This is a genomic window from Pseudomonas sp. PS02302 (assembly GCF_029959585.1).
Classification (GTDB): domain Bacteria; phylum Pseudomonadota; class Gammaproteobacteria; order Pseudomonadales; family Pseudomonadaceae; genus Chryseomonas; species Chryseomonas aestiva.
The window spans coordinates 1-57,671 of record NZ_JASCON010000004.1; the positions used below are offsets into that span (position 1 = coordinate 1).

Sequence of the window (57,671 nt, forward strand, 5' to 3'; positions counted from 1 at the left end):
TTCCGCCGCTGTTCAATCGCAACCAGGGAGGCCAGTCCTTTGGCCTGCACGTGGACAATGCCCTGCGGCCGCTGCCGGATGGCAGCGGCTACCTGCGCACCGATCTGTCGGCCACGCTGTTCTTCTGCGAGCCGGACGAATACGACGGGGGCGAACTGGTGGTGGAAGACACCTATGGCGCCCACAGCGTCAAGCTGGCGGCCGGCGATCTGATCCTCTATCCGGCCAGCAGCCTGCACCGGGTGCTGCCGGTCACCCGAGGCGCGCGGCTGTGTTCCTTCTTCTGGATCCAGAGCCTGGTGCGCGATGCCGGTCAGCGCGGCCAGCTGTTCGAACTCGACCAGGGCATCCAGCGGGCGGCCGCCGAGCTAGGGCAGGGCCATGAGGCCTGCCTGCAGCTGACCGGCGTCTATCACAACCTCCTGCGCCAATGGGCTCAGCCCTGATCCGCAGGGGCCTCTTCCAGCTGCACAGCCTGCTCGGCCTGGCCGCAGGTCTGGTGCTGGTGGTGCTGGGCGTGACGGGGGCGCTCTACAGCTTCCAGCTGGAGTTGCTGGAGCTGCTCAATCCGCCGCCGACCGCCGCGACCCCGGACCGGCATCCGCTGACTCTGCCGGAGGTGCGGCAGCGCCTGCTCGCTCCGGGCCAGGAATTGAGCTTCGTCTCCAGCATGGCCGGGGAGGGCTACGGCCTGCTCGGCCTGGCACCGGTGAAGGGTCAGGGCCGGGGCGAGGTGCAGCTGTTTGATCGCTACACCGGCGAGGTACTGACGGCGCCCCGCGGCCAGGGGTTCTTTCGCCTGATCCTGGACCTGCACCGCTCCCTGGCCCTGGGTCCGGTGGGCAAGGCCCTGACCGGCGCCGCCACCCTGATCCTGCTGGTGCTCTGCCTGTCCGGCCTCTACCTGCGCTGGCCGCGTCAGGTCCGGCGCTGGCGCAGCTGGCTGACCCTGGACTGGGGCCGTCGGGCGCGCAGCTTCCATTGGGATCTGCACGCCGTGGCCGGCACCTGGTGCCTGCTGCTCTATATGCTGGCGGCGCTGACCGGCCTCTACTGGTCCTATGACTGGTACCGCGAGGCCAGCGAGCGCCTGCTGGGCGCCGCCCCGGAGCCCCTGATCTCGGGGGTGGTGGCGCGCCAGGACGTGGACCTGGACGCGCTCTGGCGGAGCTTTCGGCAGGAGACCGGCGGACGGGTGGAGGGCTACGGTCTGCTGCTGCCCAATCCGGCACGCAAGGTCAGCCATCCCACCCTCTGGTACCTGCCCGACGATGCCGAGCATGTCCGTGCCCTCAATCGCATCGTCTTCGACGGCGCGGGGCGGGTGCTCGATCATCGCCGCTATCGCGAGCAGCCGCTGGGCGCTCGGTTGCTGCTCAGTTTCTATGCCCTGCATTCGGGCGAATACTTCGGCCTGGCGGGGCGGGTGGCCCTGCTGCTCGCCAGCCTGGCCATGCCGCTGTTCATGGTGACCGGGCTCTGGCTCTATCTCGATCGCCGGCACAAACGCCGCCAGGCGCGCCAGGCGCAAAGCGGGCTGACACCGGCCGCGGGGGGCGCCGCCGACTGGCTGATCGGCTACGCCAGCCAGAGTGGCCAGGGCGAGGCGCTGGCCTGGCAGGCCGCCAGCCAGTTGCAGGCGGCGGGACTGAGCGCCGAGGTGGTCGCGCTGGGGCGGCTCTCGGTCGAGCGGCTGCAGCGGGCCACCTGGGCGCTGTTCGTGGTCGCCACCCACGGCGACGGCGAGGCCCCGGATGCCGCGCGCGGCTTCGAGCGACGCCTGCTGACCCAGACAGCCGCGCTGCCAGGCCTGAACTATGGGCTGCTGGCCCTGGGCGACCGGCGCTATCCGGCCTACTGCGCCTTCGCTCACCGGCTGGATGCCTGGCTGGGTGGGCAGGGCGCCCGGCCGCTGTTCGCCCCGGTGGAGGTGCACAATGGCGACGCCCAGGCGCTTGCGCTTTGGCAGGCTCAGCTCCAGGCCCTGGGCGCGGTGGCCGGCGAGCCAGCGGTCGAGCGGCCGCTGCCGGTCTGGCCACTGGTAGCGGTGCAGTCGCTCAATGCCGGCAGCCCCGGTGGAGCGGTCTTCGAGCTGCAGCTGTTGCCACCGCCCGGGAGCAGCTGGGCACCCGGCGATATCCTCGAGATCGCGCCACGGCAGGGCGCCGAACGGGTGGCGGCCTGGCTGTCGTCGCTGGGGCTGGCTGCGGACAGCGTGGTGGCGCGCGACGGCATCACCCAGACCCTGGCCGTGGCCCTGGAAACCCTGCTGCTGCCGGAAGACCAGACCGCGCTGCGGGGGCTGGACGCCCAGGCCCTGCTCGACGCCCTGAAGCCCCTCGCCGTGCGCCAGTACTCGATCGCCTCGCTGCCCGGCGAAGGGCCGTTGCGGCTGCTGGTGCGCCAGGCGCGCAAGGCGGATGGCCGTCTGGGCATCGCCTCCGGCTGGCTGACTACGGCGCTGCAGCCGGGTGACGTCGTGGAGGCACGGCTCCGCGTCCATCCCGGCTTTCGACCACCGCTGGACGAACGGCCGCTGATCCTGATCGCCGCCGGGACCGGTCTCGCGGGTGTACGCCCGCTGCTGGCGGCCCGTATCGCCGCCGGGCACAGACGCAACTGGCTGCTGTTTGGCGAACGCACGGCAGCGCACGATGATTTCTACGGCACTGAATTGCAGGCCTGGCAGGCACGGGGCGAACTGGCCCGGCTGGACCGGGTGTTCTCGCGGGACGGCGACGGCTATGTGCCGGACCGCCTGCGGGCGCAGCGCGAAAGGCTGCTGGACTGGTTGGCGGCGGATGCCGTGATCATGGTCTGCGGCAGCCTGCCGGGCCTGGGGCGCGGCGTCCAGACCACCCTGCAGGCGCTACTTGGCGAGGCCGAGGTCCAGCGCCTGATCGATGAAGATCGCTACCGCCGCGATCTCTATTAGACCTGGACCTAGGCCCGGGCGATGCACCAGACGCCGGCACCGATCAGCACCACGCCGGCCAGCTTGCCGAGGGTCACCGGGTCCTGGCGAAAGCCGGCCCAGCCGAAGTGATCCAGGCTCAGCGACATGGCCAGCTGCCCGGCGATCACCAGCGCCATGAACAGGGTGGCGCCGATGCGCGGACCGGCGAAGGCGGCCATGGCGATAAAGAACATCCCCAGCAGGCCGCCGCACCAGTGCCACCAGTGCAATTCGCGCAGGGCACCCAGGGTGGGGACGCCACGTTGCCAGAGGGTCAGGCCCAGCAGGGCGAGCAGGCCGACCATGAAGGAAATGGACGCCGCGGCGAAGACGCTGCCGAGGTGCCGGGCCAGTTGGCCGTTGATGCCGGCCTGGAGCGGCAGGCAGGCACCGGCGATGAAGGGCAGGACGAGCAGCCACCAGACGGGCATCGACAGGACTCCAGGTGAAAGGGGGCGCGCAGTATGCCCCAGGGTTGGGCGAAACGGTCGTGGCGACGACTTCCGGTAACTGTCCCTGACCCTGAGCTCAGCCGAAGGCCCGACAGGGGGCCGTGTCAGCGCGGATTCAGAAATGATCGCTGGACCGGACGACCAGGGCTGGGCGAGGGTGGCCCTGCCGCTCACTGCCTAGAAACCGTCGATGGGAATCTTCAGGTAGCGGCGGCCATTGGCCTCGGCCGGCGGCAGGGTGCCGGCGCGGATGTTCACCTGGATGGCCGGCAGGATAAGCGTCGGCATGGACAGGGTGGCATCGCGGCGGGTACGCAGGGCGACGAAGGCGTCTTCGTCCACGCCATCGCGGACGTGGACGTTGAGGGCGCGCTCTTCACCCACGGTGGTCTCGTGGCGCGCTTCACGGCCGGCGGGCGGATAGTCGTGGCACAGATAGAGGCGCGTGGCCTCGGGCAGGGTCAGCAGCCGGCGGATCGAACGATAGAGGTCGCGGGCGCTGCCACCCGGGAAGTCGCACCGCGCCGAGCCGACATCGGGCATGAACAGGGTGTCGCCGACGAAGACATGGTCCTCCTCCACCTGATAGGCCATGTCGGCCGGGGTGTGGCCGGGCACGTGCAGGGCGCGGGCGCTCAGGGCACCGATGTGGAAGACCTCGTCGGGCTGGAACAGGTGATCGAACTGGGAGCCGTCGAGGCGGAATTCCGCTTCCAGGTTGAAGACGTCCTTGAAGGCGCCCTGGACCCGGCGGATGCCCTCGCCGATGGCGATGCGGCCGCCCAGCTGCCGGCGCAGATAGGGCGCGGCGGAGAGGTGGTCGGCGTGGGCATGGGTCTCCAGCAGCCACTCCACGGTCAGCCCCTGGTCGCGCACGAAGCGGGCGACGCGATCGGCCGCCAGGGTGGCGGTGCGGCCCGAATGCGGATCGTAGTCCAGCACCGAATCGACGATGGCGCAGCGACTGCCGGGTGCCTCGTAGATCACATAGGTGAAGGTGGACGTGGTGGCGTCGAAGAAGGGTTCGATGCGCGGAGTCATGACCGGGCCTCGTGAAGAGATGGGATGTCCCACCTTAACACGGGGCTCCGCCGCTCCGCGGCGTGCCTCGTCGCCGCAGGTCCGACCCGGTCTAATACCGCGCCTGCTGCATCTCTCTCAGACGACTCAGGGTGCGGCGGAAGGGGAATTCCAGAAAGCCGCGGGTGTACAGCTGTTCCAGGGGTACGGCGGCATCGAGATAGAGCGGGCGGCGGCGGTCGTAGGCTTCGTCGACCAGGGCGATGAAGCGGCGCACGGCGTCATCCTGGGGTGCCAGGCGGGGCAGTTCGCGATCGCCGGCGAGGACGCGCGTCGCGCCGTCTTCGGTGCCGCGGGCGATGCGGCCCGCGCGGGGATCGCCGGACAGGCAGGGGACGTTGCCCAGCAACAGGGCGGGGAAGCGGGTACAGAGATCGATGTAGTCGGTGGTGGCCCAGGCGCCCTGGCAGAGCACGGCGAAGTCCAGCCAGATCGCGCTGGAGGCCCGCTGCACCACGGGCAGGGGGCGCTCGCCGAGGATCAGGGGCGCGGTCGTCACGGCTTCCCCCGAGGTGAGGCGGGCAAAGGTCGTGGCGAGGGCGGTGGGATCGTCCACCCAGAAGCGCGGTTCGGCTTGGCCTTCGTGCAGGCGGTGGTCCTGGCCGCCGTCCACCTCCAGCACGTCCAGTCGCGCCTGCAGCGCGGCGATGGCGGGCAGCAGGCGCTCGCGATTGAAGCCGCCGGCATAGAGCTGCTCCGGCGGCTGGTTGGAGGTGACCACCAGCACCAGGCCCTGGTCCAGCAGGGCACGCAACAGGCCGCCCACCAGGATGGCGTCGCCGATGTCGCTGACGAAGAGTTCATCGAAGCACAGCACCCGCACCTCGGCAGCCAGTTCCCGGGCCAGCACCTGCAGGGGATCGCGGGTGCCGCTGAGCTGGAACTGCCGCTGGTGCACCCAGCGCATGAAGTGATGGAAGTGCTGGCGGCGGGCGGGCACCGGCAGGCTGGTGTGGAACAGGTCCAGCAGCCAGGTCTTGCCACGCCCGACCGGCCCCCAGAGATAGAGACCGCGTGCCGGACGCCCGGCCAGCAGGTCGGCGTGACAGGCGTCCAGCTGGCGCGCAGCGGCTTCCTGGGCGACATCGGGCAGGCGATCGCCCTGGGCCAGGGCCTGGCGGTAGGCGGCGAGGGGCGAGCGGGCGTTGGACATGGTCGCCACTCTAGCGCCCGTGCGGCCAGCAGACCATGCCCCGGCGGAATGACGTGAGTCCTTTATAGCGTTTGAAGGCCGGCCGCGGCGGTTCGATAGTGCGAGACCACCCTGCCGGACGCCGCCGGCACCCGCTTTCATCTCTGCCTGGAGCCCCGTCATGGCCGCCGATTCCACCCTGCACCTCGCCCACTGCCTCGCCTCCGTGGGCGTCTCCGAGATCCTCAAGATCACCGAGCGGGCCAACGCCCTGCGCCGCCAGGGCGCCGATCTGCTGGTGCTGGGTGCGGGCGAGCCGGATTTCGATACCCCGGAGCACATCAAGGAAGCGGCGATCCAGGCCATCCGCGCCGGCCAGACCAAGTACACGGTGCTCGACGGCAGCCCGGCGCTCAAGGAGGCCATCCGCCGCAAGTTCGCGCGGGAGAACGACCTGGTGTTCGCCCAGGACGAGGTGACCGCCTCGGCGGGTGCCAAGCAGGTGATCTTCAACGCCATGATGGCGACCCTGGACGCGGGTGACGAGGTGATCATCCCCGCGCCCTTCTGGGTGACCTATGCCGACATCGTCACCATTCTCGGCGGCACGCCGGTGGTGCTGCCGTGCCGTGAGGAGGATGGCTTCCGCCTGACTGCCGCGGCCCTGGAGGCGGCCATCACCCCGCGCACCCGCTGGGTGATGCTCAACTCGCCGTCCAACCCCTCGGGGGCGGCCTATGGCGAGGAACACTATCGCCCGCTGCTGGAGGTGCTGCTGCGCCATCCGCAGGTCTGGCTGATGGTCGACGACATGTACGAGCACATCCTCTACGACGGCTTTCGCTTCGTCACCCCGGCGGCGCTGGAGCCACGGCTGCGCGAGCGGACCCTGACCATCAACGGCGTCTCCAAGGCCTATGCCATGACCGGTTGGCGCCTGGGCTATGCCGGTGGACCCAAGGCGCTGATCCAGGCCATGGCCAGTGTGCAGAGCCAGGTGACCTCCTGCCCCTGCTCGGTCAGCCAGGCCGCGGCCATCGCCGCCCTGGATGGGCCGCAGGAAATCGTGCGCGAGCGCTGCGAGCTGTTCCGCGAGCGACGGGATCTGGTGGTGGATGCCTTGAATGCGGTGCCGGGTCTGTCGGCGCGGCGGCCCGAGGGGGCCTTCTACGTCTACGCCAGTTGCGCGGGGATAGTGGGTCGGCGGACGCCGGGCGGGGAGGTGATCGACAGCGATACGGCCTTTGCCCGCTACCTCATGGATGAGGGCGGGGTGGCGGTGGTGCCAGGCTCGGCCTTTGGCCTGGCGCCTTACTTCCGGGTTTCCTACGCCACCTCGCACGAGGTGCTGGAGGAAGCCTGTCGCCGGATCGCCGAAGCGACCCGGCGGCTGCTGGCCTGATCAGCCGGCCGGGGGAGCCGGGGGCGCCGGCGGTTGGTCACCCGGGGCGACCGGCTGGACGCCGGGAGGCGGGGGCGGCGGCAGACGACCGGGACCGCGGGGTGCCGGCGGGGTGTCCAGGGTCTGCAGCGAGTTGGCGTCGGCGCCCAGGGCGCTGACCCGGAAGGCACTCCCCTGGGCGTTGGCCACCAGCTCGCCGCGCACCGCCACGTTCTGCCCCGGCTTGAGCAGCGCCTGCAGGCGCAGGGCCTCATGGGGCGGCAGGCGCAGGGCGGTACCGTCCTGCAGCAGGGCGCCGTTCACGTCGCCACGGGGACCGTGCAGCAGCTGGACGATCTTGCCCTGGAGGCTGTCACCATCGCGCTCGGCGCCAGGTGCCGGGGGCGCCGGCGGACGGCGACCGCCCACGCGATCCGGGCCTTCATCGGTGACCGTCTTGCCGGTCTGGACATTGGTCAGGGAGACCGCCTGGATCAGTGGCAGGCTGGCGGCGCGCAGGCCGGCGACGTTGATGCTGTCACCCGGCTTGAAGGTGGCGGCCAGTTGCTCGGACAGGTGCGGCGGGGTGTTGACCTCGGTGCCGTCGGCCAGGATCAGGCCGTCGATATCGCCGCGGGGATTGAGCAGGAATTGCTTGAGCTGGCCCTGCTGGGTGGGAATCTGGGCGCTGGCCGCGGTGGTGGTGGCGGTGCTGCCGGCGGGTGCGGTCTGTGCCAGGACGAGGCCGCTGACGGACAGCAGGGCGAAGGTCCCGATCACGAGGGTTTGGGTCTTGGTAGGCATGGATGACTCCTGCGGTGGTTGACGATTAGGCCATTGCAGGGCCTGTGCCAACTTTTATTTTATATACAAATCAATAGGTTGAGATATTTAACAGCGATCCGGGCCAGGCATTGCGTCCGGCTGGCGGACAGGTCTGTCGGCAAAGCGGACAGCCTAGGCGGGGCTGTCGTCTGCGCCGACACCCAGGCCCAGCCGACTCAGCTTGGTATAGAGCAGCTGGCGATGGATGCCCAGGCGGCGGGCCGCTTCGGCGCGATTGCCGCCGCTGCGCTGCAGGGCGCGCTCGATCAGCAGGCGTTCCAGGCGCGCGGTGGCTTCGGCCAGGGTCTCCTCCGGCCAGCTGGCGTCGATGGCTAACTCATCCGGCGTTTCGCCCTGCAGGAAGGCCAGGTCGGCGGCGACGATGCGCTCGCCCTGGGCCAGGGTCGCGGCGCGCTGGATGGCGTTGCGCAATTCCCGCACGTTGCCGGGCCAGGAGTGGCGCAGCAGCAGGGCGGCGGCATCGTCCGCCAGCACGCGACCGCTGGCGGCGAGGAAGTGCTCGGCCAGCGGCAGGATGTCGGCCCGCCGCTCGCGCAGGGCCGGCAGGTGGATGGGCACCACGTGCAGGCGATAGAAGAGGTCTTCGCGGAAGTCGCCACTGGCGACGCGCTGGGCCAGGTCGCGGTGGGTGGCCGCTACCAGCCGCACGTCCAGCCGTACCGGTGCGCCACCCACCGGCGTCACCTCGCGTTCCTGCAGGGCGCGCAGGATCTTGGCTTGCATCGGCAGCGGCATGTCGCCGATCTCGTCGAGAAAGAGGGTGCCGCCCTGGGCCTCGCGAAAGGCACCCAGGCGATTGGCGGTGGCCCCGCTGAAGGCGCCGCGCACATGGCCGAAGAGTTCGCTTTCCAGCAGGTCCGGCGGGATGGCGGCGCAGTTAACCGCCACGAAGGGCGCCCCGCGTCGCTTGCCATGCTCGTGGATGGCGCGGGCCACCAGTTCCTTGCCGGTGCCCGTCTCGCCGGTAACCAGCACCGTGGCCTCGCTGTCCACCAGGCGGCCGATGGTCTTCTGCACCTGACGCAGGGCGTCGCTGCCGCCCACCAGCGTATGGCCCTCAACCGCAGCCGGCGGCGCGCTGGCCGGGCCGCGCTGGGCGGTCATCCCGGCCAGCACCCGGATCAGTTCTTCGCGGCCGATGGGCTTGGTGAGGTGGTCGAAGGCGCCCAGGCGCATGGCCTCGATGGTGTTGCCGGCGCTGGCGAAGGCGGTCAGCACCGTGACCGCCGGCGGCTCGGGGCGGGCGCGAATGCGCGCCAGTACCTCCAGGCCATCCAGCCCGGGCATGCGCAGGTCGAGCAGCACGGCGTCCACCGGTTCCTGCGCCAGGCGCTGCAGGCCCGCTTCACCCCCGTCGGCCTGCAGCACCCGGTAGCCCTGGTCCGCGGCGGTTTCCGCCAGGGCGTCGCGCAGACCGGCGTCGTCGTCGATGATCAGCAGGGTTGGCATGGCAAAAGGATCTCGAAGCGAGTGGGAACGGAGGGGTCGATCAGGCGGGCCTCGCCGCCGTGGGCGCGGGCGGTCTCGCGGACCAGGGCCAGGCCCAGGCCGGTGCCTTCGGGGCGACCGGTGACGAAGGGCTCGAAGAGCTGGGCGCGCAATTCGGCAGGTGGTCCCTGGCCTGCGTCTTCCACCGCCAGCACCAGCCAGTCACCACGGCGGCTGACGTCGAGGCGGATCTCGCTGGCGGCCGGGGCGGCCTGCAGGGCGTTGAGCAGCAGGTTATCCAGGGCGCGGGCCAGGGCGTCGCGATCAAAATAGCCCTGCTCGACGGCCACCCTGGCGGTCAGGCGGATGCCGCGCTGGGCGGCCTGGTCTTCGTGACCGGTCAGCACCTCGCGGCAGAAGACCGGTAGCTCGATGGCGGTCGGTTGCAGGTGCAGCGGCTGGGTGAGGTCGAGCAGGCGGCGCAGCAGGCTGTCCAGGCGGGTGACCTGCAGCAGGATGGCGTCCAGCGCGCGTTGCTGACGGCCGCTGTCGCCGGCCAGGGCGTTCTCGGCCTTGAGGCGCATGGCGGCCAGCGGATTGCGGATCTCGTGGGCGACCCCGGCGGCTACCCGGCCAAGGGCGGCCAGCCGTTCACTGGCGTGGACCTGGGTGGTCAGCCGCTGGGCCTCGTCCCGTGCCTGGGTCAGGCGCTGCCCGGCCTGGTTGAGCGCCGCCAGCACCCGATCCAGCTCGCGTTCGCCGGTGAGGGCGAGGGTGGGCAAGTCGTGGCTGGCACTGGTTCCCAGATCGCGCTCGACCCGCGCGACATGCCGCGACCACTGCCAGGTGAGTCGACCGAGCAGCAGGGTCGCGGCGAGCATGGCCAGCAGCAGCAGGCCCAGGCCCAGTTTCAGCTGGCGCTGACCGCTGCCCTCGGCGAAGGTCAGGCGGGTCAGGGTCCAGGCGGCGAGATCGGGGATGGGGCCGGACAGCGGGCAGGCGGCGACCAGCACCGTGGCGCCGTCCGCGCTGAAGCTGTCGCTCAGGCTGCGCGCCTCGGCCAGGGTCGCGGCGGAGAGATCGGCCAGGTGCTGGCGTTCAGCGGCGGTCAGGGAGAAGGGACTGGCATCGGCCAGGAGCCCTGCCTGCTCCTGCCAGAGACCGCCGGCCATGCCGCGATAACGCAGCAGGGCGACACTGGCCACGCCGGCGAGACTGCGCTGCAGGGCCGGATCGGCGAGGCCAGCGGTAGGGCCGGACCAGCCATTGCTGTAGAAACGATAGCTGCTGGCGATGGCCTGGCAGGCCTGCTCGGCTTCCACCGTGGCCTGGCCGAGCTGGGCGCTTTCCGACTGGCGCAGCAGCAGGATCATCAGCCAGCCGACCCCGACGGCCATGCCGCCGAGCATCAGCAGCAGGGCAATCAGACGACTGCGCAGCGATCCGAACATGGGCTTTCTCTTCCAGGCCTTGGCCTGGATAGAGTGCCACACCCCGGCGGAGTTCGAGTGCCAGCACGGGGCTCAGGCGCGCCGGCCGAATTCCGCTTCCTGCGTCGTCCAGCCGGGTACGCGCTCGCTCAGGGACAGCCCGAGCCCCGGACGGGTCGGCACCTGCATCCGCCCGTCACGGGTTTCCAGGCGTTCGTTGAACAGCGGCTCCAGCCATTCGAAGTGTTCCACCCAGGGCTCGGTGGGATAGGTGGCGGCCAGGTGTACGTGCAATTCCATGGCGAAGTGCGGTGCCAGCATCACGCCGGCCTGCTCGGCCAGGGCGGCCACCTTGAGGAAGGGGGTGATGCCACCGACCCGTGGCGCGTCGGGCATGAGGAAGTCGGCACCGCGCAGGCGGATGAATTCCTGGTGCTCGGCAATGCTGGTAAGCATCTCGCCAGTGGCGATGGGGGTGTCGAAGGCCGCGGCCAGGGCGGCGTGGCCCTCGGCGTCGTAGCAGTCCAGCGGCTCCTCGATCCAGATCAGGTTGAATTCCTCGAAGCGCCGGCACATACGCTGGGCGGTGGGTCGGTCCCATTGCTGGTTGGCGTCGACCATCAGCGGGAAGCTGTCGCCCAGATGGCGGCGCACGCGGGAGACACGTTCCAGATCCAGGGCGCAGTCGGGCTGGCCGACCTTGAGCTTGATGCCGCCGATGCCTTTTTCCCGGGAGAGGTCGGTGTTCACCAACAACTGCTCCAGCGGCGTATGCAGGAAGCCGCCGGAGGTGTTGTAGCAGCGCACCGAGTCGCGCTGGGCACCCAGCAGGCGTGCCAGGGAGAGGTTGGCGCGACGGGCCTTGAGGTCCCAGAGGGCCACGTCGAAGGCGCCGATGGCCTGGGTGGCGAGACCGCTGCGACCCACCGAGGCGCCGGCCCAGCAGAGCTTGGTCCAGAGCTTCTGGATGTCGCTGGGATTCTCGTCGAGCAGCACCGGGGCAATTTCATGGGCGTGGGCGAACTGGCCGGGGCCACCGGCGCGCTTGGAATAGCTGAAGCCCAGGCCGCGCTGGCCGTCGCGGGTTTCGATCTCGACGAAGAGGATGGCGATCTCGGTCATCGGCTTCTGCCGGCCGGTGAGCACCTTGGCGTCGCTGATGGGGGTGGCCAGCGGCAGGAACACGGAAGCCAGGCGGACCCAGGCGATGCGGTCCTGGTCGGCGCTGTAGGCGTTATCGGTCATGGGGATGCTCCAGGGTGGGGAATCAGGGACGGGTGGCAGGCAGGGCGGCGTCGGTGGTGGCGGCTGGCTCGTCGTTGAGTTCGCCGAGGTCCAGGCGCTTGAGCGGGCCGACGATGACCAGGTAGGAGAAGGCACCGAGCAGGCCCATGGCGGCGACGTAGGTGAGGGCCACGTCGAAGGAGCCGAGCTGGTTGATCATCAGGCCGATGGCCAGCGGGGTGACGATGCTGGCGATGTTGCCGCAGAAGTTGAAGAGGGCGCCGCTCACGCCCATGGCGCGCTTGGGCGAGACATCGCCGACGATGCACCAGCCGAGGTTGCCCACGCCCTTGGCGAAGAAGGCGATGGACATCACCAGGGTGACCAGGGCGATGGACTGGGTGTAGTTGGCCACCACGATGCTGCTGGAAAGCAGCAGGCCGACGATGATCGGCGTCTTGCGCGCGGCGGTGAGGCTGTAGCCGCGGCGCAGCATGCCGTCCGACCAGAGTCCGCCGAGAACGCCGCCCAGGCAGCCGGCCACCGGCGGGATGGCGGCGATCAGGCCGACCTTCAGCATCGTCAGCCCCTTGGCCTCGACCAGGTAGGTGGGAAACCAGGTGAGAAAGAACCAGGTGATGGTGGTCAGGCAGAATTGCCCCAGGTAGATGCCCAGCATCATGCGGTTGCCGCTGATGGCCTTGAAGGTGCGCCAGCTGAAGGGCGCCCGGGTGTCGCCCAGATCGGGCAGACCGCCACCGGCTTCGATATGGTCCAGCTCGCTCTGGCTGACGCGCCTGTCGTGCCGGGGCTCCTGCACGGTGGCGAACCACAGCAGGCCGATGAGGATGCCGGCGCCGCCGGTCCAGAAGAACACGTGCTCCCAGCCGAACTGGTTGAGCAGGATCACCATCAGTGGCGTGAACACCGCCAGGGCGAAGTACTGCGCCGACTGGAAGATGGCGGTGGCCAGGCCGCGTTCCTGGCGCGGGAACCACATCACCGTGAGGCGGTTGTTGGCCGGAAAGGCCGGTGACTCGGCCACGCCCATGAGAAAGCGCAGCACGAACAGCGCCAGCAGCGCCGAGGAGAAGAATTCGACGTAGCCCTGCAGGAAGGTCAGTACCGACCAGAGGATCAGGCTGGCGCCCAGCACCAGCCGCGAGCCGAAGCGATCAAGCACGATGCCGCCGGGAATCTGCATGGCGGTGTAGGCCCAGCCGAAGGCCGAGAAGGCCAGACCCATGGCCACGGCGTCGAAACCGAGGTCGTGACGCAGGGCCGGCGCGGCGATGGAGAGGGTGGCGCGGTCGACGTAGTTGAATACCGTCACCAGAAAGATCATCGCCAGGACGAGGTAGCGGACGCGAGTGCGCCGCGACGGCTCAGGGGAAGTGCGCATTGTTATTGTCCTGTTCAGCGGGCAAAGCCGGCGGCGAGGCCGGCACCTGCAGGAGGACGCTAAGCTGATTACGCAATCATTCAAGCGTCAGCGCGTGCTCTCGCGCATGACCAGTTCGAAGCCGGTATCCCGTTGCCGCGGCGCCTCGGCGCCTGCCAGGCGGGCGAGCAGGGCCGTGGCGGCATGGGTGCCCATCGCGGCGCCGCGCACGTCCACGGTGCTCAGCGCCGGGATCAGATGGGCGGCGCTGGCCAGGTTGCCGAAGCCCATCACCGCCAGCTCTTCCGGTATTTGCAAGCCGCGGGCATGGGCTTCGGCCAGCACCCCGTGGGCGAGGGTGTCGGAGCTGCAGACCACCACCTCGGGGCAGGCGCCAGCGGCGAGCAGGCGGGCCAGGCCCTGGCGACCCAGTGCCGGGGTGGCCGGCGGTGGCAGGCTGACATCGGCGGGCGCGGCCAATCCGTGGATGGCCAGTTCGTCACGGAAGGCATCGCGGCGCAGCCGTCCGCGGGGATCGTCCAGGGTCAGGCTGGCGAAGTGGCGATAGCCGCGCGCCAGCAGCTCCCGGGCGACGGCCTGGCCCACCGCGACATGGGAAAAGCCCACCAGCATGTCCAGCGGTCGCTCACCCTGGTCCCAGCACTCCACCAGCGGAATGCCGGCCTGTGACAGGCGCAGTCGGCTGGCGGCCGTGTGCAGGGTGCCGGTCAGCACCATGGCGTCGGGGCGGCGGCGCAGCAAGGCGTCCAGCAGCCGCTCCTCGCGTTCGGCGGAATAGTCGGTCAGGCCCAGCAGGGTCTGGTGGCCGGCCTCGGTCAGGGTCTGCATGAGCGCCTGCACGGTGTCGGCGAAGATGGAATTGACGATGGTGGGCACCAGGATGGCGATCAGCCGACTCTCCAGGGGCGCGCTGCCGGTGGTAAGCATGGCCGGCTGGTAGCCGCTCTCGCGCACCGCGCGAAAGACCTTTTCGCGCAGCGCCGGCCGGACGATCTCCGGCTGGTTGAGGGTGCGCGAAACGGTGATCGGCGAGACCCCGGCCAGGCGGGCCACGTCCTTTAGGGTCGGTGGCTTGCCAGCGGGACGACCAGGCCAGGACGGGGCGTTGCGATCACCGGACAAGAGCGACTCCGCGACAGGAGAGGGAATGCCCGATTCTGCCGAGTCATACGATGACTCTCAAGGTGAACGAGCCACAGACGTACAAGCCAGGACCGGAGGTGCTGGCTAGCCTGGGTCTCCTTCTCGAAGCCTGGCAGGTAGCCCCTTGGAAATCGTCCTCTATGCCCTGAGCGTCATGTACAGCCCCGGTCCGGTCAACGCCCTGGGGCTGAACGCCGGTCTGCGCGGCCAGGCCCGCCGGGCGCTGGGTTTCTATGCCGGGGTGGGCTGCGCCATGCTGATCCTGTTTCTGGCCCTGGGCTATGCCGGTGCGGTTCTGGTCTCGGGGGCGCTGCTGCCGTGGCTGGCGCTCCTGGGCGGTGGCTATTGCCTGTACCTCGGCTATCGCATTGCCCGGGCCGCGCCGCCGACGACGGCGGGAGAGGAGGAGGGCGCCGCAACGCGGCTGACCTTCGCCCGCGGCTTGCTGATCCAGGGCCTCAATCCCAAGGGCTGGCTGGCGGTGCTGCCCATCGCCACGGTGATGTTCCCGGCGGCTCAGGTAACCGGTGGCAAGATCGCGCTCTGGTCGCTGCCCCTGGCCCTGTCGGCGGGCGGCGCCCCGGCCAGCTACGCCTTGCTTGGCGCGCTGCTCGGGCGTTACCTGGTGCGGGGACGCGGCTTGCGCGCGGTGAATCGGGTGCTGGGGCTGAGTCTGGTCGCGTGTGCCCTGCTGCTGTTCCACGACGCCTGGCGCGGTCTGCTAGGCTGAGCGCCGGAGGAGTCGCCATGAGTACCCAGATCGAATTGCCCGGTGCCACGGACTGGGTACGCCACGCCCCGGCCTTCGATGAGCTGGAATCCATCGAGGCCTTTTTCAGCGGCCATGCCTTCGATCCCCATCGCCATGCGACCTATGCCATCGGCCGCACCCTGGCCGGTGTGCAGAGCTTTTCCTATCGCGGCGCCAAGGCCAGCAGCCTGCCAGGCGAGACCATGGTCTTCCATCCGGACGAGGTCCACGACGGCCGCGCCGGGGCCGCCTGCGGCTTTCGCTATCGCATGCTCTATGTGCCACCGGCCCTGGTGCAGGACATCCTTGGCGGCCGGCCCTTGCCCTTCCACCGCGAGGGTGTCTCCCTGGACCCACGCCTGGCGCGAGCCACCGATGCGGTGTTCGCCCGCCTCGACGAGCACCCCGATGCCCTGGGGCGCGACGATGCCCTCTATGGCCTGGTCGCCACCCTCGCGGAGGTCTGCCAGGCCTGGCCCAGTCGCGGGCGGGTCGACTTCACCGCGGCACTGCGGGCACGCGAATACCTGGAGGACAACCTCGACCAGGCCGTCACCCTCGACGACCTGGCCCGTTGCGCTGGCCGTGACCGCTGGAGTCTGACCCGGGATTTTCGCGCCTACTTCGGCACCAGTCCCCATCGCTACCTGACCCTGCGCCGCCTCGATCGGGTCCGCCTGCACGTGCGCCTGGGGCTGGGACTGGCCGACGCGGCCGTGGCGGCGGGCTTCTACGACCAGAGTCACATGACGAAACATTTCCGCCAGGCCTTCGGCATGGCGCCAGCCCGCTGGTTTCGTGGATTGGCCAGAGCGCCCGCCGTGTAGGTCATGGCTGGCGCACCCGGCCCTTAGCGTCGCAACGATCAGGACGGTCTCGCCCAGCGGCATGCACCGTTCAATGGACGCCGCCCGCGAAACGATCACAGCCGCGAGCAGTCAACCTGTGCGCACTTCATGAACAGGAGCCCTATTATGACCGGCCAGGGAGAATCTGCCGCTCGCAACACCTTCAGTCCCCCCGTGTTCTGGACCTCGACCGGCATCCTGCTGGCCCTGGTGCTTTACGCCAGCGTTTTCCAGGCCAACGCCCAAGAGGTGTTTGGGGCAGTCCAGGCCTGGATCATCGGCAACCTCAGCTGGTTCTACATTCTCGCGGTGGCCATCATCCTGGGTACCGTGGTCTTTCTGGGCGTCAGCCGCTATGGCGACATCAAGCTCGGCCCGGACCACAGCGAGCCCGATTACAGCAGCACCACCTGGTTCGCCATGCTGTTCTCGGCGGGTATGGGCATTGGTCTGATGTTCTTCGGCGTCGCCGAACCGGTGATGCACTTCCTCTCGCCGCCCGTGGGTACCGGGGGCAGCGTCGAAGCCGCCCGCGAGGCGATGAAGATCACCTTCTTCCACTGGGGGCTGCACGCCTGGGCCATCTACGCCATCGTCGCGCTGATCCTGGCGTACTTCAGCTATCGCCACGGTCTGCCGCTGACCCTGAGATCGGCGCTCTATCCACTGATCGGCGAGCGCATCTATGGCCCCATCGGCCATGCGGTGGACATCTTCGCCATCATCGGTACGGTGCTGGGGGTCGCGACCTCCCTCGGCTTTGGCGTGGCCCAGATCAACACCGGCCTCAATGCGCTGTTCGGGGTGCCCATCTCGGTGCCGGTGCAGATCGGCCTGATCATCATCACCACCGGCCTCGCCACCCTGTCGGTGGCGACCGGTCTGGACAAGGGCGTCCGTCGACTGTCCGAGCTCAACCTGGGGTTGGCGCTGCTGCTGATGATTTCGGTGATCGTGCTCGGTCCCACCGTACTGATCCTGCAGACCTTCGTGCAGAACACCGGCGGCTATCTCAGCGAGATCGTCAGCCGCACCCTGAACCTCAATGCCTACCAACCCACCGACTGGATCGGCGGCTGGACGCTGTTCTACTGGGGCTGGTGGCTGGCCTGGTCGCCCTTTGTCGGACTGTTCATCGCACGCATCTCGCGCGGCCGGACCATCCGCGAATTCGTCTCCGGCGTGCTGCTGGTGCCGGCCGGATTCACCCTGCTGTGGATGACCGTGTTCGGCAACACGGCGATCCACATGATCCTCACCGACGGCCTCACCGATCTCGCCACCGCGGTAAACAAGGACAGCTCCCTGGCGTTGTTCGCCTTTCTGGAACACTTTCCGTTGCACAGCGTGATCTCCATGGTGGCCATCGTCATGGTGGTGGTGTTCTTCGTCACCTCGGCCGACTCGGGCGCCATGGTCGTGGACATGCTGGCCTCCGGTGGCCAGGACAAGACGCCGGTCTGGCAACGGGTGTTCTGGGCCTCCAGCATGGGTCTGGTGGCCATCGCCCTGCTCTTGGCCGGCGGCCTCAAGGCGCTGCAGACCGCCACCATCGCCAGTGCGCTGCCGTTCACCATCGCCCTGTTGTTCAGCATGCGCGGCTTGCTCAAGGCCTTGAAGCTGGATGCCACCAAGCGCGGTCTACGGCATCAGGCGCTGAGCATCTCGCCACCGACCATGAGGTCGCCCGGTGGCTGGCAGCGGCGGCTGCGCGGTCTGGCCATGTTCCCGCGCCGCAGTCACGTGGTGCGTTTCATCGGCGAGGTGGCCAAGCCGGCGTGCCTGGCGGTGGCCGAGGAATGGCGCAAACAGGGTTATATCTGCAGCGTCGAAGACCGTGACGATGGCGGCGTACGCCTGAGAGTCGGCCCGGCAGATCAGCCGGAATTCGTCTACCAGGTAAGACCCCACGCCTATGCCATGCCCAGTTTCGTGATGGGTAGCGAGCCGAACGATGAGCGCAAGTACTTCCGCGCCCAGGTCTATCTGCGCGAGGGTGGCCAGGACCATGACGTCATGGGCTGGTCGCGCGAGGACGTCATCGGCGACATCCTCGACCAGTACGAGCGTCATATGCATTTCCTGCATCTGGTGGGCTGAAACGAAAAAGCCGGGCGCAATGCCCGGCTTTTTCATGGCGCGGCGTTTGGTCACTTCACCCGGAAGCGCCGGACCACCGCGATCAGCTGCTCGTTGGACGACTGCACCGCCGCGGTACTCTCGGCGGTGCGCTGCCCGCTGGTGACCAGATCGTCGACGATATGGCGCACGGCGACCATGTTCTGGTTGATCTCGCCGGCCACCGCGCTCTGCTCCTCGGCGGCCGCGGCGATCTGGGTCGACAGGTCGCTGATGCGCACCACCGAACCGCTCATCTCGTCCAGGCCGTTGGTGACCTCGCGGGTCTTCTCGGCGGTGCTCTGGCAACTGGTCTTGGTCACTTCCATGGCCGCCACCGCGGAACTCACGCCCTGCTGCAGCCGGCTGAGCATCTCGTTGATCTCGGCGGTGCTCTGCTGGGTGCGTCCGGCCAGGGCGCGGACCTCGTCAGCCACCACCGCGAAGCCACGCCCCTGCTCGCCGGCCCGGGCCGCCTCGATGGCGGCGTTGAGCGCCAGCAGATTGGTCTGGCCGGCGATCTCGCCGATCACGCCGAGGACATCGTTGATGCGCTGGGCATCGCTCTGCATGGCCTGCACCTTGAGGGTGGCGTCTTCCACCTGGTCGACCAGGGCGAACACACTGGCGGAGGCCTGCTGAACCACGGCGCGCGAGCGCTCGGCCTGGCCGTTGGCGGCCTGGGTGAGGGTGGCGGTATCGCTGGCACTGCGGGCCACGGAGTCGGAGGTGGCGCTCATCTCGGTGATGGCCGTCACCGCCTGGTCGGTCTCGCTGGCATGGCGGGCCAGGATGGCACCGTTCTGCTGGGCCTGGCCGTGCAGTTGCTTGAGGCCGGTGTCGATGCGGTCGGTGGCGTCGCCCACCTCGCCGATCAGTCGCTGCAAATAGCCGATGAAGCCGTTGACCGCGCCGGCCACCGCATCCACCTCGTCCTTGCCGTGCACCGGGATACGCCGGGTCAGGTCGGCATCGCCGGCGGAGAGGGATTCGATGTTGCGTTGCAGCAGGCCCAGGCGACCCATCAGCTTGCCGAGCGCCAGCATCATGATGGCCACCAGCAGCAGGACCAGCGGCAGCTGGATCGCCGCCAGGGTCTTGAGGATGCCGGTGTTGGTCGCCGCGATGAGCGAGGTGGGCAAAGCCGTGGCCAGCAGCCAGGGCGTGCCGGCCAGCGGACGCAGGAAGAAGGTGTGGGGCGTGCCGTGATCGTCGACATAGGTGTCGCGTACCACGGCTTCGCCCTTGAGCTTGCCGAGGTTCTGCTGGATGGCGGCGACGAAGGGCGAACGGGCGGCATAGGCCGAGACGTTGTTCAGGATCTGCGAATCGCCGAGTTCGCTGAGGTTGCTGAGAATCTTGCCGTCGGCCTCGACGATCATCATGTCGGTGTCGTCGAGTTCCTTGCGCAGGCTGTCCACCAGGGGATTGAAGAAGCCCAGGGTGAGGTCGATGGTCGAGACGCCAAAGGCCTTGCCGTCACGCTGGATGGCCATGGCGCAGTTGGTGCGCGGCTCGGCGCTGGCGGCATCCTTGTAGGCGGCGGCCCAGACGCACTGGCCGGCGGGGCCCTTGAGGCCGGCCTGGAACCAGGGCTGCTCCCAGTAGTTGAGCGACTCGGGGGAGTTCCAGTGGGTGTTGACGATCAGCTTGCCGCCGGCATCGCGGTGATAGAAGGTGCTGAACTTGTCGCGCCCCTGTTCGCGCTGGTTGGGCAGCGGCCAGATACCGCCGCCGAACACCTTGGCATCGCCATACTGGTCCACCAGGCCGGGCAGTACCCGGTCGATGGCGGCGCTGTCCAGCAGCGGTACGGTCTGGGTGATGGAGCGCTGCTGCGCCTGGATCTGGTTGAGTTCGCGATAGATGCGGGTACCCACCTCGTTGACGCGGGTGAGCACGGCGGATTCACCCGCGGCGACCAGGTCCGGGGTCACCCACAGGCGGATGCCGATGACGGTGGCCGCGAGGGTCGCGCCGATGAAGCCCAGGAAGATCAGGGTGTAGCGGGTCCGAATGGTGTTCAAGGCCATGGTGTCGCTCCTGCGGTTACAGCGTCTTTCACGCCGCGAAAGGCATCCTTGGCGGTGTTCTGATCAGGGATGTCAGAGCCTTATCGGCGTGCGATGTGTGACCTTTAGTCGCAGAGGGGTCGAGATATCAAATCGCCATTCCGGTCGTGGCGTGACCTGCTAGCCGCTTTTTAGTCAGAGGACTGCGCCATGCAGCGATCAGGATCGCAAGGCGCGTATTTCGCCCTGCCAGACGCCCGCGTGCCGGTGGACGATCACCAGGCAGGCACCGTCTCCTGGTGCCGCGATCAGACACTGACCATCGGCCTGCCAGCAGGCACTGCGACCCACGCAGGCATAGCCGCCAGTGGGCGCGCCGTGATTGGCCATGAGCACCGGCATGCCCAGGCGCCGGGCATGGCCGGCCAGTTGGGCGCTGTCGGCGGGATAGCCGGTCGGACCTATCACCGCCGAGGCCAGGTAGAGATCGGCGCCCCGGGCGCGAGCGGCATCGGCATGGGCCGGGTGATTGCTGTCGGCGCAGATGGCCAGGGCGGCCTTTACGTCCCGTACCTCCAGCAAATCCCCGCCATTACCGGGGACGAAGGGCGGTGTCTCGCCTGGATGCAGGTATTGCTTGGTGTGAACGCGACAGCGGCCATCGGCGCCGAGGATCAGCGCACCGATCTGCAGCCCCGTCGGACCCTGGATCGGCGCCCCGACCACGGCCGTGAGCCCGGCCACGCGGCAGGCCTCGCGCAGGGGCCGCAGGCGCGCATCGGCACCGTCCAGCGTCAGCGCCGCTGCCAGGGTCGGTTCATAGCCGGTCAGAGACAGTTCCGGAAACAGCAGGAGCTCCACCCCGGCGTCGGCCGCCGCGGCGATGAAGTCGAGATGACTGCGCAGATTGGCGGCGAGATCGCCGGCGATCGAAACGGATTGGGCGGCGGCCAGGGTAAGGGTGGGCATCGAGACTCCAGAGCAAGCGGCAGCGACCGGGCGATCCGGGCCCGTTCACCGCGGGTTTTGGGGCGTCCAGCTAGGGGGCACGATAGCTCCGCGCTACCTGATTACGCTGGGTTGCCTCCCAGTTATACCGCTATCGCTACCTCTCAGTATTTGGCGCGGAAGCGCCTCGCTATAGTCGGGCCGTCTATCAATTTCAAGAATAACAGGACGGGTCATGGCGATAATCAACTATGTAACGGAGATCCGCTTCGGCGCCGGCTGTGCGGCCGAGCTGGCCGAGGTCAACGCGCGGCTGGGCTTCCAGCGACCGCTGATCGTCACCGATCGGGGCGTGGTGGCAGCCGGTCTCATCGACCAACTGATGGAGCTCAATCCCCTGGCCGCCTACCAGGTGTTCGACGCCACCCCGGCCAATCCCACCGAGGCCGCCACCCGCGACGGCGTCACCTGTTTCCGCGCCGCGGAATGCGACGGCATCATCGCCGTCGGCGGCGGGTCGCCCATCGACCTGGCCAAGGCCATCGCCGTGTCCGCGCGCCATCCGGGACCGCTGAAACAGTTCGCCGTCATCGAGGGCGGCCTGGCGCGCATCACCGCGGCGACGGTGCCCATCGTGGCCATTCCGACCACGGCCGGCACCGGCAGCGAGGTGGGACGTGGTGCCATCATCATTCTCGATGATGGCCGCAAGGTCGGCATCCTCTCGCCCCATGTCATCCCGCGGGTGGCCCTCTGCGATCCGCTGCTGACGCTCAGCCTGCCGCCGCACCTGACCGCCGCCACGGGCATGGACGCGGTGGCCCACTGCATCGAGACCTTTCTCGCGCCCGGCTTCAATCCGCCGGCCGAGGGCATCGCGCTGGACGGCCTGCGCCGGGCCTGGCGCCATCTGGAGCTGGCGTTCAACGAGCCGAACAATCTGGAAGCCCGCACCCAGATGCTCAGCGCCTCGCTGCAGGGGGCGCTGGCCTTTCAGAAGGGGCTGGGCTGCGTGCACAGCCTGAGTCACTCGCTGGGCGGCATCGACCCACGACTGCACCATGGCACCCTCAACGCGGTCCTGCTGCCGGCCGTGGTCGCCTTCAACCGAAGCGCGGAATCGGTGATCCGCGACGAGAAACTCGAACGCCTCGCCCAGGCCATGCAACTGCCGGCGCAGCTGTCGGTGGAGCAGGCGCTGGCGCACAAGGCCAAAGCCCTGCGGCTGCCGACGGGACTGGCGCAGATGGGCGTCGATCCGGGACTCATCCCGCGCATCGTCAGCGGCGCCCTGGCCGATCACAGCCACAAGACCAATCCGCGGGAGGCCTCGGCGGAGGACTATGCCCAACTGATCAGGGCCTCGCTCTGAGGCCCTGTCGTCCTTAGCGGAAAGCCCTTCCGCTGCAGCATCGTCCGCCGTCCTGCCTTGCGCCTCGACTCGTTCCGGGCGGGCAATGGACTGCGGATGACCGACGACTGCCCGGCAACACCCTCGCGACAATCACAACAATTAAAGGACGCGAAACATCATGGCCCATCCCAGTACCACCGCAGCCCCGGTGCCGTTCGATCCGCTCTATCGCAAGGTCGCCTGGCGGGTGCTGCCGCTGCTGCTGCTCGGCTACATCATCGCCTATCTCGATCGGGTTAACGTCGGCTTCGCCAAGCTCGCCATGCTCAGCGACCTCGGCCTGTCCGACGCGGCCTATGGCCTGGGCGCGGGCATCTTCTTCATCGGCTACTTCATCTTCGAAGTCCCCAGCAACCTGATGCTGCATCGCGTCGGCGCCAAGCTGTGGATCGCGCGCATCATGATCACCTGGGGCCTGGTCTCGTCGCTGATGGCCTTCACCGGGCCCATCGCCCAGTGGCTGGGCATCAGCCACGAGCTGACCTTCTACGGTCTGAGATTCCTGCTCGGCGTCTGCGAGGCGGGCTTCTTTCCCGGGGTCATCCTCTACCTGACCTACTGGTTCCCCGCCGCGCTGCACAGCCGCATGATGGCCATCGTCATCCTCGGCAACCCGGTGTCCTTCATCTTCGGCGGTCCGCTCAGCGGCGCCATCATGTACTACATGGGCGGCAGCAGCCTGCTGGCCGGCTGGCAGTGGATGTTCGTCATCGAGGCCGTCCCGGCCGTGGTGGTCGGGGTGATGGTGTTCTGCCTGCTGGACAATGGCATCCAGGACGCCAAGTGGCTGACCGTGCAGGAAAAGGCCGAGCTCACCCGGCGCCTCGCCGTGGAGGCCGCGGAAAAGCCGCGCATCGCCCTGAAGCGCCTGTATGCCCTGCCCATCATCTGGCTGCTGACCGGCATCTACGTCCTGCTGATGCTCGGCAACTACGGCATCAATTTCTGGGTGCCGACCATCATCAGGAACGCCGGGGTGGCCTCGGTCCTGGATATCGGCCTCATCACCACCATCCCCTATGTGTTCGGCGCGCTGACCATGGTCTGGATCACCCGTCAGGCCCAGCGCACGGGTAACCAGCGCGCCTATGGCGCCCTGATGTCGGTACTGGCCGGTATCGGCCTGATCCTCTGCGCGGCCTTTCCCCAGCACCTCCTGCTGATGATCCTGGGGGTCGCCTTCGCCGTGGGTGGCAGCCTGAGCGCCATCGCGCTGTTCTGGGGGCTGCCCGGCGCCTTCCTGCAGGGCGCCGCCGCCGCGGCCGGCATCGCCATCATCAACTCCTTCGGCAACCTGGGCGGCTTCGCCGGACCCTATCTGCTGGGGCTGCTGACGACGCTGTTCGGCTCGGCGCAAGGGGGGCTGATGCTGCTCGGGGGTTGCCTGCTGGTGTGCGCGGCGCTGATGCTGTGGGTGACCCGGCGGCCCGGTCAGTCGACCACCGGGCTGCTGGCCGAGTAGCCGCGCCGGGACAGCCGCGCGTTTTCGAGCGGGAGCGACCGCCGTTCGCTTCCGCTTTCCTTGTCAGTGAAGAGGGCGTCATGGATCTGGTCAGCGAGTTGCAAACCATCGTCGGGCGGCGCCATGTCCTGCAGGGCGACGCCGCGACCCGGCGCTTCCGCCTGGGAATCCGCTATGGCGGCGGAGCGGTGCTCGCCGTGGTGCAGCCCGGCAGCCTGCTGGAGATGTGGCGGGTGCTGCAGCGTTGCCACGGCGCCGGGACCATCATCATCTGTCAGGCGGCCAACACCGGTCTGACCGGCGGCTCCACCCCGGTGGCCGAGGGCTACGACCGGCCGGTGGTGCTGATCAACACCCTGCGCCTGACCCGCCTGGCCCTGCTGCGCCAGGGCGAGCAGGTGCTGTCCCAGCCAGGCGTGACCCTGAGCCAGCTGGAGACGACGCTGAAACCCCTGGGGCGCGAGCCCCATTCGGTGATCGGCTCGACCTGCATCGGCGCCTCCGTCACCGGTGGCGTCTGCAACAATTCCGGCGGCTCGCTGATCCGCCGCGGACCGGCCTTTACCCAGCTGTCGCTGTTTGCCCGCATCGACGAGGCCGGGCAACTGCAACTGGTCAACCATCTGGGCCTGGCGCTGGGCGACACCCCCGAGGAGATCCTCACCCGGCTCGACGAGGGCCGCTTCGACGACAGCGCCGTGCAGGACCCGGTCGGGGCCATGGCCTCCGATCGCGAATACGCCCGCCATGTCCGCGACGTGGCCTCGGCTACCCCGGCCCGCTACAACGCCGATCCGCGGCGGCTGTACGAGGCCTCGGGCTCGGCGGGCAAGCTCGCCGTGTTCGCCCTGCGCCTGGATACCTTTGCCGCCGATCGCAACACCCGGGTGTTCTACATCGGTTCCAATCGAGCGGCTGACCTGGAAGCCATCCGCCGGCACATCCTGGTCAATTTCGCCTCTCTGCCGATTGCCGGCGAGTACATGCACCGCACGGCCTATGAATTGAGTCGCACCTACGGCAAGGATCTGTTCCTGTTCATCCAGCGTTGCGGTGCGCAGCGGGTACCCCAGGCCTTTGCCTGGAAGACCCGCTTCGATGCCCTGAGCGAACGCCTGGGCCTGGGCGCCCAGCTCGGCGACCGACTCCTGCAACGCCTCGCCGCGCCGCTGCCCGAGCATCTGCCGGCGTGGCTCAACGCGTTCGCCGAGCGCTTCGAGCATCACCTGCTGCTCAAGATGGGCGAAGAGGGCATCGACGAGGCGCGCGCCTATCTGCAGGCCTGGCTGCCCAGCGCGGACGCGGACTTCATCGAGTGCGACGCGGCGGAGGGCAACGCCGCCTTCCTCAATCGCTTCGCGGTCGGCAATGCCATCAATCGCTACCGCGCGGTGCACCGGGACAGCGTGGAAGACATCCTTGCCCTGGATATCGCCCTGCCGCGCAACACCCAGGACTGGTTCGAGACCCTGCCGCCGGAACTGGCGGAGCAGATCGAGGTGACCATGTATTGCGGGCACTTCTTCTGCCACGTGCTGCACCAGGAATACCTGGTGAAGAAGGGCCGGGACTGCGCGGCGCTCAAGCGTCGCCTGCTGGCCCTGCTGGATGCCCGCGGCGCCCGTTATCCCGCCGAGCACAATGTCGGTCACCTCTACACCGCGGCGCCGGAACTGGAGCGGCACTATCGCCAGCTCGATCCGACCAACGCCTTCAATCCCGGCATCGGGCAGCTGACGCGGCGCCATCGCTGGCAGGAGGACTGCTGCGCGGAGCACTCCAGCGACGCCATCGCCGCGGTGGCGAAGGCGGCCCGAGCGGCGCCTGCGGAGACGAGTCGCACGTCCTGAACGGGAGTGCCGGGCGGCTCAGTTTTCCTGCTGGATCGCGTAGAGCGATTCCACCAGCAGCGCGAACGCCGGATTCTGCTGGGCGCTGCGCCGCGAGACCAGCTCATAGGGTTCGCTGGGGGACCTGAGCTGCAGCGGCAGGCGACTGACCAGGCCATGCTGGCAAACGTAGTCCGCCACCTCGACCGAGACCAGCGCCACCAGCCGCGGATCGCGACTCAGCAGCGACAGGGTGGTCAGCGCCGAGGTGGTCTCGATCAGGTGCAGGGGAAAGGGTAGCTGCGCCTCGAAGAATTCGTGTTCCAGGGTGCGCCTCATGGGCATGTTGGCCCGATAGACCACCCAGCGACTGTCGGAAAGATCCTGCAGCTCGACCCGCTCGCGCCGGGCGGCCGGATGGGAGGCGTGGGCGATGACCGCGAGGGACTCGTCCTTGATGACCAGGGTGTCGTAGCTTTCCGGCCGCTCGCTCACCGACAGGCGACAGATGGCGGCGTCCAGCCGTCCCTGGTCGATCAGACCGAGCAGGGTCGTGCTGGTGTCCTCTACCACCTCGATGGACAGCCGCGGCTGCAATTCCAGCAGCCGCGAGATGGCGTGGGTGAGCAGGGGCACGGCGCCCATGATGGTGCCGATGGCCAGCTTGCCGCCCGAGCCGCTGGCGATGGCGTGGAGTTCAAGGCGCAGGTTGTCCAGGTCGGCCTGGATCAGCCGCGCGAAGCGAATCGCGCAGGTACCCGCCGGGGTCGGCAGCAGACCGCGATTGGTGCGCAGGAACAACTCGACTCCCAGGGTGGATTCCAGCTCCTTCAGCGCCTTGCTGGCGCCCGGCTGCGTGAGCCCCAGGCCTTCCGCGGCGTTGAGCAGTGAACCCTTTTCCGCCAGGGCGATGAGCAGGCGCAGCTGCTTGGCGTGCAGGCGCGACATGATGGTGTTGAGGCTGGCGAGATTCTTCATTGACTGAACGTTATACCGCAGTGGCTGCGATCACATCCTTAACAATAAGCAGCAGTTACGAGGCCTGACCCGATTCGTTGGGCTTTGGCGATAGAACCGCCTCAACCCAACCTACGGGGTTGTATAGGTTGGGTTGAGCGCCAGCGAAGCCCAACGGACCGGCGTCAAGGCGCGCATCCGGTCCCTCACCCCAACCCTCTCCCGGAGGGAGAGGGGGCGGCAAAGGCGCGAAGGGAGGCAGCGGCATTGAGAGGCACGCTTTTACCCTCCCGAAGGGAGAAGTAGCGTTCAAGGCGCGCAGGGAGGCAGGACGGTATCAGGGTGCACGCTTCTACCCCCTCTCCCTCTGGGAGAGGGTTGGGGTGAGGGCATAAAGGAAGGCAGGGCGGCATCGAGGCGCAGGCTTATACCCCCTCTCCCTCTGGGAGAGGGTTGGGGTAAGGGCATAAAGGAAGGCAGGGCGGCATCGAGGCGCAGGCTTATACCCCCTCTCCCTCTGGGAGAGGGTTGGGGTAAGGGTGTGAAGGGCGGCAGGGCGGCATCGAGGCGCATGCTTATACCCCCTCTCCCTCTGGGAGAGGGTTGGGGTGAGGGCGTGAGGGGAGGCAGGGCGGCACGAGGTGCCGGCTTCTACCCCCTCTCCCTTTGGGAGAGGGTTGGGGTAAGGGTGTGAAGGGCGGCAGGGCGGCATCGAGGCGCATGCTTATACCCCCTCTCCCTCTGGGAGAGGGTTGGGGTGAGGGCATAAAGGAAGGCAGGGCGGCATCGAGGTGCCGGCTTCTACCCCCTCTCCCTCTGGCAGAGGGTTGGGGTGAGGGCGTGAAGGGAAGCAGGGCGGCATCGAGGTGCCGGCTTCTACCCCCTCGCCCTCTAGGAGAGGGTTGGGGTGAGGGCGTGAAGGGAAGCACGGCGGTATCAGGATGCAGGCTACTACCCCCTCTCCCTTTGGGAGAGGGTTGGGGTGAGGGCCGCCCCCTAGAGCAGTGTGAAACTCCCCTCGCGCACCCGCTCCGAATCCAGGCCGACCATCACCTTGAATTCGCCCGGTTCCGAGACCAGCTTGAGGTCGTTGTTGTAGAAGCGCAGGTCCGCCTCGGTGATGGGGAAGTCCAGCTCGCGGCTTTCGCCCGGTTGCAGCATCACCTTCTGAAAGCCCTTGAGCTCCTTGACCGGTCGCGCCAGGGATGCGGTCACGTCGTGCAGATAGAGCTGCACCACGGTGGCGCCAGCACGATTGCCGGTGTTCTTGACCGTGACCCGAGCAGTCAGGGTGTCGCCCTTCTTCAGGGTGGCGCTGGACAGCTGCGGCGCCGAGACGTCGAAGGCGGTGTAGCTCAGGCCGTAACCGAAGGGGTAGAGCGGGCCGTTGACGATGTCGAAGTAGCGCGAGGTGTACTTGTTCGGCTTGGCCGCATCGAAGGGGCGACCGCTGCTCAGGTGGTTGTAGTACAGCGGCACCTGGCCCACTTCGCGGGGAAAGGTCATGGTCAGCTTGCCGGAGGGGTTGTGGTCGCCAAACAGCACATCGGCCACGGCGTTGCCGCCTTCGGTGCCGGGGAACCAGGCTTCCAGCAGCGCACTGGCCTGCTCCTGTTCCCATTCCAGCGCCAGCGGGCGGCCGTTCATCAGCACCAGCACCAGCGGCTTGCCGGTGGCCTTGAGCGCCTTGATCAGCTCGCGCTGGGTGTCGGGCACGCTGATGCGGGCGCGGCTGGAGGCCTCGTGGGCCATGCCCTGGGATTCGCCGACCACGGCCACCACCACCTCGGCCTGGCGCGCGGTGGCCACGGCTTCGGCGATCAGCTCGCTGGCGCTGCGCGGGTCCACCGCGACCGCCGGTTCGTAGGAGTTGAGGTAGGCCAGCACATCGCGGTCGGCCAGCAGGTTGGCGCCCTTGGCATAGAGCACCTTGCCCTGACCGGCCACGGCGTTTTCCAGGCCGCGGCGGATGGAGACGGCCTGGGCGGCTACGCCGGCGGCGGACCAGTTGCCCATGACGTCGCGCGGACTGTCGGCCAGCGGACCGACCACCGCCAGGGTGGCGCCCTTGCGCAGCGGCAGCACGGCCTTTTCGTTCTTCAGCAGCACCAGGCTCTCGCGCGCCACCTGGCGCGCCTCGGCGCGGTGCAGGCGCGATTCGGCGTTGGTGTCGACCGGATCTTGGCCCTGCAGGCGACGATAGGGATCGTCGAACAGACCCAGGCGGTACTTGGTCAGGAGCATGTCGCGCACGGCCTGGTCGATCTCGGCCTGGGTCACCTTGCCGGCGGCCAGCAGGGCGGGCAGCTGCTTGCCATAGACGTCGTCGTGCATGTTCAGCTCGACGCCGGCCTTGAGCGCCTGTTCGGCGGCGTCGCGGGTATCCTTGGCCACGCCGTGCAGCACCAGTTCGTTGATGGCGCCGTGATCGCTGATCAACAGGCCCTGGTAGTTCCAGTCCTTGCGCAAGAGGTCCTGCAGCAGCCAGCGATTGGCCGTGGCCGGCACGCCATTGATGCTGTTCAGGGCCACCATCACCGCGCCGGCTCCGGCCTCGGCGGCGGCGCGATAGGGCGGCAGGTAGTCCTGCATGAGCCGCTGCGGACTCATATCGACGTTGCTGTAGTCACGTCCGGCTTCCACGGCGCCATAGCCGCCGAAGTGCTTGATGCTGGCCATCAGGCTGTCGGGGGCGCGCAGGTCGTCACCCTGGTAGGCGTGCACCAGGGTGGCGCCGATGCGCGAGGTCAGCCAGGTGTCTTCGCCGAAGGTTTCCGAGGCGCGGCCCCAGCGCGGTTCGCGGGTGACGTCGACGGTGGGGGAAAAGGTCAGGTCGAGGCCATCGGCTGCCGCTTCCAGGGCGGAAATGCGCCCGCTGGTGGCGATGGCGTCGAGATTCCAGGTGCTGGCCAGGCCCAGGTTGATGGGGAAGATGGTGCGCATGCCATGGATGACGTCATAGGCATAGAACAGCGGAATCTTCAGCCGGCTGTGCACGACCTGGTCCTGCATCTGGCGGATGTCGGGACGGGTCACGGTGTTGAACATGGCGCCCACCTTGCCGGCGCGGATGTCCGCCATGATGGCTTCCTTGGGATAGTCCGGCCCGACGCTCACCAGGTTGAGCTGGCCGATCTTTTCCTCCAGGGTCATCTTCGCCAGCAGGGCGTCGACATAGGCGCGAGCCGGATCCTGGTTCTGCGCCGGGGCGAGGGTGGCGCTGACCGCCAGTCCCAGGCCGAGCATGAGTGCGGTGAGGCGTGGTGCGTTCAACATCGTCCCCAATTCCCTGTGCGTACTTTCTCGTTGTTCTTGAGCACCCTTGTGCCGAGGGGATTGTACAACCGCGACGCCGGGAAGCGGAGCCGTTGACGGCCGGCGGCAAGGCCGGTCGTCAGGGGCGTGGGAGCGGGGGGCGAAGCGCTAGAAACGCGGCTTGCGGGTTTCCCAGTCCGGCTGGTACTTGCGCATCTGGCGCACGTCGTCGCGGCTGCGGATGTCGATGGCGAGGAATTGCTCGTGCAGCTTGGCGAGCTGGTCCTGATCCAGCTCCACGCCCAGGCCGGGGGCGTCGCTGATCGCCACGCAGCCATTGCGGATCGGCAGCTTGCCGCCCTGGATGACCTCTTCGTCCTCTTCCTGCCAGGGATAGTGGGTGTCACAGGCATAGGCCAGGTTGGGTACCGCGGCGGCCACGTGGGTCATGGCCATGAGGCTGATGCCCAGGTGCGAGTTGGAGTGCATGGAGACGCCCAGGCCGAAGGTGTCGCACAGCCGCGCGAGGATCTGGGTGTCCCTGAGGCCGCCCCAGTAGTGGTGGTCGGCGAGCACGATCTGCACGCTGTTCTGGGCCACGCTGCGGCGGAATTCGTCGAAGTCGGTGACCACCATGTTGGTGGCCAGGGGGATACCGGTGCGCCGGTGTAGTTCGGCCATGCCGGCGAGGCCCGGGGTCGGATCCTCGTAGTACTGCAGGTCGTCCTTCAGCACCTCGGCGATGCGCAGGGACGTTTCCAGCGACCAGTTGCCGTTGGGGTCGATACGCAGCGGTGCCTCGGGAAAGGCCTGGCGCAGCGCCTTGATGCAGGCCGCTTCGTGATCCGGGCCAAGCAGGGTGCCGGCCTTGAGCTTGATGCTCTGGAAGCCGTTCTCCTCGATCATCCGCGCCGCCTGGGCCACCACCTGCTCGGGGCTGATGGCTTCGCCCCAGCGATCGGGCTTGTAGGGCGCATCGATGTGCTCGGCGTACTTGAGGAACAGGTAGGCGCTGAAGGGCACTTCGCGGCGCACCGCACCGCCCAGCAGCTCGACCAGGGGAATGCCCAGGGAGCGTGCCTGCAGATCGAGGAAGGCCACTTCGAAGGCGGAATAGGCGTTGGCCACCTGCTTGCTCGGATGGGAGCCGGGCGCCAGCTCGGCACCGGCCACCACGCCGCCGGCGAGGCCGGCGACGGTCGTCACCACCCGCGCCCGCAGGCCATTGAGGTCCCAGGCGGAGAGGCCGATCAGGCTGCTTTCCATGGCCTTGAGTACCGCCAGCACCGGGGCGTCGCCATAGCTCTCGCCGAGACCGATATGACCGTTGTCGCCTTCCACCTCGATGATGGATCTCAGCGCATAGGGTTCGTGGATGCCGCTGGCGTTGAGCAGCGGGGCATCGCGAAAGGCGATGGGGGTGACGGTGATCCGTTTGATCTTCACGCTCAGACTCCTGGACTTGTCATTGTGGTGGTCTTTGTCAGTCATCGTATGACTAGCGGTCGGGATCTTCAACCGAAAGAAGTGCCATGGCCTGACGGCATGACCGCATATCGCATCGGGGTTGCCCGCTCCGGTCGGGGCTGGATAAATAGCCAGCCGCCACCTCATTCGTCCGTTTCGCATGAAAGCTCCGCTCGAAGATCCCTTCTACTATCTGCACAACTTCCAGCGGGTACTGGACTGGGTCGCCCTGCGCTATCCCGACCTGCTCGACGACCGCGAGCAGGCCTTTATCGCCGCCTTCGCCGACCTGCCGCAGCCTTCGCGGGCCCTGCTGGTGCGCCTGGTGATGCGCAAGGGCGAGGTGTTCCGCGCCAGCAAGCTGGTCTATGGCGAGATCGGCTGCCCCCGCGCCGCGGCGACCCCCCTGGTGGGTCTCGGCTGGCTGCTGGCCGATCCGGAATTGCACCTGATCGAACTCTTCGCCCTGCTGCGCAAGGAAGAACTGCTCGGCTGTTTCGGCGCCCGCCTGCCCAAGGCCGGCCGCAAGGAAGACTGGCTGGCGCGCCTGGAAGCCGAGCAGGCCACGCCCCTGGCCTTCAGCGGCTGGGCCAGCACCGTGCCCGAGCTGGTGGCGGAGGGCGTCTGGCGGTTGACGCTGATGGATCTCTGCGATCGCCTGCGTCTGCTGTTCTTTGGCAACCTGCACCAGGACTGGACCGACTTCGTGCTGGCCGATCTGGGGATCTTCCAGTACGAGACGGTGGCCTTCAGCGCCGAATCCCGCGCCTTCGGTCAGCGCCAGGAGGTGGATGCCTATCTGCACATCCAGCGCTGCCGGCAGGCGCTGCGCGACGGACTGCCGGCCGCCGAACTGCTGCCGTTGCTACCCGCCGAGCGCTTCGCCAACACCTGGCTGGAGTTGCGTCGCGGCAAGCTGCTCCATGAACTGGCGCAGCACCACGAACGCCTCGGCGAACTGGCCCAGGCGCAGGCGCTCTACGCCGCTTCGGCGCATCCCGAATCGCGCATCCGCGCCCTGCGTATGCTCGAACGGCTGGAGGACTGGTCCGCCGCCCAGGCACTGGCGGAAGCCATCGTTGCCGCGCCGGCCCATGACGCCGAGCGCCAGCAGGTGGCGCGCATCCTGCCGCGGCTGGTGCGCAAGCAGGGTGGCCCGCCCAACAGGCGCCGTCCGGCCAGTCCGGTGGAGCGCCTCGATTTCGAACTGGTCAACGACGGCCTGCGCCGGGTCGAGTGGCTGGTGCGCGAACACCTGGGCCACGACGAGGCGCCGGTGCACTATGTGGAAAACACCCTGCTCACCAGCCTGTTCGGGCTGCTGTGCTGGGACGCCATCTTCCTGGCCATCCCCGGCGCCTTCTTCCACCCCTATCAGCGCGAGCCGGCCGATCTGCGCCTGCCGGGCTTTCGCGAGCGACGGGTCGAGGCCTTCGCCGCCTGCCTGGCGCGGCTGGACGACGGCTCCTATCCAGCGGTGATCCGCGAACGCTTCGCCAGCAAGCGGGGCCTGGCCTCGCCCTTCGTCGCCTGGGGCATCTTGAGCAGCGACTTGCTCGACCAGGCCCTGGCCTGCCTGCCGGCGCGTCATTTGCGGCTGTGCTTCGAGCGGCTGCTGGAAGATCCGGAAAACAATCGTACCGGCTTGCCCGACCTGATCCAGTTCTGGCCGGCACAAGGCCGCTACCGGATGATCGAGGTCAAGGGCCCCGGCGACCGCCTGCAGGACAACCAGCGCCGCTGGCTGGACTTCTTCGCCGCCCATGACATCCCGGTCAGCGTCTGCCACGTGCAGTGGCAGGTGGCCGCGACCTCCGCATGAGCTATCGCATCGCCGTTCGCGCCCTCTGCGAATTCACCGCCAAGGCCGGCGACCTGGATCTCAGGTTCACCCCGTCGCCCACCGCCCTGGAAGGCATCGAAGGCCACCAGCGGGTGGCGACGCGGCGCGGCCCTGGCTATGAGTGCGAAGTCAGCCTGCAGGGCGATTTCGAGGATCTGCAGGTGCGCGGTCGCGCCGACGGTTTCGATGCCGCCGCCAATCGCCTGGAAGAGATCAAGACCCACAGGGGCAGCCTGGACCGTCAGCCCGGCAACCATCGCCACCTGCACTGGGCCCAGGCCAAGGTCTATGGGCATCTGCTCTGCCAGAGCCGCGCGCTGGCGGAGCTGACCCTGGCGCTGGTCTATTTCGATATCGGCACGGGCGCCGAGACCGTCTTCACCGAGCAGTGGACGGCCGCGGATCTGGCCGCGCATTTCGAGCTGCAGTGTTCGCGCTTTCTCGCCTGGGCGCGCCAGGAACTGGCCCATCGCGCCGCCCGCGACACGGCGCTGGCGACCCTGGCCTTTCCCCATCCCGACTTTCGCCACGGCCAGCGGCCCCTGGCGGAAGCCGTCTACAAGGCCGCCAGCGTCGGCTGCTGCCTGCTGGCCCAGGCGCCCACCGGCATCGGCAAGACGGTGGGCACCCTGTTCCCGCTGCTCAAGGCCATGCCGCGGCAGAACCTGGACCGGCTGTTCTTCCTGGCCGCCAAGACCCCTGGCCGCACCCTGGCCCTGCACGGTCTCGATACCCTGGCTGCGCCGGTGCGGGTGCTGGAGCTGGTGGCGCGGGACAAGGCCTGCGAGCACCCGGAGCTGGCCTGCCATGGCGAGTCCTGTCCGCTGGCCCGTGGCTTCTATGACCGGCTGCCGGCCGCGCGCGCCGCGGCCCTGGCCGAACCCACGCAGCTGACCCGGGCACGGGTGCGGGAGACGGCCCTGGCCCATGAAGTCTGCCCCTACTACCTGTCCCAGGAACTGGCGCGCTGGAGCGACGTGGTGGTGGGCGACTACAACTACTACTTCGACGGCAGCGCCATGCTCTATGCCCTGGCCCAGACCCAGGAGTGGCGGGTCGGGGTGCTGGTGGACGAAGCCCACAACCTGCTCGACCGCGCCCGTGGCATGTACAGCGCCAGTCTCGACCAGCGTCGCCTGGCGGCGGGCAAGGCGGCGGCGCCGCCGGCCATCGCCAAGGGCCTGCAGGCGCTCAATCGCGAATGGAATCGCCTGCACAAGGAGCAGCAGGTCGACTACCAGGTGCAGGCGGAATTGCCCGCTGCCTTCCTGACCGCCCTGCAACGGGTGGTGGGTCTGCTCACCGAGCATTTCGGCGAATCCGGCCAGCCGCCGGCGCCGGAATTGCAGACGCTGTTCTTCGACCTGCTGCAGTTCATGCGCCTGGGCGAGACCTTTGGCGATCACTCGCTGTTCGACGTCACCCTGCTCAAGGGCCGCGGCAAGGCGCAGTCGCAACTCAATCTGCGCAATCTGGTGCCGGCACCCTTCGTCGGTCCGCGGCTGGCGGCGGCGCACAGCTGCACCCTGTTCTCGGCCACCCTGATTCCCCAGCATTTCCACCGCGACCTGCTCGGGGTCCCGGCCGGCAGTGCCTGGGTCGATGTCGCCTCGCCCTTCGCCGCCGAGCAGCTGGAGGTGCGCCTGGTGCGGCTCTCCACCCGCTACGCCGACCGCGCCGCCTCCCGCGCACCCATCGCCGCCCTGATCGCCAGTCGCTATCGCCAGCGACCGGGCAACTACCTGGCCTTCTTCAGCAGCTTCGACTACCTCGACCAGGTGGCCGAGGCGCTCGCCGAACTGGCCCCCGACGTGCCCCAGTGGCGCCAGTCCCGCGGCATGGACGAGGCCGCGCGCCAGGCCTTTCTCGAGCGCTTCCAGGCCGACGGCCGCGGCATCGGTTTCGCCGTGCTCGGCGGCAGCTTCGGCGAGGGCATCGACCTGCCGGGTGATCGCCTGATCGGCGCCTTCGTCGCCACCCTGGGCCTGCCTCAGCTCAATCCGGTCAATGAACAGCTGCGCCAGCGCCTGCAGCGGCGCTTCGGCGACGGCTATCGCTACGCCTACCTCTATCCGGGCCTGCAAAAGGTCATCCAGGCCGCCGGCCGGGTGATCCGCACCGTGCAGGATCGCGGCTGCCTCTATCTCATCGACGACCGATTCACCCAGCCCGAGGTCAGGGCGCTGCTGCCGACCTGGTGGCAGGTGGAGGAGGGCGCGGTGCCCCTGGTGGAGCCTCTGCCGGCCTGAGGCCGTTGGGCTTCGCTGCGCTCAACCCAACCTACGCAGGAGACGCTGGCCTTGGGCGGTGCCTTTCCCTCACCCCAACCCTCTCCCCGAGGGAGAGGGGGTAGAGCGGCAGGGGCGTGACGCCCTGTGTAGGGTGGAAAACCGCGCAGCGTTTTCCACGCGTCGTTCTTGCCCAGGCGGATGAGGTTGCGTCTTTAGCTTCCCTAGGTTGGCCTCGTAGGCCGATTTTTGGAGGACTTTACCTAGGAACCCGAGGCTCTCACTCTCCAAACACTCTAGGAGAAGTCGAATTGCTTCAATGCCGCGAGTAACACCACTGTCCAGAACAACAAGCCAAGACCACTGGTCCAGTCAGCTTGAGGTGTTTCCGCGAACCAAGTCTTGGGCTTCGGATAGCGGCCCCAGGTAAGGAGCTTCATCACGGGCCAGCCGATGGGAAAGCAGAGCAGGCGTAAGAGTAGTTCGAACAGATAGTCCATTCTGCAATCCTTCCTTTGACTAGTTCGCTTGGTCTGATCCTAGCGACATGCCTGGCTCAGTCATTGACTACGTGCCACGTTCCCGGGCTAACCCGCCGCCTCGTCCTCGCAAAATCTCAATCTGTTGCCAAAGGGATCGGCGATCTCCATCACCAGGCCCTAGGGCAAGGCCTCGATGCCCGGGCGGGCGAAGCCATAGTTCCTGGCCAGCAACTCGGCCTGGAAGGCGCGGATGCCGGTCATTCGGACGAAGACCGTCGAGCCCGGGCAGGCGTCGCCGTGGTGACCGGAGAGGTGCAGACGCAGGCCGGCGCGCTCGACTTCGGCGTAGAGCGGCAGGCCGGGCTCGAAGCGATGTTCCCAGACCAGGCGGAAACCCAGGAAGTGGCAGTAGAATTCACGTGCCTTTTCGTCATCGAAGATGCGCAGGATGGGGCTGGGTTGCCCGAAGGTGACGGCGGCATTGACCATGAGCGGTCTCCAGGGGCGCGCGAGAGGAATGTCGATGATGCCCATTCCACCGCGTCCGGCAACCCGAAGTGTGATCCGGAAAGCTTTGGTAACCCCTCTGGTAGGCCAGAGCGTGCGCCAGGCGGCAGTTCACCGGTGCGATGGCGAACCTATCCGGGTATCGTGCATTCTTTTTCCTTTCTGGCGGTTCGGCTGGGCCGAATCTTTCATCCTTTGTGACCAAGGTTGATCCATGCAGCGTAGACACCTGCTCAAAGCGTCCCTGGCCCTGGCGGCCTACACCGGCATTCCCTCCACCGGGCTGTTCGCCCTCCAGGCCTTCGCCAATCCGGCCAATGGCGATGGCCAGGCCTTCGATTTCGACTGGCTCAAGCAGCACGCCAAGGAACTGGCCGGCCAGGCCTACCAGCCTACCGCTCAGAAACTGCCCGATACCCTGGCGAACATGACGCCCCAGCAGTTCAATGCCATCGGCTACGATGCCCAGCATTCGCTCTGGCACGACCTCAAGGGCCAGCTGGACGTGCAGTTCTTCCACGTCGGCATGGGCTTCAAGACGCCGGTACGGATGTATTCGGTGGACTCCAAGACCAACGAGGCCAAGGAAGTCCACTTCCGCCCCGAGTTGTTCAACTACAACGACAGCGGCGTCGACAAGAGCCAGCTCAAGGGCGACCTGGGCTTTGCCGGCTTCAAGCTGTTCAAGGCGCCGCACCTGGCCCAGTACGACATCGTCTCCTTCCTCGGCGCCAGCTACTTCCGCGCCGTGGACAAGACCCGCCAGTACGGCCTCTCGGCCCGCGGCCTGGCCATCGACACCTATGCCGATCGGCCTGAGGAGTTCCCCGACTTCACCAAGTTCTGGTTCGTCACCCCGAACAAGAACAGCACCCGCTTCGTGGTCTATGCGCTGCTGGATTCGCCCAGCGCCACCGGGGCCTATCGCTTCGACATCGACTGCCTGAACGACCGCGTGGTGATGGACGTGGACGCCAACGTCAACGCCCGCCGCGACATCAAGCAGCTGGGCATCGCGCCCATGACCAGCATGTTCGGCTGCGGCACCCACGAGCGCCAGACCTGCAACACCTACCACCCGCAGATCCATGACTCCGACCGCCTGGCCATGTGGAAGGGCAACGGCGAGTGGATCTGCCGTCCGCTGAACAATCCGCCCAAGCTGCAGTTCAACGCCTTCAAGGACGACAGCCCCAAGGGCTTCGGCCTGGTGCAGACCGATCACGAATTCGAAAGCTACCAGGACGTCATGGTCCGCTACGACCGCCGGCCGAGTCTGTGGGTGGAGCCCACCTCCGCCTGGGGCGAGGGTGCCATCCAGCTGCTGGAGATCCCCACCACCGGCGAGACCCTGGACAACATCGTGGCCTTCTGGGCACCGGCCGAGACCATCACCGCCGGCAAGTCGCTGCACTATGGCTACAAGCTGCACTGGAGTGCGCTGCCGCCGGTGAGCACGCCGCTGGCGCGGGTTAATGCCACCCGTTCCGGGATCGGCGGCTTCCCCGAGGGCTGGGCGCCCGGTGAGCACTGGCCCAAGGTCTGGGCGCGGCGCTTCGCCATCGATTTCAACGGCGGCGGTCTGTCGTTCCTGCCCGAGGGTACCGGCATCGAGCCGGTGGTGACCGTCACCGACGGCAAGGTGCAGGATTTCCACGTGCTCAAGATCGACGAGATCGGCGGCTACCGGGTGATCTTCGACTGGTACCCCACCAGCGACAAGGCCGAACCGGTGCAGATGCGCGCCTTCATCCGCACCCAGGACCGCGCCCTGAGCGAAACCTGGCTGTACCAGTACTTCCCCCCGGCCGCCGACCAGCGCCGTTATCCGGACTGGAAGCAGTCCTAAGCGACGGCTGGGAAAAAGCCGCTGTGCCTCTCCGGCGCAGCGGCTTTTTTGTATCCGGAGCAAGGGCGCAAAGGCTGACGGGTCGCGGTGATCAGTCGGCCAGCACCACCTGGTTGCGCCCCGCGCGCTTGGCCCGATAGAGCGCCGCATCGGCCAGGCCGTAGGCGAGCTCGAAGTCGGTGCCCGGCTGATTGAGGCTGAGGCCGAAGCTGGCCGTCACCGGCGCCGTACCGGTCGCCTCCCGGGCGATGCGCAGGCGCAGGCGTTCGGTCATGGCCAGGGCCTCGTCCCGCCCCAGGGTCGGCAGCAGCACGGTGAATTCCTCCCCACCCACCCGCCCGACGATGGCCGGCGCCTGGACCAGCTCCTGCAGGCAGCGGGCGATGGCCTGGATCACCCGATCGCCGGCGGGATGGCCGAAGTCGTCGTTGATGCGTTTGAAGTGATCGATGTCCAGCACGATCATGGCGCCGCCCCGCTGTCGCAGCGCCTGGCCGGCCTGGTCGATCACCGCGCCGCGATTGAGCATCCCGGTGAGGGCGTCGTGGGTGGCGCGGTATTCCAGCTGCTGGCTGAGGGTCTGCAACTGCTGGTTGAGGATGTTCATCTCGCGTTCGGCGCGATCGCTGCGGGCGATCAGCCGGCGGGTCTCGCGCATCAGGCGTTCGAAATGCAGCGTCAGGTCGCCCAGGGCGGCTCGGTAGCCCTCGGCATCGGCGGCGTCGGCCACATAGAGGGCGCGCGCCGCCTGCAGCACCCCGGCTTCCTGTTCGAACAGGTCGGGACCCGCTTCGACCGGGCTGCAGCGCCTGACGCTGGCGGTCATGCCGGCAGCTCGGGATGCTCGACGAACGTCAGCGCCTGGAAGTCCAGTCGCAACTCTTCGCCGAATTCCTGGATGGTCTCGTCCTCGGCATCGTAGTACCAGTGCAGCTCCACCTGGTTGCCGGCCTGGGCCGCCTGGTCCAGCGCGTCGAACAGGGTGAACAGCATCTTGGTGCTGGAGCTGTTGAAGTAGGCCAGGGCTACGTGCACCCGGATGCTGGCGTCCTGGCGCTGATCGAGATAGGCCCGCAGCGACTCGATCACCGGCAGGTAGAAGGCCGCGGCGTTTTCCGGAAAGGATTCGCCCTTGAGCCAGAGTTCGTCCTCGGCGAAACGGAAGTCCACCTCCGGAGAGGTGGCGGTGGGCGCGATGAACACGGTGTCCATACGAGGTCGGAGTCCCTGTCAAATGATGGCTTTCAGGCAGAACAGGGTGGTGCCCGGCGTCTGCGTGGAGGGATGGAAGGCGAATTCCAGGGGGGCGCTGGCATCGCGCGCCATGGTCAGGAAGCCGAGGCCGGCGCCCTTGCTGTCGGCCGGGGTCTCGGCGCGCAGGGATTCGCGATAGGCCTGCTTGATCTGTTCCAGGGACATGCTGCACAGCGGTTCAAGCCGTGCGCGCAGGGCGTCGACCTTGTCGCTGGCGATGGGATTGGCACAGAGCATCTGGTAGTTGCCGTCCTGGCGGGTGATACAGACCGAACCCTGACCCAGCTTGGCGTCCGCCAGGGCGTCCGGGGGCAGGGCATCGGCGGAATAGTGCAGGACGTTCTGTGACAGTTCGATGAAGGAGGAAAACAGCTTGCGCCGGGTGGCGCTGCTGATCCCTTCGAATTCCAGTTGCAGCTTCACCACCTCGGCCATGGCGGCGACGATGCCATGGGAGAAATAGCCGCGGTGATAGAAGATCACGTGCTGCTGCTGGGCAATTTCGAGAAAGGCGCCGTTCGTGGGAAAGGAAGCGGTCATGTCGGTCAGGCCACGCGGATGCAGAGAAAGGTGAGGTCATCGCGACGCAGTTCGTCGCCCTGCCAGCGGGCGAGGTCCGCGCTGAGCTGTGCGCAGAAGGCCGCGGTGGGCGCCGTGCGCGCCTCGCTCAGCCGGACCAGGGCGCGGCGCTTGCCGAAGGAGGTGCGCCGCGGACCGCCGATCTGGTCGATCAGGCCATCGGTGGTGGCGAACAGCAGGCTGCCCGGTTGCAGCGGCAGGGTGGTGGCCGGCCAGCACTGGTCGAGCGGGCTGTCGGCGTAGCCGATGCCCAGGCGCAGCGGCGCCAGGGTCAGGACCTCCGCGGCGTCGGGCGCCAGGAGGTGGAGGGGCACGCGGGCGCCGGCGTAGGTCAGGCTGTGGCTGTGTCTATCTACCCAGAAACAGGCCAGGTCCAGGCCGTCGTTGGATTCGGAGATGCCGCCGGACTGCCCCAGCATCGCCTTGACGCTGCCGTTGATCGCCGCCAGCAGCGCCGAGGGATCGCGCGGTCCCAGCTGTTGCAGAGCCTGGGTCAGGGACGCCGAGGCGATCAGGGTCATGAAGGCGCCGGGCACGCCGTGGCCGGTGCAGTCGGCGATGGCGCCGAACCAGCCGTCCTCGTGCTGGGCGAAGTGATAGAAGTCGCCGCCGACCACGTCGCGCGGCTGCCAGACCAGGGTGGCGTCCTGCTCCATCACCGCCAGGGCCTCGCGCGAGCTGCGCAGCATGGCGCGCTGGATGACGCTGGCGTATTCGATGCTGTGCATGATTTGGCGATTCTTCTCGGCCTGCAGGTCCGCGACCATGCGCATCAGCTGCACGCCCAGGCCGAGTCCGACGAAGCGACCTTCGCGGGTGACGATGAAGCCGTCGGCCAGGGCCTTTTCGCCCACCTCGACGGTGCGCCGGGTCAGCTCCTCGATGGACAGGGCGGCGTCCACCACCAGCGGCTCCTTGTCCATGAAGGCGATGCAGCTCTTGCGATCGTAGACTTCGCGGTGATACGGCTTGCTCATCTGCGAGAGAAAGATGTCACGGTTGATCAGCCCGATCGGACGGTCGTGCTCGATCACCGCGAGACTGGTGATCTCGCGGCGTGCGTTGAACAGGTCCATGACCATGGCATTGGTGTGCTCGGCCTCGACCGCGGGCCACTGGGTGCAGAGGTCGAGGGCGCAGCCCTGGCTGGGACGGGAGGAGGTACGCGGGGAGGGCAGGGGAGCGGACGACATCGTTACGAATCCGTTCTCGGAAGGTCGATGCAGCCTAGGGGCTCCGTATTGAGCTTTGATGACAGAGGATGGCCAGGCGCCAGCACGGAGTGGCGCCCGGTCAGGGGGACGGCGTCAGCCGGTCAGGATGCCCAGGGCGGCGCGGGTGAATGGCGCGGGCGGCACGGCGTTGAGCACAGCACCCTGTAGCTGCAGACCGCTGTGGGCGAAGTGGCGCTGGGTCGCCTCGATTTCCTTGGCGGTGTTGCAACCGTAGCGCGACACCAGCAGGCAGGTGCCGGCCTGGGCGGCCAGCAGCACGGCATCGGTCACCGCCAGCACCGGCGGGGTGTCGAGGATGACCAACTCGTAGTCCTGCTGCAGACCGCGCAGCAGTTCGGTACAGCGCGCACTCATCAGCAATTCGGCCGGATTCGGCGGACGGATGCCTCCCACCAGGCAGTCCAGGCCGGGTATCGCCGAGGGCTGGATCGCCTGCTCGGGCGTCGCCAGCCCCGCCAGCACCTCGGCCAGACCCGGACGACGAGCCAGTTGCAGGCGCCGGTGCAGGCGCCCGCGCCGCAGGTCGGCATCCACCAGCAGCACCCGCATTCCGCCTTCGGCCAATACCCGCGCCAGTTGCACGGCCACCGACGACTTGCCGGCGGCAGGGCTGGCACTGGTGATCAGCAGCAGGTCGTTGCGCGCCTCGGTGCGGGCGAAGGCCAGGCTGGTCCGCAGGATCCGCAGGGCTTCCTGGTAGCCGCTGTCGAGCGAGGTCTGCAGCGGCCCGCCGACCTGGCGACTCGGCGCCAGCGGCAGTTGCGCCAGCACCGGCAGGCCGAGGTCTTCCAGGCCCTCGGCGTCTTCGATACCGCGCTCGAGACTGGCGCGCAGATAGACCCAGGCGGCGCCGGCCAGGCAGCCGAAGAGCAGGGCGCTGAGGATCAGCAGGGGCTTCTTGGGATAGACCGGGGCGATCTGGGTGTAGGCGCTGTCGATGATGCGCACATCGCTCACCGTGCCGGCGCGCACCACCGACAATTCCTGGATGCGCTTGCTGATCAGCGCATAGACCTTGTCCGCCGCCTCTACGTCGCGCTGCAGGCGCAGCACCTCCTGCTGGGTCTGCGGCAACTTGGCCAGGCGCTGCTGCAGGGCCTGACGCTCGCCGTTGAGCACCTGGCGGCGCGCCAGCAAGCCCTGGTAGAGCGGATGGGTGGGAGTGAAGCGCAGGGCCAGGCCCAGGCGCTCCATTTCCAGCGCCGATAGCTGGGCGTCGAGCTCCACCGCCTGGCTCAGCAGGCTGCGTCCCTCCGCGCCGATGGCGATGGAACCCCGTTGCCGCTGGTAGCGGTCCAGGGCCTGGCGACCTGCAGTCAGGCGCTGGTTCACCTGCGGCAGTTCCTGGCGCAGGAAGGCCAGCTGCTGAGTGGATTCATCGGCGTTGCGGGTCACGTCCTGGCGCACATAGGCCTCGGTGATGCCGCGCAGGATGCGTTGCGCCCTGAGCGGATCGGTGTCCTGCAGCTGGATCGAGAGGATGCCCGAGCGCTTGCCGCGCTCGCTGACCATGAGTCGTTCCTGCAGCGCCTGGATGGTCACGCCCCGACGCTGCTTGACCAGGATGAATTCGGTGCCCGGATAGGCGTGCAGCTGGGCGATGTCCAGGCGCAGCTCGCCGGCGCTGGCCGGCTCGCCCAGCCGACCCTCCAGCAGCCGCTTGCCCTGGGCATCGCTCAGCAGGAAGCGATCCGGGGCCTCGGCGGTGAGGGTGAGTGGCTGGCCATAGAGGGCATCGGGCACGCTCAGGCTGGCGATGGTCAGCTGCTCGCCGCCCCAGCCGAACTGCTTGAGGCCGAACAGCGGCGGGGCGACGGCCCCACCGGCTCGCTCGTGACGCCGGGCCAGCCAGTCGCCCAGCAGCGGCAGGCGCCGCGGGGTGACGCTCAGGTCCAGGCCCTCGGCGTCCACGACCTCGCCGACCACCCGCCGCGAGGTGAGCAGCTGCATTTCGGTGATGGCTTCCGGCGGTGGCATGGGCCGGCCATTGTCGGATTCGTCCAGACGCACGATGCCGCGCTGGTATTCGATCTGCACCGTCGCCACCGCCTGATAGCGCGGCGCGGCCAGCTGGGTATAGGCCACGCCCAGCAGGGTGCAGAGGGCGATGCAGACGAGCAGGCTGCGGCGATGGCGCCAGAGTGCGGCGCAGTAGCGGGCGAAGCCGATGTCCGCCGCCTGGGTGGCAGCGGGTAGCGAGTGATGCGACTGGTCCATGCAGGAGCGGGCCTTGGGCAGGTACGGAGGAGGACAGCCGTCGCGGCCGCGCGCTGTCGAGGAGACACCGCGCGGCGAACCGGGGGCGAAACCGTCACGCCAGGCAGGGCACAGCTTGGAACACCAGGCGCTGGATCAGGTATCCGCACCTTGTCGGCTGGAGTGCTGCGTCGACTCTAAGCGAAAGCAAAAGCCAAAAATGTGACACTCCATGCAGAACGTGACAGATGCCCGCTTGGCAGTCTCAAGGTGCTAAGGCAGTCTTCTTCGCGACCTGTCGTGTCTCCGGACGACAAGCCCTGGCTCGCGCCGGGTTTTCCGGAGCCGCTGGTGCCCTGCCGAGGCTGGCGGGCGCACCCGGGTATCAGATGCAAACGCCGCTGCCTCCCGGCAACGGCGTGTTCCTGACGGCTTCTTGAATGTAGTCAGCGGTTGAAGCCCGGTTACCCGCCCATGCGCCGCTTGGCCTGCGTGGGCGGTCTTGCACCGGCTGTACCAGGCCTGCGGAAGATGGCGCCTGGTTCTTCACTGCCCTGGACGGCGTTCTCGACTGCATGGCTGTCAGGAGACAGGACAATGAGCGTGGTATCTGACGTTACCCATCCCGGGGTCCGGGTGGGGCGGTGGCCGTTCTGGCTGGGCGGTCTGGCAGTCGGCCTGCTGTTGCTGCTGGCCCTGCTGTGGCGCCTGCCGGATTTCCGCGACGGCACCGGGGCGCAGAATCTCGAAGCCAGCTATCACGTCCTGCTCAGCCTCAATGCCCTGGACGAGTCCGGCGTGGCCCGGCACTGGTGGTTGCCCACGGTGACCCTAGGTGGCAGTCACGACAAGCAGGTGTCCTGGGGCGCGACCATTCCCACCCACAGCGGCGACTATGTCTACACCAGCTTCAGCAGCTACGGCTTCCTCGCGCCCTATTTCGGTCTCAAGGCCGCGGGTCTGACGCCTTCGCTGCACAGCCTCGCGCTGTTCAACGCCGCCCTTGGCGCCCTGACCGCGCTATTGCTGTTTCGCCTGCTCTACCTGGTGCTGCGCAGCCATGGCGCCACCCGCGTCCTGGCCGCCACGAGCGCGGTGCTGGGCTGCCTGATCGCGATCTTCAGCCGCGAGGCGCTGCTCTCCCAGGGCCTGCTCTACTGGGTGCAGAGTTTCTACCAGGTGCTGCTGCTGGCCAGTCTGCTGACCTTCTTCCACTACCTGCGGGCGCCGGCTGGCCAGCGCAATCGCCTGGGCTGGCTGCTGGCCGGCCTGGTCTGCTTCGGCGCCCTGACCGAATGGACCGGCTACGTCTTTGGCGGTGGACTGGTCGCGCTGTTCTGGCTGCAGCACCGGCACCTGCCGGAAGGCCGGCGGATGGCCTGGCGCCTGGCCTTCGCCACGGCGCTGGCCGGCCTGCTGGTGCTGTTGCACTACAGCCTGGCGGCGGGTCTGTTGCCGACGCTCAAGGCCTTTGCCCGACGCTTTCTCGCCCGCAGCCCGAACAATGCCCACCTGACCGACTTCTTCACCGGCTACGGGCTGTCCTTCGGTCTGTTCCTGGCCGCGGTGGCCATCGCCATGGGGGTGCTGCTCTGGAAGCGCAAGTCTCTGAACTGGCCGCGCAGCACCGCGCTGCTGCTGGTCGCCGCCAGCGTGCCGCTGCTGGAGAATCTGCTGCTGCTGCAGCACGCCACCCAATTTTCCTTCGATCGCCTCAAGTTCATCTTTCCCGCCGCGCTGCTGCTCGGCCTGGCCTTCCTGGCGCTGAAGACCCCAGGGCGTGCGGTGCTCGCCGTGGTGCTGGTGGCCGCAGCCCTGCAGAACGGCCAGACCTATCGCCAGGACCTCGCCGGCTATGCCGGCTGGGGCGCCATCGACCGGCAGAACCAGGCGCTGGTGAGCCTGGTGAAAGGCCAGGTCGCGCTGGATTGCACCCTCATCGCCACCGACATGACGGTGCGCGGCTACGCCAACCTGCTGTTCCACCGCAGCATCCACGAATTGCAGCGTCAGCCGCTGGACTACCACGGCGAGCCGGGCGCCTGCGGCGGGCTCTATCTGGAAGGCCGGGATTTCCGCGTCGACCTGCCCGAATACACCCGCGCCCGCCTGAATCTGGCGGATGGCCGTCAACTGACCTACGCCAAGGTCGAGGGTGACTGGCGCCTGCAATGAACGCCCTATCCATGAACACGCTGCGAGGAAACCGGGAATGCCGGGTACGCTGATCAATCGACTGAGTTTTCTGGCCCTGGGTGGCCTGATGGTCCTGCAGTTCGGCGTCTTCGAACAGAGCCCGACCAACCCGGTGGGCATCCGCTACGTGGGTGAACTGTACCTGGCGATCTGCCTGGGCTTCTTCGCGCTCTTCACCCTGAGCACCTGGCATCGGCCGCAGCGCGACTACCGGCTGCTGATGGGCTTCTGCCTGTTTTCCACGGTGATGTTCGTCGGCCTGCCAGCCGTGTTCGCCCAGCTGTTCTGGGGGCAGCCGCTGGTCTACGGCCTCATCGAGGAGCGGCGAGTGCTCTACTGCTTCAGCGCCTTCCTGGTCCTGTACCTGGCCAAGCGGCTGAATGCCGTGCAGTTCGAGAATCTGATCATCCTGGTCGGGTTGCTCTCGGCGCTGCTGTGCTGGCTGTCCTACTTCAAGATGCTGCCGGACCTGCGCGACGAGGTGAAGGACCTCAGCCGCCCCGGACGGGCCTCCACGGGAGCGGGCGCCATCTTCTTCGGCTATTTCATCTGCATCTACTTCGCCGGTCGCGGGCGTTCCTTCATCGACGGCCAGTTGCGGCCCAAGCTGAGGCACGGCCTGCTGGCGCTGTTCTTTCTGGCGACCATCGTGGTGGTGTTGCAGACCCGCCAGCTGATCGTGGTCTGCCTGGTATTCACCATCCTCGCCCTGCGCGCGCGCCTGATCGGACCGGCGCTGTTCGGCGCCATCATCATCGCGCCGCTGATCCTCTATCCGCATCTCCTGGAAACCCTCGGCTTCAACCTGGATTTCTATGCGCGCTCGGTGCAGGAAGGCCCCACCGACAATGTCCGGGAAAACACCATTTCCCAGATCATCAACCATTTGCAGCTGTACAACGGCCTGCCCAGCGGCAGCCTCAGCCTGATGTGGAACGACGGCTTCAAGCCGATCTTCGGCGACTACTTCTTTCTCTCCGATGTCGGCATCTTCGGCACCGTGTTCCGCTTCGGCTTCCTGTCGATCCTGGTGATTCCCATCGGCCTGGCGGTCCACTACCTGGTGGCGCGCAAGCTGAGCCGCGACCTGGAATTCACCCTGGCGGTGTTTCTCGCCTTCATGACCATCTGGCCGCTGCAGGGCCTGTTCGAATACCAGGGCACCGCGGCCCTGCTCTTTGTCATGCAGGCGCTGAAGACCTACCACGGCGTGCCCCAGTACGGGGTGGTGAGCCTGCCGGAGCCACCGGGGGCACTGCCGCCCGGTCGCCAGGTCCTGCCGGTCTAGCAGCCGGTCAGGCGTTCGACGCGGCGTTCGCCGGGAAAGAAGAAGGGACGCAGGCGCACGCCCAGGCTGTTGCCGAAAAAGGCGGCCACCAGCCATAGCCAGCCATGCAGGCTGCCCGAGGCGATGCCGCTGAAGTAGGCGCCGATGTTGCAGCCATAGGCCAGCCGCGCACCGTAGCCCAGCAGCAGGCCGCCGAGCACCGCTGCCACCAGCGACCGCGCGGGGATGCGCAGGCTGGGGGCGAAGCGCCCGGCGAGGCCCGCGGCGGCCAGGGCGCCCAGCATGATGCCGAGATTCATCACGCTGGTGACGTCGAACCAGAAGGGCTCGGCCAGCGCCCGCGCATTGGCCGGTTGCTGCCAGAAGGCCCAGCCGGAGACGTCCAGCCCGAGCAGACCGGCACCCTTGGCGCCCCAGAGGGCGAAGGCCGAGGTGACGCCCCAGGGGCGACCGGCCAGGGCCAGGGTGACGAAGTTCAGCACGGCCAGGGCGATGGCGCCCCAGACCAGCGGCCAGTTGCCGCGCAGCAGGCGTGCCGCGCCCTGCTGTTCACCGGGTACCGTGGCTTCCAGTCTGCCGTGGCGACGGCGTTCCAGCACCACCGAGATCCAGGCGATCAGGGCGAAGGCCGCCAGGCTGACCAGGATGCCGGGCAGCACGCCCAGGCTGGTCACCAGGGAGGTGGGCGGCAGGCTGGGCAGGGCGAACCACCAGCCCAGGTGGTGGGTGGCGATCAGCGAACCTATGACGAAGAACAGCAGGGTCACCAGCATCCGCGCATTGCCGCCGCCGGCGGTGAACAGGGTGCCGGAGGCGCAGCCACCGCCCAGTTGCATGCCGATGCCGAACAGGAAGGCGCCGATCACCACCGAGGTGGACAGTGGCGAGACATTGCCGCGCACCGCCTCGCCGAACAGACTGCCGGCGCCGAGGGCGGGAAAGAACAGCAGCACCGCCAGGGCAAGCATCACCATCTGGGCGCGCAGGCCGGCGCCGCGACGATCGAGGATGAACACCCGCCAGGCCGAGGTGAAGCCGAAGGCGGCGTGGTAGAGGGTCAGGCCCAGGGCGCCGCCGAGCAGCAGCAGCAGGGCCTGACGACCGCCCACGGCCTGGTTGAGAAAGACCATGCCCACGGCCAGCAGGCAGGTCGCCCACAGGGCTGCCCAGGGCAGGCGAGGAGAGGAGAGCGTAGAGGTCTGCTGCATCATGGTTCCGGTAGCTTCGAACTAAAGTCCTACCATTTTAGTGGGACTTATTCGGGAATCCCAGCGGACATCCGCTGCTGGTTGAATGAAAAGGTTACATCGATATAACCAGAAGTTATTGGCCGGGCATTACAGCCATTTGCTCGGCGTTGTGGTCAAAGCGGCCAAAGGAATCTCCCGGAGTTGCCGTGTCCGCTGCTGTCGCCCTGTCCGCTTCCGCTTTGCCCACCCTGTCGCGGTTGCGCGGCTGGACTGCCGTCGTTGCTGCGCTGGTCCTGGCCGGTTGCAGCCTGACACCTAGCTCCCAGGGGCCCACGCGTTCGACGGCCGAGGTGCGCGCCGAGTTGCTGCGGCTGTTGCCCGCCAGCGTGGCGGATCGCCAAGGCTGGGCCAGCGACATCCAGACCGCCTTCAGCGCCCAGGGTCTCGAGCCCTCGACGGCCAACCTCTGCGCTGTACTGGCGGTGGCGGAACAGGAATCCACCTACCAGGTCGATCCGCCGGTGCCGGGGCTGGGGCGGATCGCCAGGGAGGAGATCGATAGACGCGCAGCGCGGGCCTATGTCCCCCAGCTGCTGGTGCGCACCGCGCTCGACCTCAAGTCGCCCAGCGGCAAGACCTACGCCCAGCGCCTGGACAGTGCCCGTACCGAGCGCGAGCTGAGTCTGATCTTCGAGGACTTCATCGCCATGGTGCCCCTGGGTGGCCAGCTGTTCGGGCGCTTCAATCCGGTACGCACCGGCGGCCCCATGCAGGTCAGCATCGACTTCGCCGAGGCCCATGCCCGTGGCTATCCCTATGCTCGCGACGGGTCCATCCGCCACGAGGTGTTCAGCCGCCGGGGTGGTCTCTATTTCGGCACCGCGCACCTGCTGGGCTATCCGGCGGACTATTCCACGCCGCTGTATCGCTTCGCCGATTTCAACGCCGGCTGGTACGCCAGTCGCAATGCCGCCTTCCAGAGCGCGGTAAGCCGGGCCACGGGGCTGAAGCTGGCGCTGGATGGCGATCTGGTGGTGCCCGGCTCGCGGACCCAGGGCGAGACCGAGCGGGCAGTGAATCGCCTGGCGCCGGCCCTGGGCATGAGCGACATCGCCATCCGCCATGTCCTGGAAGCGGGCGAATCCGCGGACTTCGCCAAGACCGATCTCTATGCCAAGGTCTATGCCCTGGCCGAGCGCAAGGCCGGTCGCAGCCTGCCGCGCGCCATCCTGCCGGGCATCACCCTGGAAAGCCCCAAGATCACCCGGACCCTGACCACCGCCTGGTTCGCCCAGCGGGTGGAGGAACGTTGGCAGCGTTGCCGGGGCCGTGCCTCGCGCTGAGCGGGCAGGGGGCCGAACGGCGTTTTCCAGGCGATGAGGGTCGGGGCGAACTATGGCAATTGGCCAGACTATTCGCCTACCATGGGGAGATGAAGCGGCCTCGCGCCGTGCGGTTCTGGTGTAGTCCCTAGAGGTCCAGATGACCGATATCCCCGGCTCCCGGTTGACGCTTATCGTCGACCAGCCCACCCCCACGGCGCGCCATCGGCTGCCGCCCCGCGAACAGGCCAAGGCCCTGCGCCTGCTGCGCACCCTGGGCCTCGAAGCCGATACCCCGCCGGAACTGGTGCTGGCCTGGCTGGAGCGCCGCGATGGCGGCTGCTCGCTGCCGGAAGCGGCGCGCCAGATCGGCCTGGGCAACTGGCTGGGGATCACCACCAGCCTGGCCGATCTCACCCAGAATCTGGCGCGCTTCGAAGCGGCCTACGCCCTGGACAGCGTGCTCGACTCCCTGAACGTCCTGGTCGAGCAGTCGCCGCCCGAGTCCCGCTAGCCGCTAGAGTCCGGCCCCGCGGATGTTGACGTAGAGGCTATAGAGCGAGTGGGAGCCGGCCATGAACAGCCGGTTGCCTTCCGGGCCGCCAAAGCACAGGTTGGGGCAGCGTTCCGGCAGGTGGATGTGGCCCAGCGCCTTGCCGCTGGGATCGAAGACCCGCACGCCGTCGAGGGCTTCGGGCTTGGCCGCCGGGGCGCCACTGCTACCCCAGCCGCACCAGAGATTGCCCGCCACGTCGCACTTGATGCCATCCAGCGCGCCGTATTCCAGCGCCTCGATGTGCTTGCGGCGCTCACCCAGGCTGCCGTCGTCCTTGACCGTATAGGCCCACACCAGGCGATTGGGCTTGGCGCGGCCCTCGACCACATAGAGCAGCTTCTCGTCCGGCGAGAAGGCCAGGCCGTTGGGGCCGTTGAGATCGCCGATCACCCGGGTCACCGCCAGGCTCTCGCCGTCGATGCGATAGACCGCATCGGGCTGCTCGGTCTTGACCCGATGGCCCTCATAGTCGCTGTTGGCCTGGAACGGCGGATCGCTGAACCAGATGGAGCCGTCACCCTTGACCACCACGTCGTTGGGCGAGTTGAACGGCTTGCCTTCGAAGCGATCGGCTAGCACCGTGAGGCGCCCGTCGTGCTCGGTGCGGGTGACTCGCCGACCGAGACCGTGGGTGGTCGAGCCTTCGCAGGCGATCAACCGGCCCTGGCGGTCGCGGGTCAGGCCGTTGGCGAAATTCGACTGGGCGCGATAGGTGTCCAGCCGGCCACTGACCTCATCCCAGCGCACGATGCGGTTGTTGGGGATGTCGCTCATCAGCAGGTAGTTGCCATCGCCGATCCAGACCGGGCCCTCGGCCCAGCGCAGACCGGTGGCGAGGCGCTCGACACTGGCGTTGAACAGCCGCAATTCCAGGAAGCGGTCGTCGAGGATCTCGATCAGCGGATCGGGATAGCGTTGGCTCAGGGGTTCGGCGGCGCGGGCGAGACCCGGCAGCGCGAAGGCCGCGCTGCAGATGAGGCTGCCCTGGAGCAGCCGGCGACGCGACAACGGCCGGGCGAGTCCCGGGGAAGAGTCAGGCATGGTGCAGGTCCTTGATTGTTATTGTTCAGACGAGGCTATGCGGATCGGCCTGCGGCGGCAGGCTAATCGTCTGACATCATATGTCTTGTGGTGAGGTGCGCCAACCCGAGATCAGCGCTACTCGGCGTCCAGGACCAGGCAGGTGCGGGCACGGCCCTGGCGCTTGGCCTGATAGAGGCGGCGATCGGCTTCGTGGAGGAAGCCTTCGAGGTCATTGGCGACGCCACTGAAGACCCCGGCGCTGAACGACAGTGGCGGGGCCCCCGGGGCATAGGTCTGGGCGTGGCAGTAGCGCCGCAGCAGGTCCAGCGCCTGCAGCAACTGCTCCGGGGGCAGGCGGCTGACCAGGGCGAATTCCTCGCCGCCGAGGCGGCCGGTCAGGTCCTGGGGCAGGGTGCGGGCCAGCGCCTGGGCGAAGACCACCAGGGCACTATCACCGCTGGCATGGCCGTGCTCGTCGTTGATGCGCTTGAAGTGATCCAGGTCGAGCATGGCCACGCTCAGCGAGTGACCTTCGCGTTCGGCCTGGCGAAACCACTCCTGGGCCTGGTCCTGGAAGGCGCGGCGATTGCGCAGTCCGGTGAGGGAATCGTACTGGGCGGCATGGGTGAGGGCGCGCATGAGGTCCCGGCGTTCCAGGGTCGAGACCACCCGGCAGTTGAGTTCCTCGGGACAGAAGGGCTTGCGCAGGAAGTCGTCGGCGCCCTGCTTGATGAACTTGGCGCTGAGCGAGCCCTTTTCGTCGGCCGACAGGCCGATGATGCTGAGGTCGTGGCGGCGCAGCTTCTGCCGCAGCAACTGCACCAGCTCGAAGCCGCTGATGCCGGGCATGCTGTGGTCCACCACCAGCAGGTCGATGTCCGGCTGCTCCTGCAGCAGGCGCAGGGCCTCGTTGCCGTCGCAGGCGTCCAGCAGCTGGTAGCGGTGGGGCGTCAGCACGTGGCGGATGTAGTTGCGGGTGGCGTCGGAGTCTTCGGCGATGAGGATCTTGACGGCGGTATTGCTGTCCAGCCGGCGCAGCAGCCGGAAGGCGAATTCGTAGGAGTACTGGCTTTCCTTGAGCACATAGTCGACCACGCCCTTGGTCAGCAGGTCGTCGCGCCGGCGCTCGTCGTAGGAGCCGCTGAGGACGATGCAGGGCAGGCGGTAGCGCAGCACCAGGTCGACGCTTTCGCCATTGGGCGCATCAGGCAGATTGAGATCCACCAGGGCGGCAAAGAACAGATTGGCCGAGGTTTCCAGCATCAGCTCGGCTTCGGCCAGGGTGGCGCAGAACACCGGCTCGAAGTCGCGCTGCTGACGAAAGAGGTGCGCCAGAATCTTGAGGACCATGGGGCTGTCTTCGATGACCAGGATGGAGCGCACCGGTAACTCCTGCAGGACAAGGATCGGCCGAGAGCGGGTCTGGCGTCAGATGAAACGATGATTCGCCTAGGCATATCGGCCAGAGGCCCGGCGACTTGAATGGTCGCCGAGCCTTTCCGTTTCAGCTGTCCTGCAGGCTTTCCAGCGGGCGTTGCCGGGGCAGGCACAGGGCATCGTTGCGGGGCAAAGGACGACTCAGCAGGTTGCCCTGTACCTTGTCCACCTGCAAGGCCTTGAGGGTTTCCAATTCGGCGCGGGTTTCCACGCCCTCGGCGATCACCTCCTTGCGTGTCTCGCGGGCGAAGGCAATGATCGCCGACGCCAGCGCCCGGCGTTCGGCGTCGCTGTCGATGTCACGGACCAGACTCATGTCCAGCTTGATCATGTCCGGTCGCAGCCGGAGGATGTGCCTCAGGCTCGAATAGCCGGCGCCGGCATCGTCGATGGCCAGGCGCACGCCCTGGGCCCGTAGCGGTTGCAGCTGGGCATGGAGGGCGTCGTAGTCGTCGACCTCGGCGTGCTCGGTGATTTCCAGCACCAGCCGGCCCGGCGGATTGCCAGCCAGCAGCGCGGGCAGGCGGCCGGCCAGGATGGTCTGCGGTGAACAGTTCATGGTCAGGTAGGTATCGTCCGGCAGGCTCTGCAGCCCCTGCAGGGCGAAGCGCATGGCGCTTTCTTCGAGTTCGTCGCCGAGGCCGACCGCCGTGGCCTCGGAAAACCACAGATCCGGGCTGCGCTGCGGTGGGCAATGGAAACGCGACAGGGATTCCCAGCCGGCGATGCGCAGATCCGCCAGATGATAGATCGGCTGATAGACGATGCTCGGTTGGTGGGCGGCCACCGCGCCCTGGATGCGCTCGCGCATCTCCACCTGGCCGCGGCGACTGGAGACGTCCAGGCTGAGACGATCGGCCACCAGCTCGGCGAAGGTCCGCACCAGTTCCAGGTCCCGGGGACTCAGGGTCGGATCGGGTTGGTACTTGAAGCAGCAGAAGGTGCCATAGAGCTCGCCATCGCTGAGTCGCACGGGCACGCTCAGGTGCGCGCCGATGGGCACGGCGCGGGTTTCCGGGATCAAGCGGGTGGCGCCGACGGCCCGGGTATCGGGGATGAGCTCGGGCAGATGGCCGGTGACCACCTGCTGACAATAGCCCTGGCTGAGTGGCAGGGCATCGCCGGCCTTGATCGGCGCATCGGGCACGGCATCGACATTGCGAAAGACCCGGTCCTGCTGGCGAAATTCGGCCAGGAAGGCCACGTCCATGTCCAGATGGGTACGCAGCGCGTGCAGTACCTTGTCGATACAGCCTTGACTGCTCAGGTTGCCGGTATCCAGTCCGACCACGTCCAACAACTCGGTACCTGACTCCCTCATGTCCTCACTCCGGAGAAACTACGACCTGAACCAGTGTAGAGCCTGGAATGAATTTGTCAGTCTAATAACCTCATCCGTTCGGCTTAACCCTGTTCGGCGTACCAGGCCTCGAAGGCGGGCAGGGCCATGGGGCGGGCCAGCAGATAGCCCTGGACCTCGTCGCAGCCGGCTTCCTGCAGGAAGGCCAGCACGTCCGCTGTCTCTATCCCTTCGGCGACGCTGCGATAACCGAGCTTGCCGATCAGTGTCAGCAGCGCCCTGACCACCTCCTGCTTGCGGGGGTCCTGGGGCAGGTCATGGATCAGCGAGCGGTCGAGCTTGACGCTGGTGACCGGCAATTCGTACAGGTAGGCGAAGTTGCTGTAGCCGCTGCCGAAGTCGTCGATGGCGATCTCCAGGCCCAGCTCGCGCAGCGCGTGCAGCTGGGCGATGGCCTCAGGATTGCGTCTGAGCCATTCGCCCTCGGTGATCTCCACCTCCAGCCGTCGTGGGTCGACGCCCTCGCGCCGGCAGGTCTCGCGCAGCAGCTCGACCAGATCACCCTCGTCGAAATCCCGTGGCGACAGGTTGAGCGACAGGCGCCCCTGGTAGCGATTGTCCCATTGTGCCAGCTGGCTGACGGCGGTGCGGATCACCCAGCGGGTGACGCTGTGGATCAGCGCGGTCTTCTCGATCGCCGGAATGAAGTCGCCGGGAGCGATGGGGCCGAGTTGCGGATGGGTCCAGCGCAACAGCGCTTCGGCGCTGCACAGCCGGCGTCCGGGCAGGGCCAGGCGAGGCTGGAAGGCCAGGCTGAAGTCGCCGCGCTCCAAGGCTTCGGGAATCTGCCGGACCAGCTGGAAGATGCGCTGGAAGGCCTCGTCCTGCGGACGCTCGTAGACGACCCAGTGACGACTGCTCAGCGTCGCCTGATTTACCGCCACCATGGCCTTGCGCAACAGGTCACGGACTTCGCCCGAGTCGAGCAGGAAGGGCACCACACCGGCCTTGACCGGCGGGTCGATGGGAATGCGGTCGGCCTGGACCGGCATCCGCAGCTGGGCGATGAGCGCGTCGAGCAGCGGCGGGTAATCGCAGTCCTCCGGCAGCAGGAAGGCGAATCTCTTGGTGTCCACGTGATAGACCTTGGCCCTGTCCTTCAGGGCATCGCACAGCCGCAGGGCCAGGCTGCGCAGGAAGGTCTCGAAGGGCCACATGCCCTGGGCCAGGATCAGTTGCTCCTTCCAGTGGGTCTCCAGCGGATCCACCAGCACCAGCAGACGCCCCTCGTCGGGCTGGATGTCCGCCAGCCGGGCGACATCGGCCTGGAACTGCTGACGATTGGGCAGGCCGCTGACCGGATCGCGGCGGCGCAGATGCTGGCGCAGGCCGATGAGCCTCATCACCTGGGCGGCGAAATCGTCCAGGCGCTTGCGTTCCGCGGCGGTCAGTTCGCGCGGCTGGCTGTCGAGGATGCAGAGGCTGCCGATGGCGTAGCCGCCTTCGGTCACCAGCGCCGAGCCGGCGTAGAAGCGTACATGGGGTGCGTGGATCACCAGGGGGTTGTGGCTGAAGCGGGTATCGCAGCAGGCATCGTTGATCTCCATCCGGCCATCCTCGGCCTGGATGGTGTGGGCGCAAAAGGCGTCCTCGATGGGCATCTGCGCCAGGTCGAAGCCAACGCGGGCCTTGAACCACTGACGATCACGGTCCACCAGGCTGATCAGCGCGGTCGGCACAGCGAAGCTGCTGGCGACCAGTTCGCAGAGGCGATCGAATTCCTCCGCCGGTGACGAATCGAGCAGCTCCAGGGCGTGCAGGGCGTTGAGGCGGTCATCTTCGTGCTGTAATGGATCGGCCATCGGGCTATCTCGGAAATGTCGACGAGCCTTGCAAGAGCAGCAGGCCCCTCTGCGAGGAACTACCGCCACCCGAGCCGGGCGGGGGCGGCAAAAAAGAGGCAGATCAACTGAGGTATCGGCTAAAAATCGTAAGACTTTAACCCCTTCATCTCGACCGCCAAGCCTGCAAACCTTAACGCGGCTGCACGGCGGTCGCGAGTCCTGGTCGAACAGACATCCTCTGCCGAGTAGCGATCATGACCCTCACCTGCCTGTTCGACATCAACGAGACCGTGCTCGACCTGTCCGCCCTGGACGGCCTGTTCACCGAGCTGTTCGGTGATCCCGGCAGCCGCCTGCTGTGGTTCGCCCAGACCCTGCAGAACGCCATGACCGCCGAGCTCTGTGGCCGGCACGCGCCCTTCGAGGCCCAGGGCCAGGCCGCGCTGGAGATGATCGCTGCACGACTCGGACGAAGGCTTGGCGACGCCGACAAAGAGCGCGTCGCCGACGCCCTCAAACGGCTGCCCGCCCATGCCGATGTCCGCGCGGGCCTCGATTTCGCCCGGGCGCAGGGGGTGCGCTGCATCGCCTTTTCCAACAATGCGCGCGCTGCTACCCAGGCGCAGCTGGCCTACGCCGACCTGAGCGATGCCTTCGCCGGCATCCTCTCGGCCGAGGACGCCGGTGCCAGCAAGCCCGCCACGGCGGCCTATCGCCAGGCCGCCGCCAGCCTGGATCAGCCGGCCGAACAGCTGTGGCTGGTCGCCGTCCATGCCTGGGACATCGCCGGCGCCCAGGCGGCCGGCTGCAAGGGTGCCCTGCTGCAGCGGCAGGCCGAGCAGGTGGCCAACCCCCTGGCGCCGCCCGCGGTGACCGCCGGCACGCTGCAAGAGGCAGTGGCGCGCATTCTGGCGCACGAGGGCCGCAGCTAGCGGCCCGGCGTGCTAACGTCCGCGCCATCACCGGCGGGTGCCGGGTTTTCAAGACAGTGAGAGTCGCTTCCCCATGACGGATACCCTTGCCCGGCTGCGTGCCGGCGAACTGGCCGGGGCCACGCGCCTGACCCTGCGCGCTGACCTGAGCGAATTCCCCGAAGAGATCTATGGCCTGGCCGACAGCCTGGAAATCCTCGACCTGTCGGGCAATCGGCTGACCCGCCTGCCCGCCGACCTGGGCCGGCTGCACCGCTTACGCATTCTCTTCTGCTCGGGCAATCCCTTCACCGAATTGCCCGAGGTGCTCGGCACGCTACCCAACCTGGAAATGATCGGCTTCAAGGCCTGCCAGCTGGAGCGGGTGAGCGCTGCGGCCCTGCCGCCGCGCCTGCGCTGGCTGATCCTCACCGACAACCGCATCGCCGAGCTGCCCGCCGCCCTGGGTGAACGCCCCGCCTTGCAGAAACTGATGCTGGCCGGCAACCAGTTGCAGAGCCTGCCGCCGTCCATGGCCGACCTGCACCAGCTGGAACTGCTGCGGCTGTCGGCGAATCGCTTCGCGGCGCTGCCCCCGGCCATCCTCGACCTGCCGCGGCTGACCTGGTTGGCCTATGGCGACAATCCCCTGGGGGCCGAGCGCGAGCGCGCGGTGCGCACCCAGGCGGCGCGGCAACAACGCATCGCCTGGAGCGACCTGGTGCTGGGCGAGCGGCTGGGGGAGGGCGCCTCCGGCATCATCCACCAGGCGCGCTGGCAGTCGCCCACGGGGCCGCGCGAGGTCGCCGTCAAGCTGTTCAAGGGCAGCATGACCAGCGATGGCACCCCGGAAAGCGAAAGCGCCGCCAGCCTCAGTGCCGGCACCCATCCCTGGC

General features: G+C 67.8%; 43 protein-coding genes and 2 pseudogenes (1 of these 45 running past the window's edge). 18 read left to right on the forward strand and 27 right to left on the reverse strand.

What is annotated here, in order from left to right; all coding sequences use genetic code 11:
- Positions 1–446 (forward strand): Fe2+-dependent dioxygenase (locus QMX82_RS02350; protein ID WP_282281063.1); only part of this gene is annotated, 446 nt, incomplete at its 5' end.
- Entirely contained in the window at positions 431–2,935 is a 2,505-nt protein-coding gene (locus QMX82_RS02355) for a sulfite reductase flavoprotein subunit alpha (protein ID WP_282281064.1), read from the forward strand. The genes QMX82_RS02350 and QMX82_RS02355, both read left to right, overlap by 16 nt.
- A gap of 8 nt (positions 2,936–2,943) precedes the next feature.
- On the opposite strand, the gene QMX82_RS02360 is transcribed toward QMX82_RS02355, so the two are convergent.
- The 3 genes from QMX82_RS02360 to zapE all read right to left on the reverse strand — a co-directional run bounded on the left by QMX82_RS02360 (position 2,944) and on the right by zapE (position 5,641).
- Positions 2,944–3,393: a DMT family transporter gene (locus tag QMX82_RS02360; protein WP_241495391.1), complete on the reverse strand. Its 450-nt coding sequence runs from the start codon at positions 3,391–3,393 to the stop codon at positions 2,944–2,946.
- A gap of 192 nt (positions 3,394–3,585) precedes the next feature.
- Entirely contained in the window at positions 3,586–4,449 is an 864-nt protein-coding gene (locus QMX82_RS02365) for an MBL fold metallo-hydrolase (protein ID WP_158896231.1), read from the reverse strand.
- A 91-nt stretch (positions 4,450–4,540) separates the two neighbouring features.
- Positions 4,541–5,641, reverse strand: coding sequence for a cell division protein ZapE (gene zapE / locus QMX82_RS02370; protein ID WP_282281066.1), 1,101 nt, complete (start codon positions 5,639–5,641; stop codon positions 4,541–4,543).
- Between the two features lie 160 nt (positions 5,642–5,801).
- Between zapE and QMX82_RS02375 the strand changes: the two genes are divergently transcribed.
- Positions 5,802–7,022 carry a pyridoxal phosphate-dependent aminotransferase gene (locus QMX82_RS02375; RefSeq protein ID WP_282281067.1) on the forward strand — a complete coding sequence of 407 codons (1,221 nt, stop codon included), beginning with the start codon at positions 5,802–5,804 and terminating at the stop codon, positions 7,020–7,022.
- Here QMX82_RS02375 and QMX82_RS02380 read toward each other — a convergent pair whose 3' ends face one another.
- The 6 genes from QMX82_RS02380 to QMX82_RS02405 form a co-directional block, all read right to left on the reverse strand.
- Positions 7,023–7,805, reverse strand: a complete 783-nt coding sequence (locus QMX82_RS02380) for a hypothetical protein (RefSeq protein ID WP_282281068.1) — start codon at positions 7,803–7,805, stop codon at positions 7,023–7,025.
- Positions 7,806–7,958: 153 nt separating this feature from the next.
- A complete protein-coding gene (locus tag QMX82_RS02385; RefSeq protein WP_282281070.1) occupies positions 7,959–9,296 on the reverse strand; it encodes a sigma-54-dependent transcriptional regulator in 1,338 nt (445 codons plus the stop codon).
- Positions 9,281–10,726 (reverse strand): sensor histidine kinase, encoded by a 1,446-nt coding sequence (locus QMX82_RS02390; protein ID WP_282281071.1) that lies wholly within the window; start codon positions 10,724–10,726, stop codon positions 9,281–9,283. Before QMX82_RS02390 ends, QMX82_RS02385 begins: the two co-directional genes overlap by 16 nt.
- Positions 10,727–10,798: 72 nt before the next feature.
- Positions 10,799–11,950: an L-talarate/galactarate dehydratase gene (locus tag QMX82_RS02395; RefSeq protein ID WP_208694336.1), complete on the reverse strand. Its 1,152-nt coding sequence runs from the start codon at positions 11,948–11,950 to the stop codon at positions 10,799–10,801.
- 22 nt (positions 11,951–11,972) lie between these two features.
- Complete coding sequence (locus tag QMX82_RS02400) at positions 11,973–13,331, reverse strand: MFS transporter (protein ID WP_282281073.1); 1,359 nt, start codon at positions 13,329–13,331, stop codon at positions 11,973–11,975.
- Positions 13,332–13,418: 87 nt separating this feature from the next.
- Positions 13,419–14,453: a LacI family DNA-binding transcriptional regulator gene (locus tag QMX82_RS02405; protein ID WP_282281074.1), complete on the reverse strand. Its 1,035-nt coding sequence runs from the start codon at positions 14,451–14,453 to the stop codon at positions 13,419–13,421.
- Positions 14,454–14,598: 145 nt separating this feature from the next.
- Here QMX82_RS02405 and QMX82_RS02410 point away from each other — a divergent pair, with 145 nt between their 5' ends.
- The 3 genes from QMX82_RS02410 to QMX82_RS02420 all read left to right on the forward strand — a co-directional run bounded on the left by QMX82_RS02410 (position 14,599) and on the right by QMX82_RS02420 (position 18,173).
- The gene (locus QMX82_RS02410; protein WP_282281076.1) at positions 14,599–15,204 is read left to right on the forward strand and encodes a LysE family translocator; all 606 of its coding nucleotides are present in this window, start codon (positions 14,599–14,601) and stop codon (positions 15,202–15,204) included.
- A 17-nt stretch (positions 15,205–15,221) separates the two neighbouring features.
- Complete coding sequence (locus QMX82_RS02415; protein ID WP_282281078.1) at positions 15,222–16,052, forward strand: AraC family transcriptional regulator; 831 nt, start codon at positions 15,222–15,224, stop codon at positions 16,050–16,052.
- A gap of 147 nt (positions 16,053–16,199) precedes the next feature.
- A complete protein-coding gene (locus QMX82_RS02420) occupies positions 16,200–18,173 on the forward strand; it encodes a BCCT family transporter (protein WP_208694341.1) in 1,974 nt (657 codons plus the stop codon).
- Between the two features lie 50 nt (positions 18,174–18,223).
- Here QMX82_RS02420 and QMX82_RS25915 read toward each other — a convergent pair whose 3' ends face one another.
- The 3 genes and pseudogenes from QMX82_RS25915 to QMX82_RS02430 form a co-directional block, all read right to left on the reverse strand.
- Positions 18,224–18,931, reverse strand: coding sequence for a methyl-accepting chemotaxis protein (locus QMX82_RS25915; protein WP_410003721.1), 708 nt, complete (start codon positions 18,929–18,931; stop codon positions 18,224–18,226).
- Positions 18,932–19,084: 153 nt separating this feature from the next.
- Positions 19,085–20,224: pseudogene (locus QMX82_RS25920) on the reverse strand (cache domain-containing protein); the annotation flags it as partial.
- Positions 20,225–20,422: 198 nt separating this feature from the next.
- Positions 20,423–21,172, reverse strand: coding sequence for a carbon-nitrogen hydrolase family protein (locus QMX82_RS02430; RefSeq protein WP_208694343.1), 750 nt, complete (start codon positions 21,170–21,172; stop codon positions 20,423–20,425).
- A gap of 214 nt (positions 21,173–21,386) precedes the next feature.
- Between QMX82_RS02430 and QMX82_RS02435 the strand changes: the two genes are divergently transcribed.
- The 3 genes from QMX82_RS02435 to dld all read left to right on the forward strand — a co-directional run bounded on the left by QMX82_RS02435 (position 21,387) and on the right by dld (position 25,877).
- Entirely contained in the window at positions 21,387–22,523 is a 1,137-nt protein-coding gene (locus QMX82_RS02435; protein WP_282281083.1) for an iron-containing alcohol dehydrogenase, read from the forward strand.
- A 160-nt stretch (positions 22,524–22,683) separates the two neighbouring features.
- Positions 22,684–24,027 carry an MFS transporter gene (locus tag QMX82_RS02440; protein ID WP_282281085.1) on the forward strand — a complete coding sequence of 448 codons (1,344 nt, stop codon included), beginning with the start codon at positions 22,684–22,686 and terminating at the stop codon, positions 24,025–24,027.
- 80 nt (positions 24,028–24,107) lie between these two features.
- Entirely contained in the window at positions 24,108–25,877 is a 1,770-nt protein-coding gene (gene dld / locus QMX82_RS02445) for a D-lactate dehydrogenase (protein ID WP_282281087.1), read from the forward strand.
- Between the two features lie 18 nt (positions 25,878–25,895).
- Here the strand turns inward: dld and QMX82_RS02450 are convergent, their stop codons facing one another.
- The 3 genes from QMX82_RS02450 to QMX82_RS02460 all read right to left on the reverse strand — a co-directional run bounded on the left by QMX82_RS02450 (position 25,896) and on the right by QMX82_RS02460 (position 31,514).
- On the reverse strand, positions 25,896–26,834 hold the full coding sequence (locus QMX82_RS02450) for a LysR family transcriptional regulator (RefSeq protein ID WP_282281088.1): 939 nt from the start codon (positions 26,832–26,834) through the stop codon (positions 25,896–25,898).
- A 975-nt stretch (positions 26,835–27,809) separates the two neighbouring features.
- Positions 27,810–30,089 (reverse strand): beta-glucosidase BglX, encoded by a 2,280-nt coding sequence (gene bglX, locus QMX82_RS02455; protein ID WP_282281090.1) that lies wholly within the window; start codon positions 30,087–30,089, stop codon positions 27,810–27,812.
- A 147-nt stretch (positions 30,090–30,236) separates the two neighbouring features.
- Entirely contained in the window at positions 30,237–31,514 is a 1,278-nt protein-coding gene (locus QMX82_RS02460) for a glucarate dehydratase family protein (protein ID WP_282281091.1), read from the reverse strand.
- Between the two features lie 181 nt (positions 31,515–31,695).
- On the opposite strand from QMX82_RS02460, the gene QMX82_RS02465 reads away from it, so the two are divergent.
- On the forward strand, positions 31,696–33,357 hold the full coding sequence (locus tag QMX82_RS02465; protein ID WP_208694350.1) for a VRR-NUC domain-containing protein: 1,662 nt from the start codon (positions 31,696–31,698) through the stop codon (positions 33,355–33,357).
- Positions 33,354–35,627, forward strand: coding sequence for an ATP-dependent DNA helicase (locus tag QMX82_RS02470; protein ID WP_282281092.1), 2,274 nt, complete (start codon positions 33,354–33,356; stop codon positions 35,625–35,627). The genes QMX82_RS02465 and QMX82_RS02470 overlap by 4 nt, the downstream gene beginning before the upstream one ends.
- Positions 35,628–35,902: 275 nt before the next feature.
- On the opposite strand, the gene QMX82_RS02475 is transcribed toward QMX82_RS02470, so the two are convergent.
- Together QMX82_RS02475 and QMX82_RS02480 are read right to left on the reverse strand one after the other, a co-directional pair.
- Positions 35,903–36,106 carry a hypothetical protein gene (locus tag QMX82_RS02475; protein WP_282281093.1) on the reverse strand — a complete coding sequence of 68 codons (204 nt, stop codon included), beginning with the start codon at positions 36,104–36,106 and terminating at the stop codon, positions 35,903–35,905.
- Positions 36,107–36,268: 162 nt separating this feature from the next.
- Positions 36,269–36,577: pseudogene (locus tag QMX82_RS02480) on the reverse strand (glyoxalase superfamily protein); the annotation flags it as partial.
- 232 nt (positions 36,578–36,809) lie between these two features.
- Between QMX82_RS02480 and QMX82_RS02485 the strand changes: the two are divergent.
- Positions 36,810–38,444 (forward strand): glucan biosynthesis protein D, encoded by a 1,635-nt coding sequence (locus QMX82_RS02485; protein WP_282281094.1) that lies wholly within the window; start codon positions 36,810–36,812, stop codon positions 38,442–38,444.
- 91 nt (positions 38,445–38,535) lie between these two features.
- On the opposite strand, the gene QMX82_RS02490 is transcribed toward QMX82_RS02485, so the two are convergent.
- From QMX82_RS02490 to QMX82_RS02510, 5 genes are all read right to left on the reverse strand, one after another.
- Positions 38,536–39,270, reverse strand: a complete 735-nt coding sequence (locus QMX82_RS02490; RefSeq protein WP_282281095.1) for a GGDEF domain-containing protein — start codon at positions 39,268–39,270, stop codon at positions 38,536–38,538.
- Entirely contained in the window at positions 39,267–39,656 is a 390-nt protein-coding gene (locus tag QMX82_RS02495) for a DUF1987 domain-containing protein (protein ID WP_208694355.1), read from the reverse strand. Before QMX82_RS02495 ends, QMX82_RS02490 begins: the two co-directional genes overlap by 4 nt.
- 18 nt (positions 39,657–39,674) lie before the next feature.
- Entirely contained in the window at positions 39,675–40,238 is a 564-nt protein-coding gene (locus QMX82_RS02500; protein ID WP_282281096.1) for a SiaB family protein kinase, read from the reverse strand.
- A gap of 5 nt (positions 40,239–40,243) precedes the next feature.
- Positions 40,244–41,470: a SpoIIE family protein phosphatase gene (locus QMX82_RS02505; protein ID WP_282281097.1), complete on the reverse strand. Its 1,227-nt coding sequence runs from the start codon at positions 41,468–41,470 to the stop codon at positions 40,244–40,246.
- 114 nt (positions 41,471–41,584) lie between these two features.
- Complete coding sequence (locus tag QMX82_RS02510) at positions 41,585–43,729, reverse strand: polysaccharide biosynthesis tyrosine autokinase (protein ID WP_208694358.1); 2,145 nt, start codon at positions 43,727–43,729, stop codon at positions 41,585–41,587.
- A 576-nt stretch (positions 43,730–44,305) separates the two neighbouring features.
- On the opposite strand from QMX82_RS02510, the gene QMX82_RS02515 reads away from it, so the two are divergent.
- Together QMX82_RS02515 and QMX82_RS02520 are read left to right on the forward strand one after the other, a co-directional pair.
- The gene (locus QMX82_RS02515; RefSeq protein WP_282281098.1) at positions 44,306–45,883 is read left to right on the forward strand and encodes a hypothetical protein; all 1,578 of its coding nucleotides are present in this window, start codon (positions 44,306–44,308) and stop codon (positions 45,881–45,883) included.
- A 37-nt stretch (positions 45,884–45,920) separates the two neighbouring features.
- Complete coding sequence (locus tag QMX82_RS02520; RefSeq protein ID WP_208694360.1) at positions 45,921–47,192, forward strand: hypothetical protein; 1,272 nt, start codon at positions 45,921–45,923, stop codon at positions 47,190–47,192.
- On the opposite strand, the gene QMX82_RS02525 is transcribed toward QMX82_RS02520, so the two are convergent.
- On the reverse strand, positions 47,189–48,400 hold the full coding sequence (locus QMX82_RS02525; RefSeq protein WP_282281099.1) for a YeeE/YedE family protein: 1,212 nt from the start codon (positions 48,398–48,400) through the stop codon (positions 47,189–47,191). The two genes, QMX82_RS02520 and QMX82_RS02525, sit on opposite strands and share 4 nt — an antisense overlap.
- Positions 48,401–48,621: 221 nt before the next feature.
- Between QMX82_RS02525 and QMX82_RS02530 the strand changes: the two genes are divergently transcribed.
- Positions 48,622–49,725, forward strand: a complete 1,104-nt coding sequence (locus tag QMX82_RS02530) for a DUF1615 domain-containing protein (RefSeq protein WP_282281161.1) — start codon at positions 48,622–48,624, stop codon at positions 49,723–49,725.
- Between the two features lie 139 nt (positions 49,726–49,864).
- Positions 49,865–50,218 carry a hypothetical protein gene (locus QMX82_RS02535; protein ID WP_133859912.1) on the forward strand — a complete coding sequence of 118 codons (354 nt, stop codon included), beginning with the start codon at positions 49,865–49,867 and terminating at the stop codon, positions 50,216–50,218.
- Positions 50,219–50,221: 3 nt separating this feature from the next.
- On the opposite strand, the gene QMX82_RS02540 is transcribed toward QMX82_RS02535, so the two are convergent.
- The 4 genes from QMX82_RS02540 to QMX82_RS02555 all read right to left on the reverse strand — a co-directional run bounded on the left by QMX82_RS02540 (position 50,222) and on the right by QMX82_RS02555 (position 55,882).
- Positions 50,222–51,301 (reverse strand): SMP-30/gluconolactonase/LRE family protein, encoded by a 1,080-nt coding sequence (locus tag QMX82_RS02540; protein WP_208694362.1) that lies wholly within the window; start codon positions 51,299–51,301, stop codon positions 50,222–50,224.
- Positions 51,302–51,418: 117 nt separating this feature from the next.
- On the reverse strand, positions 51,419–52,666 hold the full coding sequence (locus QMX82_RS02545; protein WP_208694363.1) for a GGDEF domain-containing response regulator: 1,248 nt from the start codon (positions 52,664–52,666) through the stop codon (positions 51,419–51,421).
- 121 nt (positions 52,667–52,787) lie between these two features.
- On the reverse strand, positions 52,788–54,041 hold the full coding sequence (locus QMX82_RS02550) for a sensor domain-containing phosphodiesterase (protein WP_282281101.1): 1,254 nt from the start codon (positions 54,039–54,041) through the stop codon (positions 52,788–52,790).
- 83 nt (positions 54,042–54,124) lie between these two features.
- Positions 54,125–55,882, reverse strand: coding sequence for a putative bifunctional diguanylate cyclase/phosphodiesterase (locus QMX82_RS02555; protein ID WP_208694365.1), 1,758 nt, complete (start codon positions 55,880–55,882; stop codon positions 54,125–54,127).
- 236 nt (positions 55,883–56,118) lie between these two features.
- On the opposite strand from QMX82_RS02555, the gene QMX82_RS02560 reads away from it, so the two are divergent.
- Complete coding sequence (locus QMX82_RS02560) at positions 56,119–56,796, forward strand: haloacid dehalogenase type II (RefSeq protein WP_282281102.1); 678 nt, start codon at positions 56,119–56,121, stop codon at positions 56,794–56,796.
- 73 nt (positions 56,797–56,869) lie between these two features.
- Positions 56,870–57,671, forward strand: the 5' portion of a protein-coding gene (locus tag QMX82_RS02565) for a leucine-rich repeat-containing protein kinase family protein (RefSeq protein ID WP_208694367.1). It continues 503 nt past the right edge of the window; the window shows 802 of its 1,305 coding nt (coding positions 1–802); the start codon lies at positions 56,870–56,872; its stop codon lies beyond the right edge, outside the window.

What these genes read in the sequence shown, in the direction of transcription:
- QMX82_RS02385 (WP_282281070.1), bottom strand. Translation starts at nt 9,296, where the DNA reads ATGCCAACCCTGCTGATCATCGACGACGACGCCGGTCTGCGCGACGCC.
- QMX82_RS02475 (WP_282281093.1), bottom strand. Translation starts at nt 36,106, where the DNA reads ATGGACTATCTGTTCGAACTACTCTTACGCCTGCTCTGCTTTCCCATC.
- QMX82_RS02495 (WP_208694355.1), bottom strand. Translation starts at nt 39,656, where the DNA reads ATGGACACCGTGTTCATCGCGCCCACCGCCACCTCTCCGGAGGTGGAC.
- QMX82_RS02440 (WP_282281085.1), top strand. Translation starts at nt 22,684, where the DNA reads ATGGCCCATCCCAGTACCACCGCAGCCCCGGTGCCGTTCGATCCGCTC.
- QMX82_RS02375 (WP_282281067.1), top strand. Translation starts at nt 5,802, where the DNA reads ATGGCCGCCGATTCCACCCTGCACCTCGCCCACTGCCTCGCCTCCGTG.
- bglX (WP_282281090.1), bottom strand. Translation starts at nt 30,089, where the DNA reads ATGTTGAACGCACCACGCCTCACCGCACTCATGCTCGGCCTGGGACTG.
- QMX82_RS02500 (WP_282281096.1), bottom strand. Translation starts at nt 40,238, where the DNA reads ATGACCGCTTCCTTTCCCACGAACGGCGCCTTTCTCGAAATTGCCCAG.
- QMX82_RS02540 (WP_208694362.1), bottom strand. Translation starts at nt 51,301, where the DNA reads ATGCCTGACTCTTCCCCGGGACTCGCCCGGCCGTTGTCGCGTCGCCGG.
- QMX82_RS02485 (WP_282281094.1), top strand. Translation starts at nt 36,810, where the DNA reads ATGCAGCGTAGACACCTGCTCAAAGCGTCCCTGGCCCTGGCGGCCTAC.
- dld (WP_282281087.1), top strand. Translation starts at nt 24,108, where the DNA reads ATGGATCTGGTCAGCGAGTTGCAAACCATCGTCGGGCGGCGCCATGTC.
- QMX82_RS02420 (WP_208694341.1), top strand. Translation starts at nt 16,200, where the DNA reads ATGACCGGCCAGGGAGAATCTGCCGCTCGCAACACCTTCAGTCCCCCC.
- QMX82_RS02380 (WP_282281068.1), bottom strand. Translation starts at nt 7,805, where the DNA reads ATGCCTACCAAGACCCAAACCCTCGTGATCGGGACCTTCGCCCTGCTG.
- QMX82_RS02560 (WP_282281102.1), top strand. Translation starts at nt 56,119, where the DNA reads ATGACCCTCACCTGCCTGTTCGACATCAACGAGACCGTGCTCGACCTG.
- zapE (WP_282281066.1), bottom strand. Translation starts at nt 5,641, where the DNA reads ATGTCCAACGCCCGCTCGCCCCTCGCCGCCTACCGCCAGGCCCTGGCC.
- QMX82_RS02535 (WP_133859912.1), top strand. Translation starts at nt 49,865, where the DNA reads ATGACCGATATCCCCGGCTCCCGGTTGACGCTTATCGTCGACCAGCCC.
- QMX82_RS02555 (WP_208694365.1), bottom strand. Translation starts at nt 55,882, where the DNA reads ATGGCCGATCCATTACAGCACGAAGATGACCGCCTCAACGCCCTGCAC.
- QMX82_RS02390 (WP_282281071.1), bottom strand. Translation starts at nt 10,726, where the DNA reads ATGTTCGGATCGCTGCGCAGTCGTCTGATTGCCCTGCTGCTGATGCTC.
- QMX82_RS02450 (WP_282281088.1), bottom strand. Translation starts at nt 26,834, where the DNA reads ATGAAGAATCTCGCCAGCCTCAACACCATCATGTCGCGCCTGCACGCC.
- QMX82_RS02415 (WP_282281078.1), top strand. Translation starts at nt 15,222, where the DNA reads ATGAGTACCCAGATCGAATTGCCCGGTGCCACGGACTGGGTACGCCAC.
- QMX82_RS02515 (WP_282281098.1), top strand. Translation starts at nt 44,306, where the DNA reads ATGAGCGTGGTATCTGACGTTACCCATCCCGGGGTCCGGGTGGGGCGG.
- QMX82_RS02550 (WP_282281101.1), bottom strand. Translation starts at nt 54,041, where the DNA reads ATGAGGGAGTCAGGTACCGAGTTGTTGGACGTGGTCGGACTGGATACC.
- QMX82_RS02465 (WP_208694350.1), top strand. Translation starts at nt 31,696, where the DNA reads ATGAAAGCTCCGCTCGAAGATCCCTTCTACTATCTGCACAACTTCCAG.
- QMX82_RS02430 (WP_208694343.1), bottom strand. Translation starts at nt 21,172, where the DNA reads ATGCCCACCCTTACCCTGGCCGCCGCCCAATCCGTTTCGATCGCCGGC.
- QMX82_RS02355 (WP_282281064.1), top strand. Translation starts at nt 431, where the DNA reads ATGGGCTCAGCCCTGATCCGCAGGGGCCTCTTCCAGCTGCACAGCCTG.
- QMX82_RS02505 (WP_282281097.1), bottom strand. Translation starts at nt 41,470, where the DNA reads ATGTCGTCCGCTCCCCTGCCCTCCCCGCGTACCTCCTCCCGTCCCAGC.
- QMX82_RS02365 (WP_158896231.1), bottom strand. Translation starts at nt 4,449, where the DNA reads ATGACTCCGCGCATCGAACCCTTCTTCGACGCCACCACGTCCACCTTC.
- QMX82_RS02525 (WP_282281099.1), bottom strand. Translation starts at nt 48,400, where the DNA reads ATGCAGCAGACCTCTACGCTCTCCTCTCCTCGCCTGCCCTGGGCAGCC.
- QMX82_RS02470 (WP_282281092.1), top strand. Translation starts at nt 33,354, where the DNA reads ATGAGCTATCGCATCGCCGTTCGCGCCCTCTGCGAATTCACCGCCAAG.
- QMX82_RS02435 (WP_282281083.1), top strand. Translation starts at nt 21,387, where the DNA reads ATGGCGATAATCAACTATGTAACGGAGATCCGCTTCGGCGCCGGCTGT.
- QMX82_RS02520 (WP_208694360.1), top strand. Translation starts at nt 45,921, where the DNA reads ATGCCGGGTACGCTGATCAATCGACTGAGTTTTCTGGCCCTGGGTGGC.
- QMX82_RS02395 (WP_208694336.1), bottom strand. Translation starts at nt 11,950, where the DNA reads ATGACCGATAACGCCTACAGCGCCGACCAGGACCGCATCGCCTGGGTC.
- QMX82_RS02400 (WP_282281073.1), bottom strand. Translation starts at nt 13,331, where the DNA reads ATGCGCACTTCCCCTGAGCCGTCGCGGCGCACTCGCGTCCGCTACCTC.
- QMX82_RS02490 (WP_282281095.1), bottom strand. Translation starts at nt 39,270, where the DNA reads ATGACCGCCAGCGTCAGGCGCTGCAGCCCGGTCGAAGCGGGTCCCGAC.
- QMX82_RS25915 (WP_410003721.1), bottom strand. Translation starts at nt 18,931, where the DNA reads ATGAGCGCCACCTCCGACTCCGTGGCCCGCAGTGCCAGCGATACCGCC.
- QMX82_RS02510 (WP_208694358.1), bottom strand. Translation starts at nt 43,729, where the DNA reads ATGGACCAGTCGCATCACTCGCTACCCGCTGCCACCCAGGCGGCGGAC.